This window comes from Streptomyces sp. NPDC002888 (genome assembly GCF_042888465.1).
GTDB lineage: Bacteria > Actinomycetota > Actinomycetes > Streptomycetales > Streptomycetaceae > Streptomyces.
On sequence record NZ_JBIAPU010000034.1, the window covers coordinates 57,672 to 114,604 of the forward strand.

A 56,933-nucleotide genomic window follows, 5' to 3' on the forward strand; every position below is an offset into this window, starting at 1 on the left:
AGAAGCGGTACGGGCTGGCCGCACTGCGGGAGTCGCTGGGGTGACGTCCGCAGTGGACGCCGTGCAGTCCGTAGAGCTGGTCGAGCACGCGCCGGCGAGCCGTCTCGCCCTGCCGGATGCCGTCGGCCGTGCTCTCGCCGCTTCCGACGTCGTGGACGCGACCCCCGACCCGCACAGGCCCGGGCACTGGTTGCTGAGGGCCGGCAGCAAGGTCGGGGCCGTGGCTGTCACTGCACCGGGCGGCGGTGAACCGGTCACCGTACGCGTCACACCCAAGGTGCCCATCGTCCGTCTCTTCTTCCTGCTCGGCTACAGCCTTGATCCGAGAAGGAGTTGGCGAGACGGCGAGGTCGAGGTCGCCGAGCACCGCGATCTGCTGCCCGCGCTCGCCCACGCCGTGGAGCGGCAGGTGGACCGGGCGCTGCGGCAGGGCCTGTTGCAGGGCTATCGGGCGACTGAGGAATCCGCGCTCGTCGTCCGCGGCCGGATCAGGGAGGCCGAACAGATACGGCGGCGCTTCGGGGCGATGCTGCCGATCGAAGTGGCGTACGACGAGTTCACCACCGACATCGCGGAGAACCGCATCCTCCGTGCGGCCGTCGAACGTCTCCTACGCCTGCCCGGCATACCGCGCGACGTACGCCGCAGGCTGCTGCACCAGCGCGCCCGCCTGACCGACGTCACGGCGATCGTGCACGGACAGCCGATCCCCGACTGGCGTCCCACCCGCCTCAACTCCCGCTACCACCATGCCCTGCGTCTCTCGCGCGTCGTCCTGGACGGTGCCTCCGCCGAGCACGGCCCCGGCGATCTGCGCATCGACGGCTTCCTCTTCGACATGAACAAGCTCTTCGAGGACTTCGTGACGACCGCCCTACGGGAGACCTTCCAGGGCCGGGGCCGGGGTTCGGGCGGCCACACCGCCCGTCTCCAGGACTCTCACCACCTCGACGAGGCAGCCGCGATCCGCATGAAGCCGGACTTCGTCCTGTACGGGCCGGACGGCGCCCCGTGCGCGGTGGTGGACGCCAAGTACAAGGCCGAGCGACCGAGCGGTTATCCCGACGCCGACCTGTACCAGATGCTGGCGTACTGCACGGCCCTCGACCTGCGCGAAGGGCATCTTGTGTACGCGAAGGGCAATGCTCCGCACGCCGCCCACCGGGTACGCCACGCGGGCGTCGTCATCCATCAGCACGCCCTCGACCTGGACCAGGAACCCCCCGGACTGCTCACGGACATCGAGGAGGTGGCCCAGCAACTGGCGAACACACCGTGCGTATGATCGACTGCGGAGTGTCCGTCCAGGGTGGGGAGTTCACCTCGTGCCGCAGCTCGCGTTCGCCAACAGCTTCTGGGAGAGCTACGACGTCCTGGAGAAGCCCGTCAAGGCAGGCGTACGCAAGGCGATGCAGAAGTTCCAGCTGCTCTCCGTGCCGGAACTGCACGCGGACAAAGGGCTCCACCTCGAGTCCGTGCAGAACGCGCAGGACGCACGCATGCGGACCATCCGCATCAACGACTTCTGGCGCGGTGTCGTCCTCGCCCCGGATGACGGCAGTGATGTTTTCCTGCTCGTCAACGTCGTACGGCACGACGACGCGTACACCTGGGCCGCCAAGCGGCTGTACACGACGAACTCCGCGACGCGCGCGCTCGAAGTCCGCAACGTGGTCGCCATCGAGCAGCTGACCCCGGCCCTGGAAAAGGCGGCTGCCGCCGCCGACTCCCTGCTCTTCGCGAAGTACTCGGACACCGTGCTGCGCGAACTGGGCATCGACGACCAGGTGTTGCGTGCGGCGCGGACCATCATCGACAAGGCTCAGCTCAAGGCGTTCGAGACACTGTTGCCGGAGGACCAGTGCGAGGTGCTCCAGTACCTCGCCGAGGAGTTCAGCCCCGACGAGGTATATCGGGACGTGGTCGCCGTCCGCCGTCCGGTCGGCGCGGGCCCCGACCCCGACGAGAGCCTCGCCGTCGCCATCGCCAACACCACGAACCGCATTACTCTGGTCACCGGCCCCGAAGAGCTCGCGGACATCCTGGAGAAGCCGTTCACGGCCTGGCGGGTGTTCCTGCACCCTTCACAGCGCCGCGTCGCCTACCGGGTGTCGTACGGCGGCCCGGTCCAGATCACCGGCGGTCCCGGCACGGGCAAGACGGTCGCGGCCCTGCACCGCGTCAAGCATCTCCTCACGCGCTCGCCCGACACCCGCGTCCTGCTGACCACGTACACGAACGCCCTGGCCGCCTCACTGCGCGAGAACTTGTCCCTGCTCCTGGATGGTGACGAGGCGCTGCTCGGCCGCGTCGATGTGACCACGGTCAACGCCTACGCGCACGGCGTCGTGACCCGCCTCGACGGCAAGGCCCCCTCCCCCATGAACGATCGGGAGGAACGGCAGCTGTGGCAGCGTGTCGTCAAGCAACTGGGGTTGCCGTGGACCGAACAGTTCCTGGCTCAGGAGTACCGACACGTCGTACTCGCCCAGGACCTGCGCACACCTGACGCCTACCGCAGTGCCCTACGGCGCGGGCGCGGCAGTGCGCTGCCATCGACGCGACGCGACCAACTGTGGTCGGCCGTCGAGCTGTTCGAGTCGATGCTGCGTACGCAGAAGCTCACTACGCATCTGAAGGTGTGTGCGCGTGCGGCCGACCTCCTGACCGGATCGGCGGCCACGCACGACCACGTCGTGGTCGACGAGGCGCAGGATCTGCACCCCGCGCAGTGGCGTGTCCTGCGCGGCGCGGTGGCACGCGGCAGCGACGACCTGTTCATCACAGGTGACCCGCACCAGCGCATCTACGACTCGAAGGTGTCGCTCGGCTCCTTGGGCATCTCGGTGGCCGGCCGCACCCACCGTCTGCGCATCAACTACCGCTCCACGGAGGAGATCCTCGGCTGGTCGACCGGCATCCTCAGCCCGGTGTCGGTCGACGACCTGGGCGGCGAGGGCAGCGACAGCCTGGCCGGTTACCGCTCCCTGCTGCACGGCCGGAGGCCCCACGTAGACGGGTACGGCTCCGAGCAGGCGGAGGTCGCGGCGCTCGTCGAGCGCGTCGAAGGCTGGATCGACCAAGGCATCCGGCCGTCGGAGATCGGGGTGTGCGCCCGATTCAACGTGCTGCTCGACAAGGCTTACGACAAGCTGACCGCGGCCAAGATCCCGGTGGTCCGTGTCAGGGACAACCCGGGGCCCGGCGCGGAAGGGGTGCGGCTTGCCACCATGCATGCCATGAAGGGGCTGGAGTTCCGCTGCGTCACCGTCCTGGGAGTGACGGCAAGCGCGGTGCCGTTCGCCCGCGAGGTGACACCGGCCTCGGTGGACGCGCTGCAGCGCGACTCGGATCTGCTGCGGGAGCGGTGCCTGCTCTTCGTGGCGTGCACGCGTGCGCGGGAGGCGTTGGCGGTTACGTGGAGCGGGTCGGCCAGTTCGTTCGTGCCGTAACCGAATCGGCGTACAGGGCAAGCAGGGTGACGCTCTCCGTCAGCTGTCCGGGGCGAGCGCGCCGTTGCCGAGCCCGTCCCTTGCCAGGGTCGCCGCGTCCTGACTCAGCTCCACCACTCTCCGCGCTCGCTCCTCGAACTCCTGAAGCGCGCGGAAGGCTGCCCCGTACCGCTGTTGCTCGGTGATGTCCATCTGCGGGATGCGGGCGCCCTTGCCGTCGAGGCGGAAGGTGCCGCTGGTGCTCGTGGAGCGGCGGGTGTTGGCAGCGCTGCGCAGGAAGCCCTGAAGGTAGTCGGTGTCGAGCTGGTCGCTGATCGAGACCGGTTCCGGATCGCCGTACTCGACGAGCCCTGCGCGCGCAAGGTCAGCGACGCTGACGGTAGGTCCGTCCAGAGAGCTGGGGCCATCGCCCGCGACCAACGCCGGCAGCAACTCCGCCAACAGTCTCACCTGCTCGGTCAGCTCCCGTCGCAAGGTCTGATATTCAACCGCGTAGTTGCGATGGGAATCCTCGACATGACGGCCGGGCGTGAGGTCCACGGCATCGTCAAGCAGATCGATCAGGGGAACTTCCGCCATCTGCTCGGGGCCCGGTTCCAGTGAGCCGTCCGGATCGCCCGCCGTCAGATCGACCATGCGGACACTGGTGACGGCATCCCCGAGGGTCCGCGGGCGGCGCAGCTGCCAGAGGTGGACCGGAAGCGCATGCGAGGCCGCCGTGCCGGACGGAAGAGCGGTGACCTGGGTGAGGATGCCCCGTCGTACGAGCTCGGCGCGGATACGGCGGCCCGCCTTGCGGTAGGCGACCGAGGCGGGCAGGACCATGAGGACACGACCGCCGGGCGCGGTGTGCGCATAGGCGTGCTGCAGCCATGCGAGTTCGCCTTCGGCACGAGACGGGGTGCCGAACTCCCAGCGCGAGTCGAGCAACAGATCCTCACGCCCCCAGTCGGGTTCACCGACTGGGGGATCACAGACAACCAGGTCGGCCTTGAGGTCCGTCCACTGGTCGTCACGCAGGGAGTCCCCAGTGACGATGCCGACACCAATGCGCCCGGTGAGGTCGGCCCTCAGTTGCGCGAACACGGCCCTGTGGGCGTCGAACTCCTGCCCGCAGCGCCTGGGGCCTTGCCCGGGACCGACGGCGAGCAGGAGGGAACCGATGCCGCAGGCTGGGTCGAAGAGAGTCGCGTCAGGTGCCACCTCACCGGCGAAGTGGCATACGGCACGGACGACGCGCGGTGAGGTGGCCTGGTCCGATCCGGCCCGGCGTACGGAGTCGGTGAAGCGCTCCGCGAGGACACTCACCGCCTCTGCCGCGCCACCGCTCTCGGCCAGATCCCGCGCGAGCCGGACGACCTCCGCCGGAAGCTCCTCACGTGCCTCTCCCTCGCTGAGGAGACGGGCGACATCCACGAGCCCGCCGAGCATGTCGTCGCCGTACACTCCGCGCAGCGCCTGCCACAGCTGCACCTCCACGGAGACTTCCTGCCCCTTGCGCTGCCTGTCCAGCCAGGCCTGCACCTCAGCCAGGTCGAACAGCGGACTGTTGACACCCCCGCCGGTCGGCTTGGGGAAGTCGTCGTAACGTCGTCGCCAGTTCGAGACGGCGGCGCGGGTGACGCCCGCCAGCCTGGCGATCTCGGAGCCGGTGACCAGCGGGTTGACCTCTGGGGCGGGAGTGTCCGTCATACGGGCAACCGTACACAGGGCCCATCCCGCTATCAATGCATGAATTCGTTGACGACGTTAACAATAGATGCGGATGGCAACCTCGTGTACCGAATGTTAGGGCTATTTCCTAAGGCGCCTGCGGCGCCCCTGCTCGCTGGCCGGTGTTCTCCAGGAGGACACCGGCCAGTGCGTCGCGTGCCCACGCTTCTGCGACCAATGCGGCCATCCCGTCCGCTCGGCTGACAACCGGCTGCTGTGCACCGGGACTGCCGCCGCAGGGGCGAGCGGTTCGCGACCCAACAGTTCGGCCCGCGCTGCGGGAAGCCGGGTCATCTACGGGAGGACACCGGCTGGTGCGGGTCGTGCTCGCGCCCGGGTCCGCCCAAGCAGCCACCGCGGATGCCGCGAGCGCGGCCAACCGCGGCGACATGCCGGACTGTATTCGCGGACGATGAGGACCCGTACAGGTCGGCGATGCGGCGCATGGCGAGTCCGGGCAGGTAGGCGACCTTGCAGCCGGCGTCCCGGGCGACGGTCAGCGGGAGGGCGCCGATGGAGGCGGGCTGATCCACGATCACCAGGACGGTGCCGAACTTCGCGGCCAGCTTGTCGAAGACGGCCCGCAGTTTCGGCTCGCTGTTGGGCAGCTGCTTGTCGAGGACCTTTTCCCCGGCCGGGGTGAGTCCGTGGCCGTGGTGAGCGGATTTGCCGACGTTCAGGCCGAGGAACACGCCCACGTCTTCGGTGTCGAACATCGCGCCCTTCCAGGGGGGGGTGAACGTGCCGGCCTTGGCTGTGGTGTCGTACGCGCGCATCCACGTTATGCAGACCTGCCGCCCGCGAGCTGTCCGGCATTGCGCCGGACCGGGTGGTGGCCGGACCTCTTATCAGCGTCTCCGACGGCACCTCCCGGGCCCGGTGACACCACCCCCCAGGTCATGCCTTCGACAGGGGGAACAGTCATGCCGGGCCCGGAGGCCAGCGGCCCTCTTGCAGGACCGCGAAGAACATAACGGGGGTCTGGCGAAACGCTGAGGCTCGATAGAGCGCATCAGCGGGGATCCTTCGTTCCGACCACGCCCATCGCGCCCTCGTAGCCTCAGCACGGGTCATGGCGCATGGCGTGGGCGATAAGTTCGGCGACGAGTACGGCCGTGGCCGCCGGGCCGCGCAAACGCTGTCGGCCACATGGGGCGACCCGATCACTGACCGTCGGCACGGTCAGTCCGCGGTGAGCTTCTCGAACGGAGCGATCAGCGTCTGCCGCCCGGCATCACGGACTCGGCGGCCGGCCCGCGCTCGACCGGCACCGGCCGGCCGAGTACCTCGTCGACGAGGTGCGGCCCGAGGCCCGTACGCGAGGTTGCCCGCCGTGCCTGCGCCGGGGGACACGGGGTCGGCGGCAGCGGCTTGAGAGCCGCTTGGTCGCGGCCGGCCCGCTCCCGGATGACCTCCCGGTGCGTCTTGTGGATCTGGGCCCGCCGCTGAGGCACTCAGGCGGTCAAGGCGACGTCCGTCCCCTGGGACAGATCTCCCCGACGCGGCTGCGATGCGGGCCGCCAGGACCTTCGTCGAACCCGCATCCGGTCCGGGCGCCTGAGCGGTCCTGCCGTGGAACAGTGGAAGACAGGAGACACGGGCCGTGTGACGCCCGCGGAGGTGCAGGCAGGGCGAAGGAGGACGCGATGAGTCATCCTGTGCTGGCCGGTGTCGACGGGTCGGTACGCAGTTCGGCGGCGGCCGACTGGGCGGCGCGGGAGGCCGCGCTGCGCGACGTTCCGCTGCGTCTGTTCTGCGCCTCTCCACCGCTTCCGGGGACGACCGTGCCGGACCCGGCCCTCGACAGGCTGCATCACATGGGTTCGCGGATGCTCCAGCGAATGGTCGCCGACCTCGGCGACCGCTACCCGGATGTCGAGGTGCGGGGCGAGCTGGCCGATGTCGCCCCGGTCCCGGCTCTCCTCGCCGCGGCCCGCGGTGCCGGGCTCCTCGTCGTCGGCACACGGGGGACGGGCGGGTTCGAGGGCCTCGCGGTCGGCTCGGTGGCCCTGCGGATGGCTGCAGCAGCGCCGTGCCCTGTCGTGTTGGTCCCCCAGCGGCCAGGCACCTTCGGAGAAGGGATGTACGCGGCACGCGACGCTGCCCGGGTAGTGGTGGGGTACGACGCGCATCACCCGGTCGGTGAGGCGGCGGACTTCGCGTTCTCGGCCGCTGAGGCACGCGGAGCACTCCTGCGGGTGGTGCAGGCATGGGCGTTTCCTGCCGATGCCGTCTCCCCGCGGACGCTGGTGGTGACCGAGGAGGACCGCGCCACCTGGGAGGATCAGGAAGTCTTGCAGCTCTCCGACGCGCTGCGCGCGTGGCGGGACAAGTACCCCCGTGTGACGGTCCGCACCGATGTCCTGCTGCTCCATCCCGCGGAAGCGCTCTTGAACACGTCCCGGGGTGCCGCCCTGCTCGTCGTCGGCCGCCGCACCGATCCCCAGGCGGCCGAAGGCCGACTGGGCCCGGTCACACACGCCGTACTGCACCACGCCCGCTGCCCGGTGGCGGTCGTACCGTACGCCGCATGACGGTCGGCCCGAGGTCTGATGGCGAACGCCAGGTCCTGTGGCGGATCGGTGATCCGGTGAGGTCCAGGGCCGGTCAGCCGAAGAACACCTCGAACTCGTCGTACAGCGATGGATCGACCAGCTTGGTCTTCTCGGTGGCATCTGCGAGGGGGAGGCGGACGATCCGGGTGCCCTGCAGGGCGACCATGACGCCGAAGTCACCGTCCTTGACCGCATCGATGGCGTGCAGCCCGAAGCGTGTGGCCAGCCAACGGTCGAACGCGCTCGGGGTGCCGCCGCGCTGGATGTGACCCAGGACCGTGGTGCGGGCATCCTTGCCCGTACGCTCCGAAATCTCCTGAGCCAGCCACTCCCCGATGCCGGACAGCCGCACATGGCCGAACTCGTCCAGCCTCTGGTCCTTGAGGATCATCTGTCCCTCTTTGGGGGCTGCCCCCTCGGCGACCACGACGATCGGCGCATAGTTGATCTTGAACCGGCTCTTCACCTGCTCACAGACCTGATCGATGTCGAACGGCCGCTCCGGGATGAGGATCGCGTTGGCGCCACCCGCGATGCCGGCGTGGAGTGCGATCCACCCGGAATGCCGCCCCATCACCTCCACCACCAGGGTGCGCATGTGTGACTCGGCGGTGGTGTGGAGGCGGTCGATGGCCTCGGTGGCGATGCCGACGGCGGTGTCGAAGCCGAAGGTGTAGTCGGTGCCGGAGACGTCGTTGTCGATGGTCTTCGGTACGCCGACCAGGTGGATCCTCTGCCGGCTCAGTTCGGTGGCCACGCCGAGCGTGTCCTCGCCGCCGATCACGACGAGCGCGTCCACGTCGTGCGTGGCAAGGGTGTCCTGCACGCGTCGCAACCCGTCCTCGTGCTTGAACGGGTTGGTGCGGGAGGAGCCGAGGATGGTCCCGCCGCGGGGAAGAATCCCCCGCACGTTGGAGATGTCCAGCGGCATGACATCACCCTGGAGCAAACCGAGCCATCCGTCCCGCACTCCGACGAAGTCGAAGGAGAATTCCTGGACGCCTTTACGGACGACGCTGCGGATCACGGCGTTGAGGCCGGGACAGTCACCGCCGCCGGTCAGCACTCCGACCTTCATGAGCTTTCTCCCATCCGCTGGTCACCCCGCCTGGTCGCAGCCTTCTCGGCGATGAAAAACGCTGTGGGGGCAACACGGACCGCCTCCTTCCAGCCTCCCTCCGTTCGATCCGCAGTGGCCACTCAACGGGCGCCGCGTCCAGGCTGCTCGCACCCGTTCGCGGGCCCGGTCGACGTCCTCCAGCACGGGTAGGAGCAGGGTCAGACCGTGTAGGAGCGAGCCCCGGTCCCGGCCAGCCTGCCGCCCTCCACAATGAGGTACTCCTGACGGATGGGGCGGTGGTCGAACCAGCACTCCAGGATTTCCCGGACGCCTGCCGCGTACCTGGCCTGCGCGGAGAGCGTCGAACCTGCTACGTGCGGGGTCATGCCCTCGTGCGGCATGGTGCGCCAGGGGTGGTCCTCTTCCGGCGGCTCCGGGTACCAGACGTCACCGGCGTAGCCGGCCAGATGGCCTCGTTCCAATGCTCGTACCACGGCGTCCCGGTCGACGATCAGCGCGCGGGCTGTGTTGACGAGATACGACCCGCGCTTCATCGTCGCCAGCATCTCGTCGTCGAAGAGGTTCACCGTCTTCGCGTGAAGCGGCGCGTGGATGGAGAGCACGTCGACTGCGGCCGCCAGGGAGCGGACGTCCGCATGCCAGGTCAGCCCCAGCTCCCGCTCGAGCTCCGATGGCAGTCTGTGCGCGTCGTTGTAGTGCAGTTTCACATCGAACGGCTTCAGTCGGCGGAGCACTGCCACGCCGATCCGTCCGGCGCCGAGGACGCCGACGTCCATGCCCTCCAGGTCGTAGTTCCGCGAGACGCTGTCAGCCACGTTCCACCCTCGGCGGGCGGTGACCCACTCGTGGGCGGGCAGATAGTTGTGGAGGAGGGCGAGGATGTGCATGACCGCGTGCTCCGACACGCTGATGCTGTTGCTGTAGGTGATCTCCGCAACGGTGAGGTCGTGCTCGATGGCGCTCGGAAGGTCCACGTGGTCCGAACCGATCCCGGCTGTGATCGACAGCTTCAGGCGCGGCGCGCGCCGGATCCGGTCAGGGGTCAGATAGGCGGGCCAGAACGGTTGCGAGATCACCACTTCGGCGTCGGGGAGTTCCCGTTCCAGCACGGAATCGGGCCCCTCCTTGTCGGAGGTGACGATCAGTGTGTGGCCCCGGTCCTCCACGAACGGACGCAGACCGAGTTCGCCGGAGACGCAACCGACCAGCTCGCCCGGCCTGAAGTCGAGGCCATGGGGGGTGGGCGTCGTCTGCCCTCCGGGATAGCTGCTGATGACGGGAATCTCGTCCCGGGCATGCCTGGGCGGGTAACCGTCAACGGGATCCGGATAAAGTACCGTGAGGATCTTTGCCATGGCCGTGCCTCTCGTCGAAGGCCGGCGCGCAGGAGTAGTCAGACAACCGCGTACGCGCTCCGGCCGACCTTCCTGTCGTGCGCCGAGTGCCCGACCCGGCGCACAACAAAACGGGTATGGGGCCGACTCCCCTCCACAACGCGAAGGCTCCCGCGTGCCCCGCCGGGATTGCCCCATCCCCCAGTCGGCGGTGACTCCCGGTCGAGTGCCCAGCAGGAGCCGTACTGCCACATGCGCGACGACGTAATCGCCGACCCTGGGGCCGACCGAAGGCAGCCGCACGTTATCGCTCCGCTGCGTCGAGGACGGCCGGGGGGAAGTCCGACGGGACCATGTACGCGGGCGGCGATTCACCCAGCCTGCCCCTGAGGCTGCCGTCCCCCAGCGGGCCCCGGCCGGCGTAGAAGGCCACCAGGCGCCCGCCCTGGCCGGCTCCCTGGCCGGCCACGACCGCGGCCTCGCGGACACCGGGAAGTGCGCCTGACCGACTGCTCGCCGATCGTCGAGGTGATGAGCGATGGCGCCACGCTGACCGACGACGGGGTGGGGTCGAACGGTCGCGGGCGGTGTCCTGGAGCCGCCGCGCCTTCACCGGGCGTCGGACGGGAGCGGGGGCGGGGGCGGGGGCGGGGGATTCATGCTCCACCTGATCGCTCTGGTCAGGGCATGGCCGGTGAGCGGTATCGCGATGTCCTCCAGCACGGGGACGCGCGGAAGCCAGAGCATCCTGCGGGCCCACTCCGGGAGGGACGCCACCGCGTTGGCGGCGAGCAGCGCGTAGGCAGGGCGGGCGACAAGCGGCAGCGGTGGCTGTACCAGCAGGAAGCGCGCGGTCGCCCGGCACTCGGGGGTGGCACGGAGTTCCGGACGGTACGCGGCCAGGCGTGCTTCGAGCTCCGCCCGCGTCCGTGGTGGGTCCGGCACCCCGAGGGCCATCGCCACCTTCGCCGTGTCCGCCACGTAGGCGTCGTAGTCGGCGGGTGCGAGGGGCCGGGCCCCGTAGCGCTCGTGGGCGCGCAGGAAGCTGTCCGTCTCGGTGACGTGCACCCACTCGAGCAGGTGGGGATCGGCGGCCTGGTAGTGCTCGCCCTCCGCTGTCGCCCCCGTTACCCGCTCATGGATCGCGCGGACCCGTTCGACGGCGCTGCGGGCGTCTCCGATGGTTCCGAAGGTCGTCACGGCGAGGAACGTACTGGTGCGCTGCAACCGCCCCCAGGGGTCGCCGCGGTACCCGGAGTGAGCGGCCACGGCGGCCATGGCCAGCGGGTGCAGGGACTGCAGCAGCAGGGCGCGCAGTCCGCCGATGAACATCGAGGCGTCGCCGTGCACGACGCGGATGGGCCGTTCCGCGCCGAACCATCGCGGCCCCGGGGTGTCATGGATGCGAGCCCGGTTCGCGGGACCGTCCGGCCCTGCGACGCGGCTGAAGAGCGCCTTGCCGAGCCTGTCCCGCACACCGGAAACCGTGAGGACGTCCCTGTCCATGGTCCCATTCTGCGGCGTCGTCGTCCGCTGCGGAACAGGACGGCGGCAGCCCCTCGACCGGGCTCGTGCCACATCGCCGTTCAGCGCAGGCGGGGCACAGCCGAGGGCTGCCGACGTCCACCGGATGCCGGAGTGCCTCGTGTGGGCGGGCGGACAACGTGGCAGCGATTCTGCATGCGCATCACGGGTCACACAGGCAACTGGAAACATGGCTCCGCTGTTGTACGGCGCTCGCACGGCCTGCTGCCGGTCCTGCCGATGGACCTGGCGCCGACCATCCGGATGGTCCAGGCCCAGGACGTCGCCGAGGCGACCGCCGCCGTGCTCCACCAGCGCGCGGACGATCCGTTCGGTACGGCCACCGACACGTCCGTGACCGCGGCGGTCATCGCGGACGTGGCCGGGGGCAGGATCCGTCATAGGCCGGTCGAGGTGCGGCGATGCCCGTGACCACCCGCGCGGTCCCGGGGCGCCGGGCGACGTCGCGCCCCGGCCCGCCGTCCGTGCCCGCGCTGCTCACCGCCGCCCACGGCGGGCCGGCCCTCGCGGTCACCGCCGTGGCGGGACTGCTCGCACTCCGCGCCGGCCTGCACCCGCTCGACGCCGTCACCGTCACCGCTGCGGTGTTCACCGGCCAGCTCACGATCGGCTGGGGCAACGACCTGCTGGACCTGCGTCGCGACCGCGCCGTCGGTCGCACCGACAAACCGTTGGCCACCGGAGCCCTCCCCGTCGGCCGGGTGGTACGAGCCCTGCTCGTGGCCGCACTCGCCTGCCTCGTGCTGTCGGCGCTCGCCGGCTGGCGCAGCGCGCTGGTCAACGCCACCCTTGCCACCGGTGCGGCCCACGCGTACAACCTTGGGCTCAAAACGACCGTGTGGTCCTGGGCGCCGTACGCCTGCGCCTTCGGGACGCTGCCCTCGGTCGTCAACCTCGCCGACCCCGCCCAGGGCTGGGCGCCGCTGTGGATGACCGGTGCCGGCGCCGCGCTCGGTGTCGGGGCGCACCTGCTCGACACGCTGCCCGACCTCGCCGACGACCAACGTACCGGCGTCCGCGGCCTCCCGCACCGGATCGGCGAACGTCGCTCGCGCGTCCTTGCCGCCGTGCTGCTGCCCGCCGCGTCGCTGCTCGCCGTGCTCGGCCCCTCAGGACCGCCCCCGGCGTGGGCGTGGGCGGTCCTCGCGCTGGTGACCGTCCTCGCGCTGCTCACGCTGGCCGCCCGCGGTCGTACTCCCTTCCGGGCCGCGGTGGCCATCGCCCTGCTCGACGTCGTGCTGCTCGTGGCGGCCGGCTGATGGCGCCGCGTGACGGGTGGCCCGAGCGGGCCCGGGAGCGGTATGCCCGAGCTCCCCGCCGGACCATGTCGCCCCGGCTGCGGCACACTGTTCTCGCCGCCCGCATCGCCCGCGACACGCGGCGCCTCGGGGCCGGGCCGCGCCCCTCGGCCGCCGGCCGTCGTGTCCTCGACGGCCTCGTCGAGCTCGGCCTCGGCCGGGGCCGGCTCACCCCGACCGTCGAGCTCGGCCTCGGTCGGGCGCTCGTCGCGCTCACCCGCCTTACCAGCCGACCACAGGAGCCAGCATGACCATGCGCGTCCTCAGCGTCCGCGGCGTCCTGCCCGAGCACCGCCACCGGCAGGAGGAGATCACCGAATCATTTGCCACCAAGCTGGTCGAGGACACGGTCAACCGCAAAATCGTGGAACGGTTCCACCGCAACGTGTGCGTCGAGACCCGGCATACCGTGCTCCCACTGGAGGAGTACGCCCGGCTCGAGGACTTCGGCCAGTCGAACGACGTCTTCATCCGGGCCGGCGTCGAGCTCGGTGGTCGCGCGGTCGTCGACGCGCTCAAGGCAGTCGGCCTGACACCGGCCGATGTCGACTACATCGTGTCGTGCACGGTGACCGGCCTGGCCGTCCCCTCGATCGAGGCCCGCGTCGCAGCGGAGATCGGGCTGCGGCCCGACGTGGTGCGCCTGCCCCTCGTCGGCCTCGGCTGCGTAGCGGGCGTCGCCGGTATCGCCCGCCTGCACGACCTGCTGCGCGGCCGCCCGGACGGGGTCGCGGTGCTGATGTCGGTCGAGCTGTGCTCGCTCACGCTTCAGCGCGACGACACCTCGGCCGCCAACCTCGTGGCCAGCGGCCTGTTCGGGGACGGCGCCGCGGCGGTGGTCGCCGTCGGGCCCGAACACCCGCTCGCGCAGTCCGACGACCCGGCTCGGCCCGAGGTCCTCGCGTCGCGCAGCCGTCTCTACCCCGACTCGGAACGCATGATGGGCTGGGATGTCGGCTCCGGCGGCCTGCGGATCGTGCTCGACCCCTCGGTCCCCGACCTGGTGCGCCGTCACGTGGGCGACGACGTCCGGGGCTTCCTCGCCGACCACCGACTGACCGGCGACGACCTCGGCTGGTACGTGGCGCACCCCGGCGGCCCCAAGGTCCTCGAGGCGCTGCAGGACACTCTCGGGGTCGGGCGGGACGCCCTGGGCGTGACCTGGGACTCGTTGCGCCGGATCGGCAACCTGTCCTCCTCGTCGGTGCTGCACGTCCTGGCGGACACGCTCGCCAACCGTCCGCCCCCGCCCGGCTCCTACGGGCTCATGCTCGCCATGGGCCCGGGCTTCTGTTCCGAGTTCGTGCTTCTGCGCGCTCCGGGTGGTGCGCGGTGAGCAGCGAGGTCCTGTTCACCGTCCTGGTCCTGGCTGTCGGCCTGGAGCGGGTCGCCGAGCTGGCCGTTTCCCACCGCAACGCCGCCGTCAGCCTCGCGCGGGGCGGCAGGGAGTCCGGGCGGGGGCACTACCCGTTCATGGTGGTGCTGCACACGGGCCTGCTCTTCGGCGCGCTGGTCGAGGTGTGGATGCGCCGACCGGACGCGGTGGCGGTCCTCGCCTGGGCCATGCTCGCCCTCGTCGCGGCCTCGCAGGCGTTGCGCTGGTGGTGCATCGCCACTCTGGGACCGCAGTGGAACACCCGGGTGATCGTCGTGCCCGGCGCTGCGCGCGTGACGGACGGCCCCTACCGCTGGATCCCGCACCCCAACTACGTCGCCGTCGTCGTGGAGGGTCTCGCGCTCCCCCTGGTGCACTCGGCCTGGGTCACGGCGGTCGTCTTCACCGCGCTGAACGGGTTCCTGCTCGCCACCCGCATCCGCGCCGAGGACACCGCCCTGGCGCGACTGGCCTGAAGGAGCCGGCCATGGACCTGCTCGTCGTCGGCGGGGGACCCGCAGGCCTGTCCACGGCCCTGCACGCGGCCCGGGCGGGGCTCGACGTAGCCGTGTGGGAGCAGCGCGCCGGTACCGTCGACAAGGCGTGCGGCGAGGGACTGATGCCGGGTGCCGTCACCGCCTTGGCGGCGCTCGGCGTGCGCCCGCCGGGGCACGACCTGCGCGGCATCCGCTACGTCGCCGGGTCGCGCCGGGCCGATGCCGACTTCCGAGCGGGCCCGGGCCGCGGAGTGCGTCGCACGACGCTGCACGCGGCGCTGCGTGAGACGGTGCTGGCCGCGGGCGTACGGGTCGAACAGCGCACCGCGCGCCGTGTCGAGCAGGACGAGGGCGGGGTGTTGGTCGACGGCACGCGCGCCGGCCATCTCGTCGCGGCCGACGGCCTGCACTCGCCGATCCGCCGGGCCCTGGGGCTCGACCGGCCACGCCATACCCGCCCCCGGCACGGACTGCGGCGCCACTACGAGCTCACCCCCTGGAGCGACCACGTCGAGGTGCACTGGGCCCGACACGCGGAGGCCTACGTGACCCCGGTGGCCGACGACCTCGTGGGTGTCGCGGTACTCACCACCGCCCGCGGGTCGTTCGACGACCACCTCGCCGCCTTCCCCGAGCTGCGGGAGCGGCTCGCCGGAGCCGGGCACGCCGGACCGGTGCGCGGGGCGGGCCCGCTCCGCCAGGGCACGAGCGCACGCACCGCCGGCCGAGTGCTGCTCGTCGGCGATGCCGCCGGCTACGTCGACGCGCTGACCGGTGAGGGCATCGCGCTTGCGCTCGCGCAGGCGCCGGCGGCCGTCCGGGCCGTCAGCAGCGGTGACCTGGTGGCCTACGAGCGGGAGTGGCGGCAGCTCACCCGGCGCTACCGCTGGCTGACCCACGCCTTGGTCGGCGCGACGCGAGTGCCCCCGGCCCGCGCCGCGCTGGTGCCTCTGGCACAGCGGCTGCCCTGGCTCTTCTCCGCGACCGTCGACGCGCTGGCCCGCCCGGCCGGGCGGCACGCGCAGGCGGTCCGGCCGGGTGGGTAGCCGACGGCTGCCGGCCGGGCACGCGAGGGCTTCGCACCACCGCCGTGCGCCCATTACCGGGGCAACCGACTGCGCACACCCGCCTCGTGCCGAACTCTCACTGACGCGACGACCGCCCCACGTACGATCGTCGACAACCCTGTCAGTTGAACCGGACCGAACGGCAGCTGAGTGGTGTTCCGTCGAAGCCCTTCTGCAGGCACATACGGAGTTCGAAGCTGCTGGAGCTGGTGATGGGCAGAGTGCGGGGGGATTCGCTGCAGTTCCACTCGCCCACGGCGTCCTGACGGAAGTAGCCGCCGCCCTGGAGGTACACCCTGGCCACCACTCGGTATCCGTCCGCTCTGATGTCGCACGCCTCCAGGCTGCTGCCGAACTCCCGGCTGATCCAGACTCTGCCGTATCCCGCCTCGATGGGAGTTCCCTGCGGCGAGTAGGAGTAGACGGACGCTCTGACCGCGTCGTCGGTGGCGGAACGGGAATCCGCATACGAGACGGCGGCGGACGACAGGACCAGCACCCCCGAGAGGGCCAGCACATACGGTGATTTCATCGGGTCTTCTCCGGCCTTCCTAGGCGCGCACGGTCAGGTACGAACTGCAGGTGCTCGACAGGATGGCGCCGGTCTCCGACTCGCCTGCGCACACCTTGAACCTGATCGAGGCTCCGCTCGCCATCTCGATCTCTTCGTATGTGCAGGTGTTGTAGCCGCTCGAACCCCACAGACTCTCCCAGCGGCCCGTGTCCGAGCGGTAGTAGACCATGTCCGCGCTGTGCCCGTCCCGGCTCCAGTCGCAGACCATGAGCACCTCCGCACCCCTGACGGCGTTCGGCGTGAACTCCGCTATGCCACAGGGCCGCATGCCGCCACCCCCCGGGTATTCGACTTCCTTGTGGTACGTGTTTCCGCAGGTGACACGGTCGGCGGCGCTTGCCGGTGCGGCCGCGAAACCGATCAGAGCGGTGGCCGTCGCCATCACCATGACGGCCGTCCGGGGAACTGACGCCTTGAACATCGCATTCCTTTCGCTGGATTCAGGGCACCGTGACACAGGCCCGGCCCGGGTCGGATGTCGTCGGCGATTGGTAGTCGGCTCGCAGGCACAGCTTCGTTCCGGATCTGAAACTCCTGGCCGGCGAGAAGGTCTTGTGCTCGGTCGTGTAGGACTCGCCGACCTCACCGTCCCCGCACTTCCCCTGCCCGCTCTGCTTGAACGCGCTGCCGTCGGCGAGGGTCCCGTACAGGGTGAAGTAAATGAAGACGAAGTGGGTCTCGTGGGGCGGTGTCGGACCGCCGATCCAGCAATGGTCGCCGTCACGGCTGTACTCGAGGCTCGTGTAGGCCTTGGACACGTAGCTGCCGGACGTGCGGGCGTCCAGGCAGAGGGTTCCGCTCCAGTTCGACACGCACCGGGTCGCCGCGGACGCGGGTGTGGCCGGCAGGGTCGCGGCCAGGCAGCCGGCGAGCAGGGTGGCGGTGGAGAGGAGAACACGGGTGACGCCACGACGTGACATGAAGGAAGCCCTTCCGGGAAGTGGCCCGCGGTTCACCAACGCCACCAGTGGTAGAGCGCGTTGGTGAGCGCGCGGACGGGGGAGGCACCGGCGCCGGTCTGGACCCACGTCTTGTCGTAGTAGTTCCAGTAGCGCTGGTTGTACGAGGTGTTCGCCAGCGTCCGGTAGATCTGGTCGTGCTCGATGCCCTGACTCGCGTCGTAGCGGACGTAGTGACCGGCGCTCATGCCCAGAGCCGACTCGGTGTCCACGGTGTCGTCGTCATCGGCGCCCATCAGCGTCCAGTCCGTACCGATGGCCGACTGGGGGCTCTGATAGAGCCAGTTGAGGAGAGTCGAACCGGGCCGCATCTCCTGACACTGGATGAAGGCGCAGACGTAGCCGATGCCGGTACCCCGGTGCGGGGTGCTCAGCGTGACGACGTCCTCGATGTAGAGATACGGCGGCCAGCCGCTCTCCTTGCGAGCGACGCCGGTCAGTGCCGCGCGGGTCACCAGACCGCCCATGGAGTGGGCGACGACGTCGACGGAGAGGTTGTGCTTGGAGTAGGAGCTGTAGATGTTCCAGGCCAGCAACCGGCCCAGCTCCTTGATCGACACGTCCCGCGAGCCACCGTTGATGATGGTGGTGTTGCAGTTGGTGTTGCCGTCGTAGTAACCGACGGTGTGGTACGAGCCCGTCATGCCCCAGGCCCGCATCTGGTCACCGGCCGGCTTCCAGTAGTCGGACCAGCAGTCGTAACCTCCCCACATGCCGTACCCGGGCACGAAGTAGATGGGGCGACTGACACTGTCGTCCCGCACGGGCGCGCCCTGTGCGGGGCCGGCCAGACCCACGGCCAGTAACAGTCCCAGCGCCACGGCGAGCAGCCGCGTTCTCCAATGTCGCAACACGCAGTGACCTCCAGTCAGCAGGGAAAGCGCCCGGTCAGCTTCCTGACCTGTGTCCCGTCACGACAAGAGCAACAGGCTGTCCCGGACAGTCCGACGTTGTCCGGCCTGGTCAGGGCTTTGTCCGGCCCTCGTCTCAGAAGCTGCTGAGCTGCTTGTGCAGAGCGTCCCTGATCTTGTCCCTGATGACCTTCCGCAAGCGGGCCTCCTGCGCGATCAGCTTGTCCCTTCTGGCACGGTCCTTGGTGTACCGGGTCCAGCCCTGCCAGTGCTCCCACGGGGTGTCGCTGCGTGAGGAGTTGGCCGACCGCACCAGCGGGACGAGGTTCTCGCGGAGGTTGAGGATCTCCAGGGCTGCCTCGTCGGTGAGGAGGACGAAGTCCTCCATGAGGACGATCTCCCGGACGCACACGATGTGGTCGGCGGTGAGCGGGTCGTCGGGCGCGGGCCGGTTGCCCAGGGCGTCGACGCCGTTCGCCGCGGCCACCACCTCCTTCTGGACGGTGTCGCCGGGGGTGCGGTCGCGCAGCCACGGGTAGCGGTCGAGGGCGGCACGCTGTTCCGCTCCGCGCCAGTACAGCTGTTCCTTCTGATTCGCCGCCTGTTCCGCGCTGAGCTCCTGTCTCGCTTCGACGAGTTCCTCGCGGACGGCGGCGAGGGCGTCGAGCTCCTGGCGGGACGCGCCGCGCCGGGTGGCGTCGGCGTAGTTCTTGTTGGCCGCTCTGAGTCGCTCCTCCAGCTCCTTGGTGTCCTCGCGGATCTGCGCGCTCGTCTCCGCGAGTTCGGTCAGCCGCATCGCGATGCGGGAGCGGACGTCCAGCACGGCCTGCGGGGAGAGGCGTTTGGCGCGGCGGCGGTCCTTGGCGGCGATCAGGCCGCCCTGGCGGGAGTCCAGTTCGTCGAGCGTCCAGCGGTGTTCCTGGATCTGCAGTTCGAGGTCGGCGATGCGCCGGCGGGCCTGGCCGTTTGGTTCGTGCGCGAGCTTCGCCCTCTCCTCCGCGACGATGGCCGTCAGCTTGGCGATCTCGCCCCGGGCGTCCCAGGCCTGGGTGAAGTGCATCGGTTCGGCCTCGTCGCGCAGCATGGCCCGCGTGCGGTCGAGGATGATGCGCCAGGGGCCGCCGAGGCCCTGGTAACTCTGGATCATACGGATCGTGTCGAGGTGCTGGCGGGCGTCGTCGGCGGTGGCGTCGGGACCGGCGTGGATCTCCAGCTTGGCCGGTCTGCCGAACATGTCGAGGTCGTAGCGGACGGCGACGGTCCGGCCGCCGTTGTCCAGGACGCGTACGGCGGCGTGCAGGTCGGCGGGGAGGGCGTTGAGGAAGTCCGCACGTGCCGAACGGTGCGGGGCGGTGGCCGCCGCCGGGGCTGACTGGTCCGCCGGTTGGCCCTCGGGGTGCGCCGGTGCGGGCGCGTCCTGCTCGCCGGAGGCGTCGTCGGCCATGTCGCCCAGCTTTTCCAGGGCCTTGGCGCGCACCGCCTCGACGAGGATGTCGGCGATCTGGCGCCGGTCCTTCGCCCTGATGGCCGCGTCGAGCCGGGCCGCCATGTCGGCCTGGCCGGTGACGAACTGGATCTTCCCGATGACGCCGTCCACGTCCGCGACGAACGTCAGGCCCCCGGCCGGGGTGATCTCGCGCAGGGCAGCGATCCTGCCGATCGCTCCGGTCACCCCGCCCGCGAGTTCCAGGATGTCGGTGGCGGTCTGTCCGTCGCCCTTCAGGGTCCCGGAGAGGTAGCGGTCGTGCAGCCGTACCGCCGCGGCGGCCGAGCCGCCGAGCTGTGACGTCACGATCAACGGGCCGCCCACGTACGGGGCGCCCGCGAGGGACAGCAGGGCGCCGCTGACGAAGAGGAAGTTGGAGAACTGGGAGAGGAACTCCGCCAGTGGCGTCTCGCCGCGTGTCTCGATCACCTTGCGGCGGGCCGGGAACGCCTGTCCCGCCAGGGCGAACGGGTCGGACTCCAGCAGGAGGGCGCCGCGCGGGTACGGGACGCGGCCCAGGGCGTCCAGCGCGCTGTCGAGCGCCGCGGCGGCCGTGTCGCCGGAGCCCTCGTAGAAGCGGCGCCGGCCGCCCGGCGAGTGGTCCCAGATCCGAAGGTGCACGCCGGTGGCGGGCGCGCCGGGGACGGTGGTCGCGTAGAGGTTCAGCGCGACGGCGGCCGGTTCGTCGCTCGCGCTGACCCAGGCGGCACGCAGCGGTACGGTCTCGCCGCGGGCCAGGGTCTCGTCCATGTAGGCCAGCCGGGCGTCCGCTTCCCGCGCCTCGGTGCGCGGCAGGGGCGGCGGGGCGGCACTCGGCCGGGTGCCGATCTCCACGGACACTTTCTGGCGGTGCCGGACCGGCTCGATGCCCGGCGTCGAGACCTCGCAGACGATCTCGTACTCCCCGGGCCGGTCCCAGGTCACGTCCCAGTGGGTGTGCTCGCTCAGAAGGCCGGACGGTGCCTTCTGTTCGCGGGCGTCGATCCATTCCCACAGGCCCCAGCGCATGGCGCCGAGGGCGCGCTTCTCCGGTGTTCTCCACTCCCCCGGTGCCGCTGGGGCGAGGGCCCGGGCGGACCAGCGCACCGTCGTGCGGTCGCTGTGGAGGCTGTCGGGCCACCGGAGCCAGTAGCGGACGGCGCCGCCGGTCGTCGCGTCACCGGCCGGGTCGGCGGCGATGTACGGGCCGGTGGGCCGGGTGCCGGTGCGCGGGTCGTGGGTCAGGGCCCGCCGCCGGTCGGTGGACTCGGTCTGCTGAGCGGCCCTCAACGCCTTCAGGGTCACGGGCGGTTGGGAGGTGGACCGCAGCATGAGCCAGGCCAGGTCCTTGGCGGTGAGAACCAGCAGCGGCAGGTACACCTCCTGCCAGAACTTCTCCCCGAGGTGGAGCCGGCACACGACGACATGGGCGCCCGCGGCCTTGGTCTCCAGGTCCCAGATGTGAGGTGGGGCGTTCTCCGGCTCGGTCAGGTCGCCCTTGGGGCCGGACACGGTGGCCTCCCCGGAGCGCACGCGGTACACGGGGTCGTGGCGCAGCTCCCACTCGACCCGTACGGGATAGACGTCGGCGGGCAGCTTCAGCCCGATGCGGACCGTGCTGCCCATGGGGACCGGGCCGGAGATCTCGGCGGTGAGCCGGGCGCCGCCGGTGGCCGTCAGTTCGGCGGCCGTGCGGGCCGCGGTGGCCTCGCGCACCTGGGTCCGCAGGGGTTCGACGAGGAGTCCGGGTTCGACGCGCAGGCGCTGCCCCGGCCGGAGCGAGGTGTCGTCGGGGTGGGGCAGGAAGCCACGGAACTGGTTCCGGGCGTGTTCGTCGGTCCAGAGGTCGCGGTTGTACCAGTAGACCAGCCGTTCCCAGTCGTCCGGCCGGCCGTACAGGCGCTCGGCGGCCTGGCGGACGGACATCGTCTCCAGCAGCCACACCGCGGGCGTGGCCGCGTCGGCGGGGACGAGCGGCGTGGCGGGGTGGACGGTGAACACCGCGCGTGCCGCCTTCGGCACGGCGGACAGGAGGGCGCGGTCGACGAACCGCTTGACGCCGTGCAGGCCGCCGCCTCCCCCACTCCCGGGAGACGCCGGGGCCGGGCACAGCTCCGCGATCACTGTGGCGATCTCGCGCTCGACGCGTTCCCGGGTGCCGGCGGGGAGTTCGGGAAGGCCGGGGCCGTACCACTGGAACGTGGGTGCGGACACCGTGCCGACCGGTGCGGTGGCGGCGGCCTTGTCCAGGGCGCGGGCGAGCGCGGCGCGCAGCAGGGGCAGCGGGGTGCCGTCCGCGGCGGCGGTCGCGTCGATCCGCAGCCGGACGGGCACGGTGACCTGGGGTGTCATGGGTGGCCTTACTCCGTCCGCAGGCGGCCGGGGTCGGTCGCCTTGAGCGTGTTGCCGTACGAGTCCTGCGCGGTGTCGCCGTCGAGGAGCACCGGTCGGCCGTCGCACCGCAGGCGGGTGTTCTTCGCGTTCGCGGAGACGGTGCTGGGGGGCAGCGGGCTGCCCGTGGGGGACGGGGCGAACGCGAACCCGCAGGACGCCCCCAGCACGACCGGCCTGGTGTCGACCCGCAGCTTTCCGGCGGTCACCGTGACCGGTTGCCCGGGGGTGACCTGCCACGTTCCGGCCGGGGTCTGCGGCGCGGGAGTCGCATCGGCCGTGCGCGCCGCGCCGATGGCCGTCACGAGGCCGGCTCGGTGTGCCCCGGGCCCTCGGGCGCGGCCGGCGGCGGGTCGCTCACGATCCGGGGCTGCTCGTCGAAGTCCTGCTTGTCCACCTCGACGTCGAGGCGCTCCACGTCCGCGCGTACGGCCTTGACCTCCCAGCAGAAGGCGTGCGAGGCCCGGGAGCCGTCCAGGGTCCGCACCCGGAACCTGCCGTCCTTCACCCGGGAGGCGGCCAGGGCCGACACCGGCTCGTCGTCGTCCTCGAAGAGGGGGGTGAGCTGCACGGTCCTGTCCTCGGGGAGGGTCAGGGCCTCGAAGTAGTCGGGGAGTTCCACGGTGGCGGTGCCGTCGACGAGCCGTGCCTCGCCCCGGTAGTAGACGCCGGACTCCGGGCCCTCCACCGCGCAGTGGATGAGGTTTTGGTGCTCGGGGTCGAGCGGGTGGTCGATGAGGAACTTCTTCTCGCGGCCGTAGACGATGCCGCTGGTGCGGATGTCGCCGTTGTTGTACATCCGGATGGGGCACGCGCCGAGGTCGTCGGTGTCACCGACGTAGAGTCCGCCGTGGTAGACGCCGTCCCAGGCCGTGATCCTGTTGTCGACCGGCTCGTAGGCGCCGACGGAGAGCCCGCCCGCGGCCTTGACGCTCCGCGTGTACAGGTTGGCGTAAGGCTTGCTGTCGACCGGGTAGGAGGGCGAGGGTCCGTCGGCGCTGCGGTCGACGAGTTCGAAGCCACGCCCGGCGCGGAAGGAGAACTGGGCGTGTTGCACGCCCTGGCCCTGGAAGCCGATCGCTCCGATCACCTCGTTGCCCGCGGTGATCGAGCCGTCGAGCCGCCCCATGTGGAGCATGCCCTGGCCGATCCTGAGCCGGACCTGGCCGAACTGCCAGAAGTCGATGAGGTCGTCGGCGTCGTTGCCGGTGCCGATCGCCAGCATCGTGCTCTCCCCGCTGTACGGGAAGTACCGGATGTAGGCCTCGTCGCCTGAGCCTCCGCCGGGGTCCCGGGGGAACATGATGCCGTTGGCGGAGGAGTTGCCCGCCGACGGTGTGATGGCGCCGGTGGCCCGGACGTCCTTGGCGCTCACCTCGGCCGACGCGCGCAGGTTCTTGGCGGAGACGTCACCGGTGGCCGTGACACCGCCGGACGCCTTCAGGTTCACGCCCGTCACGTCACCGGTGGCCGTGACACCGCCGGACGCCTTCAGGTTCACGCCCGTCACGTCACCGGTGGCCGTGACGCCCCCGGACGCCTTCAGATTCACGCCCGTCACGTCACCTGTCGCGGTCACGGCGCCGGTCGCGGTCACCGGGCCGGTGCGCAGGCTCTTGCCGGAGATGTCGCCGTCGACGGTGAGGGCGCCCTTGACCGTGTACTGGCCGGGGATCACGAGTCCCGCCGTCGTCCGGGAGGCCGTGTCGACGGTTGCCTTGCCGGCCGCGCGCTTGAAGGTGCCGAGCACCACGTGGCCGGGTGCGGCGGACGCCACCAGCTCGATCCTGGGTTCCTCCGTCCACCGGGTCTCGCCGGGGAAGCCCGTCTCGTCGCTGGGGTCGGTGGCGCGTTCGTCGTAGCGGACGGCGATCAGCAGCGGGCCGTCGGCGGTCGGCGGTACGAGCTGGGCGGGGGCGGCCAGCACGATCAGCCGGCCCAGGTGGTCGACGGCGTACCCCGCGCCGACCGTGAGCGCGGTGTCGGTGGTCGTCGGGGTCAGTCCGGAGACGACGCCGGGGCTGTAGAAGAGGGCGGTGAGGAGTTCGCGGCGGGAGCGGTGGTAGCGCTGTTCGGTGTCGAAGTCGTCGGCGCGCAGGAACTGGTAGTCGAAGTACCGGGGGCGCTTCATCGGCGGTACGGGCGGCGTGGGCTGGGTCACGGCTGGTTCCCTTGGCGAGGCTTGAGGTAGGTGTCGACGCGGAGCGTGGCGCGCACGCCGACCTGGAGGCCGGCGGTGATCGGCTTGAAGAGCTGGTTCGCGAGGCGGCCGCGGCCGGGGCGGTAGTTCCGGTACAGCCGGGACTGTGCCGGGCTGAGCGGGGTCGGCTCGGGGCCCGGGCCGAGGGCGACGCGAGAGCGGCGGACGGGCAGCGTGTCGACGGCGATGCCGGCCGGGTGCGCCCGGTCGAGCAGGTTCATCAGCGCCTCGTACTGCGGGTGGTTCAGGGTGCCGTCCGGCAGGTCGACGCTGAACTCGTATGGGTCGGTGCGCTGTCGGCGGGCGTATCCGACGGCGACCGCGACGCCGATGCCACCGTCGGTGGTGGTGACCGAGGTGCTCGCGCCGGTCGTTGCCGACAGGGTGAGGGAGCCGCGCAGCGGCACGGTCTGCCAGCGGAAGCCCGCCGCCCTGCGCCGGTTGAGGTTGGTTCCGGCCTGAGGCAGGGGCACCGCGCCGAGGACCAGGGCGAGTTCGCGCGGCTTTCCGGCGGGGGCGAGCACGACCGGGAGGGCCGAGACGAGCCACTGGTCGCGCAGCAGTCCGACGAGCCCGCGCATCAGGTCGACCGCGTCGGGCTGTCCGCTGAGGAAGCGCTGTCCGAGTTGCTCGGGCACGGTGACCACCTGGTACATCTCCTGGGGGATGTGGGGCAGTTGCTCGATCGCCGGGCGCGGGTCGGACACGGTCGGCAGGCCGGCCGCGCGCAGGGCCGTGAGCGCCGGGTCGGTGGCGTCCAGGGCCTGCGCCTCGGCGCGCATCCGGGCCAGGGCGGCCGGGCGGTCGGCGAGGATGCGCAGGCCACCGCCCATGGCGGTCCAGGCGCGCAGCGCGGTGGTCAGCCCGTCGCCCAGCACGGCGTGGGTGTACTCGTCCTGCCGGGCCGCGTAGCGGGCGCGCAGGGCGGAGGGGTCGCCGTCGACGGCCATGCCGTGCAGGGGCAGGTGCGAGACGAACAGCCGGTCGTCGGCGAGCCGGTGGACGGTGGCCAGGCCGCATGGCTCCAGCAGCCAGCGGCCGTCCGGGTCGTCGGCGACGGCCCTTGGCGGGCGCAGGGCGGCGAGGAGGGCGCGGATCTCGGGGTCGGCGACCTGGCCGGGCCTGCGCGCCCGGTCGGCGAGCCGTTCGAGCTCGGTGACGGTCAGCGGGCGCAGGTCCGCGCCGACGCCGAGTTCGTACCGGCTGCCGCCCGCCGGGTCCTGCACCCGGAGCACGGTGCCCCGGTCGGTCGTGCCGAGAGCGGCGCGGCAGGCGGCGAGCCGGGCCAGCGCGGCGGCCAGGCCCCGGGCCAGCGCGGGCCGGTTCGTGGCCTGTTCGGTGAAGGTGTACCGCTCCCGCAGCGCCGCCCGCAGCGCCTCGTCCCGGGCCCTGCGCGCGGCCGGCATGGACCGTGCGGCGTGTACGGCGTCTCCGTCGGCGCCCGGCCACAACAGGTGGACGGCACGGACCTGTTCCAGCACCTCGATCCGCCCGGCGTCCCCGGCGGGGGCGAGGACGCGGAAGGCGAGGGCGAGCCCGTTGGCGCTGTCCTCGATGGCGAACAGGCCGGGCATCCGGAAGCGGGCCAGGGGGCCGTCGGTCAGCAGCCGTGTCATGCCGCCGGGTGAGGGCACGGTCCACTGGCGCAGGACGGCGAGCCGGGCCCGGTACTCCTCGTCCGGTTCCCGTCCCGGCGTCACGTCGACGACATCGCCGCGTACGGTGATCCGCTCGGCGAACCGGGGTGCGTCGACCTCGGCGCCGAGCCGGTCCAGCGCGTCACCGCGGGCGCCGTCGAGGGTGCGGGAGGCGGCGATCTGCCGGGCGACGCGGCGGGCGTCGGCCTTCGGCGCGCCGAGGACGTAGAGCAGCCGGGCGGTGGTGCCGGCCAGGCACCGGGCCCGCAGCAGGTCCGCCGCCTCGGCGGGCGACAGCGCTTCTTTGCCGGTGAGCCACTCCGCGCGCACCTCGAACGAGCCGGTCGCGCCGGGCACCGGCAGCAGGGCGTCGGCCTCCGTCCAGGGGGCGAAGACGAGCGGAGGCAGATCCGCCGAACCGGCGGTGACGGTGACCCGCAGGCCGTGCTCGGCGAGGTCGCGGCCGGGCCCGAGCAGGAGCAGCGGCGGGGCGGCGGTCGCTGGCACCTGGCCGACGAGTCGCCCGGAGGTGGTGTCGAGCGGGACCGGCTCGTCGTGGACGGCGGCGCCGAGCGGCCCGGGCAGGTGGTCCGCCATCGCGCGGTAGGAGGCGGTCATATGCGCAGTCCCCGGGTGTCCTCGACGAGTACGGCGATCTCGTTGGCCGCCAGCCGCAGGTTCGCGCCGGTCGCGGGCGCATCGGACGGGCCGGTCGCGGGCGCGTCGGCCTGCTGTCCCGAACCGGACAGGCTGGGCGGGTACTTCGACAGCCTGAGGTCCTGGACGTCCGCGATGCCGGGTTCGGCCATCATGGCGGCCAGGACGGCGGCGAGTCTGACCTCCTCGCCGAGTCCGAGCCGGTCGACGTAGGTGGCGACCCGGGCCAGCAGCCGGGTCTTGAGCTGGTCGGACGGCACGGTCGAGCCGCGCACCACCACGGTCGCCGACACGACGACACCGACCTCGACGGCGGGCCGCACCCGCGGCACCACGCCGAGGGGCCGTACGTCCTCGATGGCCCGTTCCACGGCGTCGTGGAGCCCGCCGCCACCCGGGCCGCCCCAGATGGCCGCCGGCGTGGGCGCGACCAGGACGGTCAGCCCGAACGGGCCGGTCGCGGAGGCGTCCTCCCCGAAGAGCCGGTCGATGAAGTTGCCGTCGAGGGTGCCGAAGACGGACTGGTGGATGTCGAGGCCGCCGTAGACGTCGCTGACCTGGACCTGGCGCACGCCCGGCACCATGGACGCGGCGAGCCGGATCGCCTCGGCGTTCCACAGCGAGCGCGGTGCGCGCAGCAACAGCTCGCGGTAGCGGGCGTCCGGCCACTGCCGTTCGCCGCCGGTGAGCCGTGCGGCGGAGCCGTCGATGTCGATGTCCACGCCGTCGTCGCGGTGTTGGGCGAGGAACTCGGCACGCCACGGTTCCTGCGGGTTCCACAGGGAGATCCGCTGGTCGGGTCGGGCGGGGTCGAGGTTGCCGTCCGGTCCGGGGTGGAAGGCGGCCACGGGTACGGTCGTCTGCCGCTGGTGCGCGGAGAGTTCGGCTCGCGCGTCGGTGGCCACGTCGTCGCCCCGGGGGGTCAGCAGGCGCACCCCGCGCGGCAGGACGACGGGGGCGCTCACGTCTCCCTTCAGGGTGAGCCGCACCTCGCCGCGCGCCTCCAGGTGGGGGCGCGGCAGGCCCAGTTCGGCGCCGAGGGCGCTGAGCGCCTCGCCCGTGGCGGTGGAGACGAACGTGTCGTCGTAGGCGGAGGCGAGGGCGGCCCAGGTGCGGGCGTCCTCCAGCGCGGTCACTTCGAGCAGGCGGCGGATCACCGAGCCCGAGCCCAGGTCGAGGTCGGCGCCGAACACGTCGCGGGCGAGGGCGAAGCGTTCGGTGACGAGGCGGGCGTAGGGCTTGGGCACGAACCCGGTGTCGGTGACCCCGTACGGGGCGGTCCCGTCGGGCGCGAGGTCGTCAGGCACGCTCTACTCCGGTGGTGAGGGTCGCCGGCACCGTGGTGCCGGTGTGGGTTTCGAAGGCCACGTTGACCGTGAGGGCCCGGCCGGGGCCGGTCGCGTCGTCCACGCGTACGTCGAGCACGCGCCGTATCCGCGGGTCGCGGCGCAGTACGGCGATCACGGCGACCCGGAGGCGTTCCCGGGCCAGTTCGGGGTTGGTCTCCTCGGCCAGGACCCGCAGTCCGTCGAAGCCGAAGCCCGGGTCGAGGGGGTCGGTGCCCGGCGCGGTGGTGAGGGCGAGCCGCACCGACTGGAGAACGGAGTCCGCGCCGGTCAGGGCGACCAGGTCGCCGTCGCGCAGGACCAGGTCGGAGGCGAGGGGGTCGTCCGCGGTGGGGGCGACGGCGAGCGTCCAGTCGGCCGTCATCCCGTCACGTCCATGTGGCCCTCGACGGCGACCTTGACGTTCTTCGCCTTCATCTCGATGTTCTCCTGTGCCTCGAATCGCAGCTTCTTGCCGGTGAGGGTGATCGTGCCGTCGGCGGTGATCACCAGGGACGCCTCGCCGTCGGCGTGCTCGATGGTGACGGCGTGTTCGCTGTCCCCTCGGCCGGGGCGGGTCCCGGCCGGGCCGAGGGCCTTCCGGCCGACGCGGACGGTGAGTTCGCCGACCTCGATGACCCGGTTGCCGTCGGCGTCGGTGAGGTCGTTGCTGGCCCGGTCGCCGGGGTCGGCGCCCAGCCGGTCGTCGGCGACACCGGCCCGCTGTCCGGCCGGCACCCCGGCGGGCAGGTGCAGCCACCAGTCCCCGGCCTCGGCGGCCGGCCCTTCGTCCGCCCGCCACACCGAGCCGACGTCGACCGCGTCGTCGGCCCGGCCCTGCCGGGGGACGAGCAGGACCCGCGTGCCGGGGTAGCGGGGCAGCACGAGGCCGTAGGCGCCCCAGGCGAACGGGGTGGTGTGGCCGACCTCGGCGAGCCGGTCGGGTGCGTCCCGTTGCACGTCCAGTCGGCGGTACTGCATGGGGGCGCCGTCGCCGGGTGCGAGGCCGCGCCACACGGTCGCGGCGTGGCCGTCGGCCGCGCGTACCTCGCCGACCTCGGCCGTGGTGGTGCGGGCGGCCGCGGCGCGCCCGAGTCCGGCGATCGCGCGGGCGACCGCGGTGGCGGGGTCGGCGGCCGGTTCGGAGTGCGCCGAGACGGGGTCGAGTCCCACCGGGTGCGGGTCCCAGACGTCGTCGGCGCCGAGTGCGCCCACGCCCGCGGCCACGGTGGTGAACCCGTGCTCCGGGTCGAGGGTGTGCTGGACCGACGTCACGTACAGGGTGAGCGGGGCGGCCCGTCGGTCCGCCGACGCGATGCGGACCAGCTCTCCGGGCCGCAGCCGGGGATCGCCGGGCAGTCCGAAGCGCACCGCGCGCCGGGAGGCGCGGACCCGGCCCAGTTCCTCCGTCCACTGCGGCTCCACGTCGTACGTGGCGACCAGTACGGCGGGCCGGGCGCCGACGTGCAGCACGCCGTCGCGGAACAGGGCGAGGCCGCGTCCGCCGCGCCCGTCGGCCTCGGCGAGCCGCCGCTCGATCGTGGCCAGGTGCTCCAGGTAGGTGGCGCCGGTGCCCAGCGGTCCCAGGCGGACGGAGGAGCCGTGCGCCTGGACGGACACGGCCGTGCGCCGGCCGATCTCGGCGGCCACCGAACGGTGGTCTCCGGCCGGCACGGAATCAGGGCAGGGAACGGACAGGCGGTGGTACGCCTCGTCGATGCCGTCCAGCGTCAACTCCGGTCCGTACGGCCCCTGGTGACGCGTCATCCGCTCGACGACGACGGCGGCCACCCGCGCCGCCGGGTCGAAGGCGACGGCCGACGTGGAGCCGTACAGGTACAGCTCGGCGACGAGCGGTCCCTGGCCGGTCAACCGGTCCGTCACCGCCGCGGCGAGGCCGCGCACGGTGAGCCGCAGGGTGGCGGCGGCGAGCCCGGACGGCAGCACGACGTCGGCTCGCAGGCCGACCTGACCCCGCGTCACGGCGCTGGTCAGCTCGAACGGCTCGGCGGCTCCGGTGATCCGCAGACCCCAGCCGGTCATGGCGTGCCTCCCACGTCCCACCAGGCGAGCTCGATCCGGGAGCCGTACGCGCCGGGGCCGCGTACCGAGCCGGCGCGCAGTTCCCAGTCCACGACGGCGACCGCCGTGGCGAGCCGGCGCGGCCCCTGCAGCGGCACGAGCCGCCGCGCCCCGACCGTCAGCGGCAGCGCTCCGGCGTAGTCGCCGCCGGTGCGCAGGACGAGCCGGAACGGGTGGCCGCCGTTCGCGGGGCTGGAGACCACGGCCGTCGGGTCGGCGCGGTGCCAGACGTCCGCGCGGCCGATCGCGGCGATGACGAACACCCCGAGGTCGGCGTTGAGTTGCACGTACTCCGGCAGGCCGCGGTCGAGCGCCCGCGTGACGCGGGTGGCGGTGTCCGGAAGCGGGGCGGGCTCCTCGGGGGTGAGCACCCGCAGGATCGGAAAGGTCGGACTCACCGGTGTCCCTCCCAGTCGGCGAGGGCGGACAGGCCCGCGACCGCCACGTCCGTGGCGAGGTCGGGGCCGCGCCACTCGGGCGCGTGCGCGAGGGTCACCGACGCCTCGACGACGTCGCGCCGCATCGCCTGTTCGGCGAGGGACAGCGACACGATCCTCAAGTCCGTGTGGATCGCCGACCCGGCCAGCAGGGTGACCGGGCGGATCTCGGAGCCACCGTTCGCGGCGAGCGCGTCGGCACCGGCGTCGCCCGACGGCCGGAAGACTCCCGTGCCGTGGCTGTGCTCGGCGAGGGTCTCCAGGGCCGCCCTCCAGACGAAGCGTTCGGGACCCACCAGCAACCCGCTGATCATGATGGTGTCCTCCACGGTGGACACGGTTCCGGGGGCACGCTCGTACCGGCGGCTCAGGTTCAGGCCCGACACCGCCCACAGCGGGACGGTGACCAGCCCGTCGGAGAGCACGAGCGACGGCGTCCCGTACCGCTGGAAACTGGACGCGGTCACGGCTCAGTCCCCCCGCGGTGCGGGGTCGAGGGCCTCGATCCGCAGGGCGAGCCGTTCCAGGACGAGGTCGGCGATGGCCTGTTCGTCGATCCGGGGGGCGGAGCTCACCTCGATCTCCACCGGGAAGTGATACTGCGCGGGCTCACCCATGGGCGCTCCATGCGGTTGGTGGCCGGCGGCGGGCGGCGCCGCCGGTCGGGGACGGTTCGGGCGGATCAGGGCGGGGAGACGTCCGGGCGGATCAGGGCAGCGACACGGCCGGGCCGGACTTGCCCTCGACCTTGGCGGCCAGGGAGAACCCGGAGAAGGTGACGGTGGGCGCGCCGGAGACAGCCGCGGACTGGGCCGAGCTGGTGATCACGCAGTCGGTCATCACCACGGTCTTGAAGGACCAGTCGGTGCCGGACTGTTCCTGCAGGACGATGTCGAACCGGCCGCCGCGCAGTGCTATCGCGGTGAGTTCGGCGGTCGCGTGTCCGATGGCCTTCACGGTCATCGTGAAGTTGATCTGCTGCGGCTGGTAGACGACGCCGATGTGGGTCGCGCCCAGGGAGTGCAGCGGTTCGGCGTTGAGGTTGAACGTGGTCGAGATCGAGTCGACGGGGGCGATCTCGGCGGTCTTGCCGGTGTCGTCGAGGTAGGCGACAGCCAGGCGGGTGTTCCAGTCGGCCATGGTGGCGGGCTCCCAGGGGCTCCTAGTAGGTGACGGCGAGCTTGACGTGCAGGCGGTGCACGGCCGGTCCGTAGGTGATGGAGGTGTGGATGTCGACGGCCCGCTGCCCCCGGGCCGTCCTGACGAGGTCGCGGTCCGGCTCGGTCCAGGCCGACTCGGGCCGTCCCAGGACGTCGAGGACGGGGATGCCGACGGAGAAGCCCGCGATGACCGTGTCCCGCAGCAGGCCGCCGAGGATGCTCTCGGTGCGCTGCTTGAGCAGGGTGAGACCGGTGCGGGTGATGCGGGCGTCGCCGATGCTGCCGATGAGGCCGGCCCGGAGCAGGAACTCCACGTGGTCGACGACCCGGCGCACGTCGATGTAGCCGTAGGCGGGGTCGGTGGAGAACGTCTGGCCGTCGGCGAGGTGGAGTCCCTCGCCGGGGATCAGGGCGGGGTCGATGACCGGGTTGATCCCGGCGTTGGACAGCTCGGCGATCTCCGACGGGCCGTACTGCTTCTCCTTGGGGATCCGCACCCCCTTGACCTGCTTGAGCAGCAGCGAGACGTGCGGCGGGTGGGCCGCGATCACCGCCGCGGTCGCCGCGGCGACGTCGCCGTCCGCGCCGCGCGCCGCGACCAGGACCATGCGGCCCGCGTCGCTCTTGAGCTTCACCAGGGCGGGGGTGACGACCTTGGAGACGTAGTCGGCGGACTTCTCGACCTTCGGGTCGATCATGGCGACGCCGATCCGCCGCAGCCCCTTCAGGGACATCTCCTCCACGTGTGCCCGCAGGGCGTTCAGCCCGGTGAGCGGGTTCTCGGCGCCGATGTCGGTCACTCCGGCGAGGCACACCACCGACACGTCGTCCACCGCTTCGAGGGCGGCCAGCGCGGCGGCGTACTCGGTGCCCTTGGCGCGCACGCCGTAGATCTTCTGCGGCATCAGGTCCTGCCCGAGGGCCAGCAGCAGGGCCTTGTGGAGGGCGTTGTCCGCGCCGAAGAGGGTGCGCACCTCGTCCGGAGTGGTGACGACGTGCGGCACGTTGACCGCGGCGGTGCCGCCGGCCGCGTCGGCGGGGGTGGTGCCGACGAGCGCGACGACGCCGCTGGACGGCTGCACGCGCGGCGTCAGTCCGGACTTGTCGATCTCGATGTCGATGAACGGGTACGCGGTGGGCATGGTTGTCCTCTCTGGCCCCAGGGCGGCGGCGAGTTCCGGCCGCCGGGAGTCGGTCAGTTCTCGGGTACGACGACCAGGCCGATCCCCTGCTCGGCGAGGATCCGTCCGGTGGCGACGGCACGTGCCTCCCTGAGCCCGGCGGGGTCCTGACCGGGCGCCGCACCGGGCCAGTCCGCGTCGTCGAACACCCGCGGCGGCACCAGCCAAGCCACGAGGGCCTGCCGGCGGGCCGGAACGGGCAGGTCGCCCGAGGGCATGGCGGTGAGCCGGCCCAGCGCGGCGGCGAGGCCCTGACTCTCGGCGAGCAGATCGGCCGGCCGTGCGGTCTCCCGCACGAGCAGCCCGACGACGACCGGCAGGGCGAGCGGGCGCGCCGGGCCGCCGGAGCGGGCCGCGTACCGGACCGTCAGCTCGCTCCGGCCGGGCGGCTGGGCGGGATCGACGTCGACCGCGGAGACGGCGTCGGTGCCCGCCCCGGTCCGCACCGTCACCGTTCCCCGCCACAGCGCGTCTGCGGTCAGCTCCGCGAGGCCGGTCACGGTGAACCTGGCTTCCCGGCGCTCCGCGCCGCCCGCCCCGGACCAGCTCCCCTCCACCACGAGGGGACGTTCGAGGCGCGCGCCGAGCCGCAGCTCGGCGAAGTCGGCCCCGTACGGCCCGGTGATCCCGGCCGTCATGTCGTAGCCGGCCGTGACCAGGTTCTCCAGGGAGCGTTGGCCGAAGAGACCCGAGCGCTGTGCCGGATCGGCAAGCCGGAGAAGTGTCCGGTCCCGGAAGTCCATCTGTGCCTCTCGGTCGTCGTCGGTGACGTCCTGAGAGTGCGGGGCATGCCGTGCACTTGGCTTGCAGCTGCCGTGCAGTCCACGTGCAGGGTGTCGGGTGTGCTCGTTACGGCAACCGGTGCGGCCGGAAGACGACGTCACCGTCATCACGACCGTCGGCCGACGGATCGAGGCACCCGCAGCCGAGCCTCCTGCTGCCGTACGGCTTCAGGGCGAGGTCCGGGGACGGCCTTCCCCATGGTTCGCCGAACCGCTCCCGGAGACGTTCGCGGTTCTCCGGGCCGCGGCCGGTATCACGAACGGGGTTTGACGGGCCGTCGGCCCCGATGCGCGGCAGTCCCTTCGGTGGTACGCCGGCCGGCTTCCGGCGTGCCGTCGCCGGGAGGGGCTGGTGCGGCCGCGGGGCGCCTTCGGACACGCGGACGGCGTCCACGACGTGGACGACGGCGCTCGTGACGGTGCCACCGGCGGCTGTCGCGGTGGGCGCGTGCCGTCGGTCCCGCGTCGGCCCTCGCCGGTCGGCCGAAGTCACGGCGTCCTCGAAGCCCGGTATCCGCTCCCGTCGGAGGATGGCCTGCTGCAGGGCGCCGAGTTCCGCACCGGGCTCGATCCCCAGCTCGTCCACGAACCGCTGCCGGATGTCCCCGTAGAGCGCGAGGGCGTCGGCCGGCCGCCCGCTGTGGTACATGGCCCTCATCAGCCGGGCCACCGGGCCCTCCCGCAGCGGGTGTGCGGCGGAGACCTCCCGCAGGCGGGCGATGGCCTGATCCGGCCGGCCCAGGGCGATCTCGGAGTCGGCCATGAGCTCCACGGCTGATATGCGGAGGTCCTCCATCCTGGCCGTCTCCGCGCGGAAGCCCACGGCGCCGTTCAGGTCACCGAGCATCGGTCCGCGCCAGAGGTCGAGCGCGGCCGAGAACAGAGCGTGCGAGGTCGACGCGTCCCCGGCGGCCAACTCCGCTCGCCCCGCGGTCAGGAGCCGTTCGAATCGCGCGCTGTCGACCTGCTCGTCAGGGACGTCCAGCAGGTATCCGCCCGACTCGCCGCGGATGACGGGCGCGTCCGCCCGCCCCTCGACCGGCGAGGAGAACAGGGCGCGCAGCCTCGACACGTAACTCTGCAGGGTGTTGACGGCACTGGCCGGTTCGCGCCCTTCCCACACCCTGTCCACCAACGACGAGGTCGGCACCATGCGCCCCCGGCACAGGAGCAGGGCCGCCAGCACGGCCCGTTGCCTGGCTCCCCCCACCGGTACCGGCCGCCCCGCGAAACGCACTTCCAGGGGCCCCAGGACCCTCAGTTCCCATCTTCCACCGCCCACTTGTCGGTCTACCCCCCTCCGGCACGCTCGCGCGCGCACCGCTTTCGCCACTGCCCCGGACACCCCGAGTCCGGGCTTTGACATGCCGACCGGTCGGTTCGGCGACGTTCCAGGAGTCCGCGGGCACTGCCCCGGACTGCCCCCCTTGGCCGTTCCTGACGGTTCAACGATCGACAAGTTACCCGCTTCACTGCATTTCCGCTGCCCTTCGACCGCATTTCCGGAATTCCTTTCGCACGCCGTTGACCTGCAAGGAAAGCCTCCACGGAAGCCACCTGGGCTTATTGGCGCGTTACCGACGGTACGGATTCCCGCCCACCGACAACCGGAATCGCGCCGCGCCTTCCGCACGCTTCCATTCGAAATCTTCGATTCCGCAATCCGCATACGACAACTGCTGCCGCACGGGCGGTGCTTGCGTTCCGTCGCGGTACGACAAGACGCACACCCAACCGCTCTTCCTCGCCGTCAGACTCCGTTGCCCGTGACGGCGACCCCACACGCGTCGATCTCGTGCCGCCACGCCGGTGAGGTGAACGCCTGCGGGTAGAGCCGGGCGCAGGTGGCGAGGTGGTCGTGGAAGGCCGTACGCAGGCGGGTGGCGTAGTGGGTGAGCAGGGGGCGCTGCGGTGCGCCCCCGGCCGCGGCGTGCAGGGTGTCCGCCGCGAGGAAGGCGGTACGCAGGGCCTGAGCCGTGCCGGTGCCGCTGAGCGGGTCGTAGCGGATCGCGCCCGCACCGACCAGGAGCCGGCCGGGCACCGCCGGGGAGCTGTGCAGACGGGGGGCGGCGGGGAGGGCGACCGCCGTCCGGGGCGCGTGCTCCAGTACGGGCGCCAGGGCCGACTGCGTCAGTAGCCTCGCCAGCAGTTCCGCCGGGCGGGCGACGGGGCCGGGGACCATCGCCTGGAGCAGCGCGCGCCCGCCGCCGAGTGGGGTGAGGTGCAGCCAGGCGAGGTCCGTGCAGACGAGGCGTGCGGTCCTCTCGTCCTGGCCTGCCGCCAACGGTGCTTCGCCGGCCAGGAGATGGCGCCGCCCGGCCGTACGGTGACCGGACGACCACCCGACGGCGGTGACCGTCCAGCGCCGTACGGCGGGCGCCTCACCGAAGGCCGGCTCGGCGGCCATCGCCTCGGCCCCGGTCACGTCGCCGAGCGCGTCAGGGTAACGAGCGGCGAGGCGATCGAGCAGACGTTGCGCCAAGCGCCCGCCGTCCACCACCACAGCCGGCTGCGGCAGTCGGCGCAACGCCCCGGTGCCTTCGGGTCCCCAGCACACCTCGCGGTACGTCAGCCGGTGGCAGTCGGCCAGGGGCTCACGGCCCCAGAGGGAGCGCAGCAGCTCCAGGGTGGGGGCGTTGAGCAGCAGCGGCCGGGGAGCGGCTTCCGGGGCGCGGAGCCGGACTCGCGCCCGATGCCCGCGGGCCAACAGCAGCCGGGCGCAGGCCAGTTCGGCCAGGCCCGTGCCGGTGATCTCGATTGTCGCCGCCCCGGTCATCGCAGGCTGAACGAGGCCACCAGGGCGCGGGCGCCCGTCTCCTGGCGGTCCATCAGGTCCTGGAGGTCCTGGAGGCTGCCGTCCGCGAGGGAACGGATGTTCCGCAGCACCTCGTTGACCGCTCGCGCGGCCGCCCGGGAGGCGTGACCGTCCGCCGTCGCCGCTGAGAACTCCGGTGCGGGCGGGCCGAACCGGGGTGCCACTCCCCGTGCGGCGAGCCGGTGGTTGACCTCGTGCAGGTTCTGCATGGCACGCACCGCCTGTGCGCGGAGCCGGCCTCCCGCGCTGTCCCCGGCCTCCAGGGTGACCCGCAAGGCGCCCAGCACCATCGCGTAGTCGAGGTCCGCGAGTTCCAGGAGCCGTACGTCCAACTCGTCGTCCGGGGGCGACAGTTCGCGCAGGTAGGTGTCCGGTGCCAGGCCGGACAGATGGCGTTGGACGTTGGTGAAGCGGTGGAAGTGGTCGTCGCCCTCGTCGATGATGAGCTTGATGAGGTGGGCCAGACGGTCGGCCTGGGGGAAGGCGTCCGGGTTGTGCAGGATGGTGTGGTGCAGCCGCACGTACATGCCGTCGATGCCGTCGGGGTCGAACTGGGCGCTCGGCTTCTCCACGGCGATGAACCACTCCAGTTGCTCCGGCGTGAGCCGCTCCAGCCGGAAGCGCCGGCCGGTCGGGCGCTGGATGACGAAGTCGTCGGCCGGGCGGTCGAGTTGGAGGGGGCGGCCCAGGGTGCCGAGGATCTCGTTGACCCAGCGCAGGTGGCGCATCTCGTCCTCGGCGATCGAGAAGATCTCCTGCGCCGCCGCGTGGACGCGCCGGACCGGGACGTCCTCGGGGGTGTCCGCGGGCAAGGTCATCGGGGCGGCGAGCGAGTAGTGGGCGTAGAGGTATTCGAGGCAGAGCGCGTGCTCGACGGTGGCGAGGCGGGTGAGCTCCTCCACGACCTTGTCCGGGTGCATCAGCGGGAGGCCGAGCGGGGCGGGCACGCCGAGGGCGTCGTCCTCGCGGCCGTTGAGGACCACCGGCAGGACGTTCCAGTTCATGATCAGCTCGGGGTGGTCGAGTTCCAGGCGGCTGCGGCCCCGGATCGTGGGCAGGTCCGGTGCGGGCGGCACGGTGGTGCGGTCGCGGCGCTGGAAGTTGAGGTTGCGGTACTCGCCGCCGGAAGTGGCGGAGATGTCGGGCTTGGAAGCGGCCCAGTAGTAGCAGCCGCACTCGCGGAAGTCGTACTGCCAGGGCGCGCACAGACTCCGGGTGAGGTCGCCGGGCTGGTACACGTCGGGGTCGATGACGCCCTCCGGGTCCAGATAGCGGGCCCGGTCCGCGGTCAGGACCGCCACCTCCAGGACGCCGTTGTCGTCCCGCTGGACCTCGCTGCGGTTCTGGACCCGCCAGCTGTTCAGGCCGCCGGGCACCCAGAACGCGCCGGGCGAGTCCTGGCCGGGGGCCCGGCCGACGACGACGGAGATCCTGCCCGGCAGCAGGTCGTGCACCCGGCGCCACATCTCCAGGCCGCTCAGGTCGACCGCGTGGAAGACCGGAGCCTCGTCCTCGCCCTGGTCCACGGTGGTCCGCCCGCACACGGCCCACAGATACAGCCGCCGCTCCTCCTCCCCCGCCGTCTGCACCAGGTCGTCCTCGGTGATGCCCTCGGCGGCGGCGACGCCGCCCGTCACCGCGATCAGGCGGGAGCCGGTGTCGTGGTGGAAGTCGAAGGTGAGGCCGGGGAAGAACGCCTTGTCGAGGTTGCGCTGGTCGAACTCCAGCCCGGGGAAGCAGTTGTCGACACCGCTCTCCGGGCGGGAGCCCGAGGGGTTGCCGCGCACCCGGTGGGCGGCGCGGGCGGTGAGGTTGCGGGGGAAGACCTTCCCCTCGGGCGGGGTGAGGCCGGCGTCCCCGGAGGTCGGCTGGTTCATCTGTCGGCTCCTTGAGGTCAGCGGGCGAGGCCGGCCGGGTCACTGGGCAGGTCGGATGCGGTGGGGAGGGTGAAGAACTCCGGTGTGGACTGCGCGAGTTCGACGTAGGCGCGCAGGCAGAAGTCGAGCCAGCCGCGGATGTAGTCGCAGCCGGGGCGGCCGCGTCGGCTCACCTCGTGGTAGCAGCCGCCGCCGCACAGGTAGCGGGCCCAGCAGGACCGGCACGGCTCGGCGCGGTCCACGTGCCGGGCGGCCAGGTGCCGTTCCCGGGCGGCGCGGTCGGGTCCGGCGGTCAGTGAGCCCATGGCGAAGTCGGGATCGTCGACGAGGCGGTGGCAGGCGTACAGGCCGCCCTCGGCGGAGGCGCTGAGATAGCCGGCGCCCGCCCCGCACGGGTAGGGCCGGTGGCCGCCCGTGTGGAGCTCGTACATCGCGGTCTGGAAGTTCCCGAACGGATACGGGCGGCCCGCCGACAGCTCGCGCAGCGCGGCCCGGCCGCACTCCACCATGCCGTCGAGGAATCCGGCGAAGGCGGCCGCGTCGATCTCGTACGCCGGATCCGGCGCGCTCACCACCGCCGCGAACCCGACCTCGTCGAAGCCCAGGCCGATCCCGTGCTCCAGGACGGCCGGCAGTCGTCCCGTGTACGGCGTCACGCTCACTCGCGCGGACAGGTGCCGGGGCCGCCCGTGCCGGTCCAGGACGGCCAGCCCGGCGCGCAGTCGGTCGTAGGCGCTGGCGCCGCCGGGTGCCCGGCGCAGCGCGTCGTGTCCGGCGCGGTCGCCGTCCAGGCTGACGGCGACGGTGAAGGGGTGGGCGGCGAAGAGCTCGGCGTCGGCGGGCCGGACGGTGGTCAGGTTGGTGGTGAGCGCGAAGCGGACGGCGTGCCCGCTGTCCTCGCCTGCCCGGACCGCGTACGCCACCACCTCGTGCACCAGGTCCCGGGCGAGCAGCGGTTCGCCGCCCATGAAGCCGACGACCACCCCGGCGCCGGGCGCGGCCTCCGCCAGCAGCCGGTCCACCGCGGCGAACGCGGTCTCGCGGGACATCGCCCGGGCGGCGCCGCCGAAGCGGCCCTCGTCGGCGTAGCAGTGGCCGCAGCTGAGGTTGCAGGCCTGCATCACGTTGAGCGACAGCGAGGAGAGCGGCGGTACGGCGGCGGGCGTGCCGTCGATGCGCGGGCCCGGCAGTCCGGTCTCGGCGCCCCACAGCGGCAGGCCTAGGCGGGCGGCGAGGGCGCTGTCCTCGGCGGGTTCGTGCGCCGTCGCCGTCCACTGCTCGAGGTGGGCGGCGAGATGCTCGGGCAGGTCGTAGATCCGGCTGCCGTCGGCGACGAACAGGTGGGCGCCGTGGGTGCTGCGGAACACCCGGGTCTCGGCGCCGAGGCCGGGCGGCCCCGACGCTTCCCCCGCGGGCTCCGGCGGGCGGCGGCCGATCTGGAGCAGCACGCTCATGTGCCCTCCTCCACCGACGCGCGCAGGGAGCGGACCCACGCCGTGAGGAGGTCGTACTGGCGGCGCGTCAGGTGCATCGGGTAGGCGTCGGAGCCGCGCACCGCGACCGGCATGCGGCGGTCGTACCACTCCTGCTCGTCCCGTGGGCCCCGGATGACCCGTTCGAGGAGGTCGGGCTGCTCCCGGAAGAGGTCCTCCAGGAACTCCAGCGCGACGAAACGGCGGTGGCGTCGGCGGCCGCGTTCGGTGAGGGCGAGGATGACACCGTCGAGGGGGGCGGGCGGGGTGAAGGTCCTGGCCCGGGCCTGGTCGGCGGGCAGGCCGAGAGCCTCGGCGGTGGAGAGGTTCTCCAGGGTGGCGCGGTCGTTCTGGGCGTCCACGTTGACCGCGTCCATGGCCTCGAGGACCCGCTCGAACAGGTCGCGCACCTCCAGCGCCGTCAGCTCGGGCTGGTCGGTGACGTACGCGCTCTCGCGGACCTCCTCCCGCTTGACGCGGTCCGCGAGACCGTCGGCCAGGGAGGTGAAGGGCCGGCGGTCGGGCGCGAAGTCGGGCGGGGTGACGACGATCCGGGCGCGGGCGGTCGGGCCGCCCGGGAGCTCGACGCCGATCAGTCCGTCGCACACGTCGTCGACGAGACCGAGGCTGACCCCGCCGTCCCGGGGCGTCGATCCGGCGAACAGGCCGGAGGGTGCGGTCCGTGCGTCGGTGGCGCCGGAGAGCGTGAACGCGCACCAGGCCGCGTCCGGTGACAGGAACAGCCGGTCCTCGGGCAGGACGTACCGCTCGGTGCGGTCGGGCAGGTTCGTGGGGCCGTAGACCGCGCCGGTGCCGGGGGTGAAGCGCAGGCGCAGCTCGGGGAAGCGGGTGTCCGGCCGGGGCAACTGGACGGAGCCGAGCGGCACATGGCGGCCCGGGGGCACGAGCGGCCGGGTCGCTCCGTCGGGCGACCGCCCCTCCAGCGGCCGCCGCCGGTGCTCGTCGCCCGGCAGCTCGACGGCGGCCTCGATCCGGTCGCCGCGGGAGCCGGTGCACTGGTGCGCCTTGAGGTTGGCAACGTGCACCGACCACCGCACGTCGGCGAGGTCGATCCCGAACGCGGTCAGCACGTCGACGGTGATCGGTTCGCCGGTGTGCCGCCGGCCGTCGGCGGAGGTCCAGGTGCCGTACAGCTCGAAGTAGGGGCAGATGGGGCGGAAGCCGTCGGCGTCCTTGAACCGGACCCGCTCCCCGGCCTCGGGCAGGCGCTCCGTCAGGGTGCCGTCCTCGTCGAGTTCGAGGGAGGGCGTCGGCTGGACGACGGTCTTGCCCGTGCCCCGGGGCGACAGGTCGCTGGGGCCGTAGTGGTAGTTGGCGCAGGGGGTGGGGGACGGGCCGAGGCGGGCGAAGGCGAGGGGTGGGTGGAGCCAGATCCGTTCGATCACCGTGAGTCTCCGTTGCTTCGAGCGATGTCACTCAAAGTAGCGAACTATCACGGTGCGTGCGCATCGGCCACGCCCACCTGTTCCCTCACCCCGCCAGGCGCACAGCCTCCTCCGGCCCTTGCTCGAACTGCGTCCGGTACAGCTGCGCATAACGCCCGTCGGCCGCCAGCAGCTCCTCGTGGGTGCCGCGTTCCACGATCCGGCCCGCCTCGACGACGAGGATGACGTCGGCGGTGCGGACCGTGGACAGGCGGTGGGCGATGACGACGGCGGTCCTGCCCTCCAGGGCCTCCGCGAGCGCCTCCTGGACGGCGGCCTCCGAGGTGTTGTCGAGGTGGGCGGTGGCCTCGTCGAGGATGACGACGCGCTGGCGGGCGAGGAGCAGGCGGGCGATGGTCATGCGCTGGCGCTCGCCGCCGGAGAGGCGGTAGCCGCGTTCGCCGACCACCGTGTCGAGGCCGTCGGGCAGGGACCGTACGAGGTCGTCGAGGCGGGCGCGGAGCAGGGCGTCCCACAGTTCGTCCTCGGTGGCGGTGGGCCTGGCCAGGAGCAGGTTGGCGCGGACGGTGTCGTGGAAGAGGTGGCCGTCCTGGGTGACCATGCCCAGGGTGGCGCGCAGGGAGGCCGCGCTCAGGTCGCGGACGTCGACGCCGCCGACGCGGACGGCGCCCTCGTCGACGTCGTAGAGGCGCGGCAGCAGCTGGGCGACGGTCGACTTGCCGGCGCCGGAGGAGCCGACGAGGGCGACGGTCTGGCCGGGTTCGGCGCGGAAGGAGACGCCGTGCAGGACCTCGGCGCCGCCCCGGGTGTCGAGGGAGGCGACCTCCTCCAGGGAGGCGAGGGAGACCTTGTCGGCGGACGGATAGCCGAAGCGGACCTCGTCGAACTCCACCGCCACCGGTCCCTCGGGCACTTCGCGCGCGTCCGGCTTCTCCTCGATGAGCGGCTTGAGGTCCAGCACCTCGAAGACCCGCTCGAAGCTGACGAGGGCGCTCATCACCTCGACGCGTGCCCCGGCGAGCGCGGTGAGCGGCGCGTAGAGGCGGGTCAGGAGCAGCGCGAGGGAGACGACGGCGCCCGGTTCCAGGCTGCCGCGCAGGGCGAAGAAACCGCCGAGGCCGTAGACGAGGGCGAGGGCGAGCGCCGAGACGAGGGTCAGGGAGGTGATGAAGACGGACTGGGAGGTCGCGGTGCGGACGCCGATGTCCCGGACGCGGCCGGCGCGGGCGGTGAACTCGGCCGACTCCTCCTCCGGGCGTCCGAACAGCTTGACCAGGGTGGCGCCGGGTGCGGAGAAGCGCTCGGTCATACGGGTGCCCATCGCCGCGTTGAGGGCGGCCGCCTCGCGCTGCATACGGGCCATGCGGCTGCCCATCCGCCGGGCCGGCACCACGAACACGGGCAGCAGCGCCAGCGCGAGCAGGGTGATCTGCCAGGACAGGGTGAGCATGACGACGAGCGTGAGGAGCAGGGTGACGAGGTTGCTGACCACTCCGGACAGGGTGTTGCTGAAGGCCCGTTGAGCGCCGATGACGTCGTTGTTGAGACGACTGACCAGCGCTCCCGTACGAGTGCGTGTGAAGAACGCGACCGGCATGCGCTGCACATGATCGAACACAGCCGTCCGCAGATCGAGGATGAGCCCCTCGCCGAGCGTCGCCGACAACCGTCGGGCCAGGACGCCGATCGCGGCCTCCGCGACCGCGATGAGCGCGATGAGCAGGGCCAGTCGTACGACGGTGCCCTCGTCGCCGTTCGACACGATCGCGTCGACCACGCGCCCGGCCAGGACCGGGGTGGCGACGGCCAGCAGCGCGGTCACCACCCCGAGCACGACGAAGAGCGCGATCCGGCGGCGGTGCGGGCGGGCGAACGCGCCGATGCGGCGCAGGGTCGTGACGTTGAAGGGGCGGCGTTCCCGCTCGGCGTTCATGACGCTGTGCAGCTGCGTCCAGGCGGTGGTCTCGATGCTCATGCAGCAGAACTTAGAACCTCAAGCATCATTGAGGTCAATGCCCGCCGGCCGTCCCCCCTCGCGAAGGACCCGATGACCGCACGTAAGCAGCCGTCCCCGCTCCCGCAACCCGTCGTTGGCATGGTGCCGAAAACCTGTCCCGATGTGACAGCGGTACCTCTCCCCGAACGGCGGCGCGTCCCCGTCCGCCAGATCCTGTGCCTGCTCCCGCTCCTTCTGGTCACCGCGGTCGCGGTCCAGCACCGGTCGGTGCTCGCCGAGGGCTTCGGCCATCTGCGGACCGCCGAGTGGCCGTGGCTGCTGACCGCGGGCTGCGCGACCTGTCTGACCTGGGTCGCCGCGTCCTTCACCCGCCAGGGCGCGGTCATGGAGCGGCTGCCGAGACGCCGGCTGCTCGCCACGCAGTTCGCGGCGGGCGCGGCCAACCATCTGCTGCCCACCGGCCTGGGCGCGAGCGCGGTCAACCTGCGGTTCATGACGGTGTGCGGAGTGCCGCTGGCGCGCTCCTCGGCCGCGCTCGCCCTGTACCTGCTCGCGGAGAGCATCGGCCGGGTGGGTCTGCTGGCCGTGCTGCTCATCGCCTTCCCCGACGCGCTGCGGCTCGGCACGCTCCTCCCCGAGGGGGCCCTCGGTCCCCTGCTGCTGGCCCTCGCCGTCATCGCGGTCGTGGCGGTGACAGTCCTCACACTCGTACGGCGACTGCGCACGGCGCTCTGTTCCTTCCTGCGCACCGCGCTCGGCGAGGCCCGCTCGGTCCACGCACGCCCCTCGCGGGCGCTCGCCCTGTGGGGCGGCTCCCTCGCCTTCCCCGCCCTCCAGGCCACCGGCCTCGCCGCGGTCGGCCAGGCCCTGGGCCTGCCGGTGCCGCCCGCGCACATGGCGGTCGCGTACCTGGCGGCGACGGTCGCGGTCGCCCTCGTACCCACCCCCGGCGGCATCGGCTCGGTCGAGGCCGCACTGATCGTGGCCCTGGTCGCGGCGGGCGGCCCGGCCGCCGTGGCCACGGCGGTGGTGCTGGCGTACCGGATCATCACGGTGTGGGTGCCGTTGGTGCCGGGGGCGTTGACGTTGGGGGCGTTGGTGCGGTGGAAGGTGATCTGACGTGAGCCCCTTTCCGGCCGGGACCGTGACGCCCGGGGAGGTGGCGGGGCGGACCGCTTCGGTACGAACTCACGTGCTGGATACGGCAGGATGAACGGTCGCGTCGGTCTGTGGGCCGGGGCGACCGCACTTCCCAGAATCGAGCAGGTGACTACGTGACGAGACTTCACATCCGGCCGTCGGCGGATCCGTTGGCCGCGGATCGTCTTCCCGGAGGTGACCGGTGACGCGTGCGCTGACCCTGGACGACCTGGTCCTCGCCGGAATCGCGCTGGTCACGGGCCTGCTGAGCGCATTCCTGCTGCGGACCCTGCTGCGCTGGCTGGGCAAGAAGGCCGACAGCACCCGTTGGAGCGGTGACGACGTCATCGTGGACGCCCTGCGGACGGTCGTGCCGTGGGGCGCCGTCGTCAGCGGGGCCGCGGCCGCGGGCGGGGTGCTGCCGCTGACGCGGACCGTTCAGCACAACGTCAACCAGGTGCTGACGGTGCTGTTCATCTTCGTGGTGACCGGGTCGGCGGCCCGGGTGATCGCCGGGCTGGTGCGGACGGTGACCCAGTCCCGCTCCGGTGTCGCGGGGTCGGCCACGATCTTCGTGAACATCACCCGGGTGCTGGTCCTGGCGATCGGCTTCCTGGTGGTGCTGCAGACGCTGGGCATCTCCATAGCGCCCATGCTCACCGCCCTCGGTGTCGGCGGTCTGGCGGTCGCCCTGGCCCTCCAGGACACCCTCGCCAACCTCTTCGCGGGCATCCACATCCTCGCCTCCAAGACCGTCCAGCCCGGCGACTACATCCGCCTCAGCAGCGGCGAGGAGGGCTACGTCGAGGACATCAACTGGCGTCAGACGACGGTCCGCGCGCTCTCCAACAACCTGGTCGTCATCCCCAACGGGGAGCTCGCGAAGACGAACATGACCAACTTCATGCGTCCCGAGCAGCAGCTGACCATCCTGGTGCAGGTGGGCGTCGCCTACGACAGCGACCTCGACCACGTCGAGCGGGTGACCATCGAGGTCGTCGCCGAGGTGATGACCGAGATCACCGGCGCCGTCCCCGACCACGAGCCGCTGGTCCGCTTCCACACCTTCGGTGACTCCCGGATCGGATTCACGGTGATCCTGGGCGTCGGCGAGTTCAGCGACCAGTTCCGGATCAAGCACGAGTTCATCAAGCGACTGCACCGGCGCTACCGCGAGGAGGGCATCCGGATCCCGGCGCCCGCGCGGACGGTGGCGTTGCAGCAGGGCGCGGTGGTGATCCCGCAGCAGCGCACCGCCGAGGAGGCGGAGGGCATGCCCCCGGTGCCCACCGCGCACTCCGCCCGCCTCGACTGAGACCACCTCAGGCCAGCCCGCGCCTCACAGCGTGGCCGAGTTGTCGTGGTAGTGCCCGTCCGTCCGGCTGTGCGGCCTGGCGAGCGACGAGGTCACCGGAGTGACCGTCCAGTCCGGGTGACCGGGCATCCGCGGCGTCGTCGTGCCGAACAGCCACTCCCGCAGGAACCCGGACACGTCCTGGCCGGAGACCGCCGACGCGACCGCGATGTAGTCCTCGGTCGACGCCGACGCGTCGCGGTACCGGGCGAGGAAGGCGCGCTCCACGGCGTGGAAGGCGTCCTCGCCGATCAGCTGCCGCAGCGCGTACAGGACGAGGACGCCGCCGAGGTAGCGCTGGCTGTCGAAGAGGTTGACGGCGTTCGGTGCGGCGACCGGGCCGGAGAGCTGCCGCCACTGGTCGCCGCGCGCGTAGGTGTCCTTCATACGGGCCTCCATCGTGGTGAGGCCCAGCGAGTCGGTCCAGCCGCGCTCGTAGCGGTACAGCAGCCCGTAGAAGTCGGCGTGGCCCTCGTTGAGCCAGAGGTCGGCCCAGGTGGCGGGGCTGACGCTGTTGCCGAAGTAGGAGTGGACCAGCTCGTGCACCATGTGCGAGCCGATCTTCTTCTCCTCCTGGAGCAGGTAGTTCGGCTTGTAGAGGGTGAGCGTCTGGGTCTCCAGACCCGTGAAGTCGAAGGCCTTCGGGTCGTCGGAGTTGCAGGGCAGCAGTCCGTACGTCTCGAAGGGGTAGGCGCCCAGGCGCTGCTCGATCCACTCGATCAGTCCCGGCGTGAGCGCCAGCGCGGGCTCCAGGGCCTCGGCCCGCGCGGTCGGGACGACGTCCCGCAGCGGCAGCCCGTGTGGCCCCTGCCGGGGCTTGACGACGTAGTCGCCGACGGTGATCTGCACCAGCTCGGTGGCGATCGGCGCGCGGGAGCGGTACGTGTACGCGGTCCGGTCGCCGTCGAGGTGCTCGGTGCACACGAGCTGCCCGCTCGCCACGCCGCTCAGCCCGCTGGGGACAGTCACGCGGAAAGTGAAGTCGGCCTTGTCCGAAGGGTGGTCGTTGCACGGGAAGACGGTGTGCGCCGAGTTCGGCTGGGGGCACACCGCGAACCCGTCCGGCGTGGGGACCCAGGCGGTGTGCGGGAGGGCTCGGCGGGGGTCGGCGGTGTACTCGACGCGGACGGTGGTGCGGGCCTGCTTCGGCAGGGGCTCGGCGGGGGTGATCCGCAGCTTCTCCTCGGCCTGCTCGAAGGTGGCGGCCCGGCCGCCGACGCGGACGGTCCGTATGTCCAGGCCCAGGGCGTCGAGGGAGAGGCTGCTGAGGCACTCGGTCGTGCGGAGGGTCAGGGTCGCCGAGGCGTCGACCAGCGTGGTCGTGGCGTCGTAGGCGAGGTCGAGGTGGTACGCGCAGACGCGGTAGCCGTCGTTGCCCAGACTCGGGAAGACGGGGTCGGCGAGGGTCTCGGGGCCCGGGGTGCCGCTCTTCTTCGAAGGCGCCGCGTGGGCCGAGGGGGCCGCGGTCAGGGCCGCCGCGGTGCCGATCAGGACGGCCGCCGGGGCCGTCACTCTGGTGCGATATCTCATGGTCCGCTTTCGCTCGGGCGGCCGAGTGGTCGGGCCGGCCGCCGGGATCATTGGGCGATCACTCCCGCTGACCGCACGAACGGGCAGTCCGGTTGCCTGGAAGCGGCAGTTCGGCGAACGTCCTGCACATGTGTGCGGTCCCCTGTCGAGTCCGGGTCGAGCACGAGATATCTTGATGTCGAGCAATGTTGCAGACGTGGAGCGGAGCACCCGGTGACTGACTCGACCATCATCTATACGCACACTGACGAGGCCCCGGCCCTGGCGACGTACTCTTTCCTGCCGGTGGTCCAGACCTACGCCTCGCAGGCGGGTGTCACTGTGGATACCCGTGACATCTCCCTGGCCGGGCGCATCATCGCGGTCTTCCCGGAGTACCTGACCGAGGACCAGCGCATCCCGGACGCCCTGTCCGAGCTGGGCGAGCTGGCCAAGACGCCCGAGGCCAACATCATCAAGCTGCCGAACATCTCGGCGTCGATCCCGCAGCTCAAGGCCGCGGTCGCCGAGCTGCAGGCGCAGGGCTACGCGCTGCCGAACTACCCGGACGACCCCAAGACGGACGAGGAGCGGGAGATCCAGGCCCGCTTCGACAAGGTCAAGGGTTCCGCCGTGAACCCGGTCCTGCGTGAGGGCAACTCCGACCGCCGCGCCCCCGCGTCGGTCAAGAACTACGCCCACACCCACCCGCACCGCATGGGCGCCTGGACCTCCGAGTCCAAGACCAACGTGGCGACCATGGGTGAGAACGACTTCCGCTCCACCGAGAAGTCCGTCGTGATCTCCGAGGCCGGTTCGCTGCGGATCGAGCTGGTCGGCGACGACGGCTCCACGAAGGTCCTGCGCGAGTCGGTACCGGTCCTCGAGGGCGAGGTCGTCGACGCCTCCGTGATGCGCGTGGCCGCGCTGCGCGAGTTCCTGACCGCGCAGGTCGCCGAGGCCAAGGCCGCGGGCGTGCTGTTCTCCGTGCACCTGAAGGCCACGATGATGAAGGTCTCCGACCCGATCATCTTCGGTCACGTGGTGCGCGCCTTCTTCCCGAAGACCTTCGCGAAGTACGGCGAGGCGCTCGCCAAGGCGGGCCTGACCCCGAACGACGGTCTGGGCGGCATCTACAAGGGCCTGGAGGGCCTGCCGGAGGGCGCCGAGATCAAGGCCTCCTTCGACGCCGAGCTCGCCGAGGGCCCGGAGCTCGCGATGGTCGACTCCGACAAGGGCATCACCAACCTGCACGTGCCGTCCGACGTGATCGTCGACGCCTCGATGCCGGCCATGATCCGCACCTCCGGCCACATGTGGGGCCCGGACGGCCAGGAGGCCGACACCCTCGCGGTGCTGCCGGACTCCAGCTACTCCGGCGTCTACCAGGCCGTCCTCGACGACTGCCGTGCCAACGGCGCCTACGACCCGTCGACCATGGGCTCCGTCCCGAACGTCGGCCTCATGGCGCAGAAGGCCGAGGAGTACGGCAGCCACGACAAGACGTTCGAGATCCCGACCACCGGCACGGTCCGCCTCGTCGACCAGGCCGGCAACGTGGTGATCGAGCAGACCGTCTCCGCCGGCGACATCTTCCGCGCCTGCCAGACCAAGGACGCCCCGATCAAGGACTGGGTGAAGCTGGCCGTCACCCGCGCCCGCGCCACCGGCGACCCGGCGGTGTTCTGGCTGGACGAGACCCGCGCCCACGACGCCAACCTGATCGCCAAGGTCAACGCGTACCTGCCGGAGCACGACACCGAGGGCCTCGACATCCGGGTCCTCGCCCCGGTCGAGGCGACCAAGCTGTCGGTGGAGCGCATCCGCCGCGGCGAGAACACGATCTCCGTCACCGGCAACGTCCTGCGTGACTACCTGACCGACCTCTTCCCCATCCTGGAGCTGGGCACCAGCGCCAAGATGCTGTCGGTCGTCCCGCTGATGGCGGGCGGCGGCCTGTTCGAGACGGGCGCCGGCGGCTCGGCGCCGAAGCACGTCCAGCAGCTGGTCAAGGAGAACTACCTGCGCTGGGACTCCCTGGGTGAGTTCTTCGCGCTCGTGCCCTCCCTCGAGCAGTACGCCACGGCCACGGGCAACGGCCGCGCCAAGGTCCTCGCCGACACCCTCGACCGCGCCACGGCGACCTTCCTCAACGAGGACAAGTCCCCGACCCGTCGCGTCGGCGGCATCGACAACCGCGGCAGCCACTTCTACCTGTCCCTGTACTGGGCGCAGGAGCTCGCGGCGCAGACCGACGACGCGGACCTGGCGAAGGCCTTCGCCCCGCTCGCCGAGACGCTCACCGCGAACGAGCAGAAGATCGTCGAGGAGCTGGCCGCGGTCCAGGGCAAGCCGGCCGACATCGGCGGCTACTACCAGCCCGACCCGGCCAAGGCCGCCGCGGTCATGCGCCCGTCGGCCACGTGGAACGAGGCGCTGGCGTCCCTGAGCTGACGCGCCTCGCCCGACGGCCACGTCCGACGGCCATCTCGACCCCGCCCCGACCGGTGCACGTGCCCGGTCGGGGCGGGGCTGTCTCCACCCATACCACCCGCGGAGCCGCCCCATGACCCCTGCCGTACCCTCCTTCGAGCTGCTGGCCGGTGCCGGTGACTCACCGGTGATCCTGCATGTGCCGCATTCCGCGCGGGAGATACCGGCGGCGGTGCGGGCGGGGATCGTGCTCGACGACTCGGCGCTCGGGCGGGAGCTGGATCACATCACGGACGCGCACACCGCGGAGATCGCCGCCCGGGCGGCTCAGCTGTCCGGTGTCGCGCCCTGGCGGTTCGTGAACCGGCTGTCGCGGCTGGTGGTCGATCCGGAGCGGTTCCCGGACGAGCGGGAGGAGATGCTCGCCGTGGGGATGGGCGCGGTGTACACGCGGACCACGCACCGCGAGGCGCTGCGGCCCGAGGACACCGACCCCGGGCCCTTGGTCGCACGCTACTTCCACCCGTACGCGCGGGCGATGACGGACGCGGTGGCCGACCGGCTGGCCGCGGCCGGGCGGGCCGTGATCATCGACGTGCACTCCTACCCGAGCGAGCCGCTGCCGTACGAGCTGCACGGCGCGGGACCGCGACCGCCGGTCTGCCTGGGCACCGACTCCTTCCACACCCCGCCCGAGCTGCGGGACGCGGCGATTGAAGCGTTCGCGGAGTGCGGGGAGACGGGGCTCGACAGCCCGTTCAGCGGGGCGTACGTGCCGCTGGAGTTCTACGGCAAGGATCCGAGCGTGACCGCGCTCATGGTGGAGCTCCGCCGCGACACGTACATGACCGAGCCGGGCGGCCCGGCCGGCCCCGGCCTCGACCGACTGGCCACGGCCCTCGCACACCTGGTCACCGCCGTCTCACGCTGACGGTTCGCCCCCGCGTCTGGCGTCTCCGCCGACGTACCGGTGTCTCAGGCGCGCAGCCACTCCGTGACCACCACCTCCCCGCCGGTCCGCAGCCGTAGGGCGAAGGGGCCGGTGGGTGGGGCGTCGGTGGTGAAGCGGCCCATGGGGTCGGCCGTGAGGGCGGCGCCCGCGCGGGGGCCGTCCAGGACCTCGATGCGGGCCGGCTGGGGTGGCAGCAGCTGGCCCATCAGGCCCTCGGCGGTCACCTCGACGTCGACGGTCAGCTCACCCCAGTGGAAGGTCAGCATCCGCGGCACGTCCGTCGCCCCGCGGACCGGGATGGCGTCGACCAGCGAGTCGAAGGTGAGCTCGGCGATACGGGCTTCGAGGTCGTGCAGCGCGTACGCCTCGACGGCGACCTGCCGTAACGCGGCCGGGACGGGGTCCAGGATGGCGGCGGCCTCACGGAGTTCCCCCTCCAGGCCGTCGTCGTCGAACTCCCCGTTCGTACCGCTCGTACTGTTCATGTCGTTCATGTCGTTCACGAAGCTCCCCGTGCGTCGAGTCGGGCTCGCAGGCGGCGCAGGCAGCGCTGGCGCAGCGGCCCGATGCTGCCCACGGCGATGCCCAGCGCGGCGGACACCTCCTGGTAGCTGGGCGGTGGCGAGGCCATCAGGACCCGCAACAACTGCCGGCAGCGGTCGCCGAGTTCCTCGAACTCCTGCCACAGGTGACGGATCCGCTCGGACTCGGCGGCAGCATCCTCGGAGTCGATCAGCGACTGTTCCGGCGTACGGTCCTCGCTGATCCGGTCCAGAAGCTGCGGATCGTCCGTGGGCGTCAGCCGCCTTAAGCTCTTGATCACCTTCAGGCACTCGTGCCGCGCGGTGCTCGCCAGCCACGACCCCGCCTTGTGCGGTTCGCGGATCCGCCCGAGGTTCTGGGCGAAACGGAACCACACGGTCTGGTAGACCTCGTGGCCGTCGGCGTCGGAGAGCCGGTGGGCCCGCACCACGGACCACACCAGCGGGCTCATCCCTTCCACCAGCGCTTTCCAGGCCGCCGCGTCACCGTCGACGGCCGACTGGACGAGCGCGCCGACATCTGTACGGTCCACGGCCCCACCCCTCGTGTACGACGTGTCATCGTACGCCGCGGCGGAAGCCACTCCGGCACTCATGCGGAAGGCGGGAGCGGCACGACCGGCACCGGACGCCAGGTGGGCGGACGCAGGGCCGGCACGTGCGCTCCCCGGACCTCGGCGAACTCCGTGTTCGCGGCGAGCAGTTGCTGCCGGGCCGCGCGCGGGTCGGTCTCCTTGTGGGCCGTCATGTGGGCGGCGACGAGTCCGGCGACGACGGGGGTGGCGAAGGAGGTGCCGCTCCAGTGGGCGAACCCCTCGAACATCACCTGGTCCGGCTTGCCCGTGACGGTCTCCCGCTCCTCCGTCAACACGCCGGTGTGGCGCGGCGACTGGCAGGTGCAGGCGTAGGTGAAGCCGTACCGGCAGGCGTCGTAGGTGGAGTGCTGGTAGACGTACGGCACGGGTGTGCCGAAACCGGTGAGGGAGCTGGTGAGGCGCTCGCCGGGGGCGTAGATCTTCACCCATGGGCCGTGGTTGCTGAAGCAGGCGCCGAACTCGCCGTCGCCGCGCAGCGCGCCGACCGACAGCACGGCGTTCTCGTAGCCGGGCAGGTCGGCGTAGGCGGCGGGCCAGAACGGGGTGGCGCCGGCGTTGTTGCCCGCCGCGGCGATCAACAGGGTTCCCTGATCGCGGAGTTCGCGCATGAAGGCGTCCACGCCGAGCAGTCCGTCGGTGCGGCCGTTGGCGGTGCCGGCGGAGAGGCTGATGATGTCGGGCCAGCCGTTCACGTCGACGGCCTCGAAGAGCTTCTCGCCGAACTCGGACTCCAGGATGGCGCCGGCGTCGTTGAGGGTGTTGCGGGAGGTGATGGTGGTGTTGGGGGCGACGGCTGCGACGAGTCCGGCGATGAACGTGCCGTGGCCGACGTACTGCTGGAGGATCCCGTCGTCGTCGCACTCCTTGATCTGGAGGTCGCCTTCGGTGTGGGCCAGCAGGGGGTAGGAGCGGTAGTCGTGCATGAGGCCGGTGTCGATGACGAGGACGCCGACGGCGGTGTCCGGGTCGTAGGGGGCCTCGGCGGCCGCGGGGTTCGGCGGTTCGGTGGCGGGCACGGGCTCGTCGCCCGGGCAGGCGTTGACCGCGATCGACACGACGTGGTTGCGGCTGATGAGGCGCTGCCCGGTGCGGCCCTCGGTCTCCCTGAGGGAGCGCAGGGCGTTCGCGACGGCGTGGTCGCCGCGCCGGTCGCCCTGGCCGGGGTCGGCGACCTGGATGCGGGTGATGCCGGAGCGGTTGGTCTGCGGGCCCGCGCGGCGCACGTGGTCCTGGTCCAGCTCGGGGACGGCGGTGAAGTGCGCCCGTACGGTGTCCTCGACGACGCGGGCCTCCTCGCCGTCGCGGGCGAGTACGACACCCTTCTCGTAGATGAACTCCGCGGAGTCGTCCGGCCCCATCGCAAGAGGGACGTCCGGCATCGAGCGCTGGACCTGGTCGAACTGCTCGTGGAATCGCTGTGGTGCCATGGCGTGTCCTCCCGATGAGGCGGTGGTTCGTCAATCAGAGTCGCTGACCCGTCACTTGATACAGGTGATGCGCGGGCCGTCTGGGGCTGGCGCGCGTTCGGGTCGGGCGGCAAAACCGGGGCGCGGCCTGTGGGGAGCGTGTCCGGAGCACTACCATCCGTGGAGTGACAGCGGGAAACGACTCGGTTCTCGAACTGCTGCCGATGGTGTTCGCCGCCCCCAACGATGCGTTGGCCGGGGCGGAGCAAGTGCTTGACACCGATCCGTCGCCGTTGCACGCCTCCGTCGCCCACCAGGTGATCGGCATCTGGCAGCGGGACTGGGGCGACATGCGCCTCGCCCTGGACCATCTGCGGCGCGCCCGGGACCTCGCGGCGCGCGCGGACTCGGCCGAGCGGGAGGCGGACGTCCTGGGCACCCTCGGTGTGGCGCTGGTCCACGCGGGCCGCACCCGGCAGGGACTCGACGCGTTCGAGCGGGGTGTCGAGCGCGGGTCGGGCCACACCCGCGCGCGCGTGCTGTACCGCAGGGCCTATGTCTGGTGGGTGCTCGGCCATCACCGGGAGGCGCTGGAGGACGTACGGCGGGCGATTCCCGTACTGCGGCAGGCGGACGACGTCATCTGGACGGCGCGGGCACTGACCCTGCGCGCGACCGTGCACCTGGCGCTCGGCGCGGTGGACCGGGCGGACGCCGACTTCACGGCGGCCGAGGCACTGTGGGACACCACGGGCCAGGAGCACGACAAGGCCGACGCGGTGGAGAGCCGGGGGCTCGCCGCGTTCCGGTCGGGAGACATCCCGGCGGCGCTGCGGCTGCTGGACGAGGCCGAGGAGCGGTACGCCAAGCTCGGCACGCCGACGTTCATGCTGCAGATCCGGCGCTGCGAGGTGTTGATGGCCGCGGGTCTCGCGCCGGAGGCGCTGGCCGAAGCGGACGCGGCGATAGCGGTGCTCGACGGGATCGGCGGGCAGTCCACTCGGAAGGCGGAGTTGCTGCTGGCGGCCGCGCGGGCCGCCCGGCGGGCGGGTGATCCGCACACGGCGATCGCGCGAGCCCATCTGGCGGTGCGGCTGTTCGCGGGGCAGCGGCGCACCTGGTGGGAGACGCACGCGCGGCTGGTGCTGATCGAGGCGCGGGTCGCCGCCGGGCGCAGCTCGGGGCGGCTGGTCGCCGACACGGCGGCGGTGGCGGAGCGGCTCGCCTCCTTCGGGGCACCGGTGGCGCCGGAGGCTTCGCTGCTCGCCGGGCGGATCGCGCTCGACCTGGGCTGGACGACGGACGCGGAGCGGCATCTGGCCGTCGCCGCCCGCAGCAGACACAGCGGGCCGCCGCTGGCGCGGATGACAGGCTGGGCGGCGCAGGCGCTGCGGGCGCAGGCGGCCGGGTCCAGCCGGGGCGTGCTGGAGGCGTGCCGACGGGGCCTGGACGTGCTCGACGACCACCGGATGACGCTCGGCGCCTCGGAGCTCAGGGCCCGGGCCACGGAGCAGGGGGCGGAGCTGGCGGCGCTGGCGCAGCGGGCGTCTCTCGCCGGGGGCGGGCCGCGGCGGCTGCTGGTGTGGAGCGAGCGCTGGCGGGCCACGGTGCTGGCCGCGCCGCCCACGCGGCCGCCGGCCGACCCCTCGCTGCTGAGGGGGCTGACCGCGCTCCGGGAGATCGCGTCCCGCGCGGAGGCCGCCCGGATGGAGGGCCGGCCGGTACCGGCGCTGGAGCGGGAACAGCGGCGTCTGGAGCGGGAGGTGCGGTCGCGGACCCTGCACATGCGTGGTGACGCACCCGGCGACGGCTGCCGGTTCGACGCCGGGCGGCTGTTGGAGCGGCTGGGCGACGGGCGGCTGGTCGAGCTGGCCGTGCTCGACGGTCGGGTCCAGGTGCTGCTGTGCGGGCAGGGGCGGGTACGGCGGTTCGAGGCCGGACTGCTCGCGGAGGCGGAGGCCGAGGCCGAGCATGTGCAGGCCGGGCTGCGCCGCCTCGCGCATCCCGGGGCGGAGGGGCGGCTGCCGCTCGTGGAGGCGGCGGGGCGGCGTCTGGAGGAGTTGCTGCTCGGTCCGGCCGCCGCGCATCTGGGCAGCGGGCCGGTCGTGGTCGTACCGCCGGGGCGGCTGCACCGGGTGCCGTGGGCGCTGCTGCCGTCGCTGCGGGAACGGGTGCTCAGTGTGTCGCCGTCGGCGGGGAGTTGGCTGCGGGCGCGGGAGACGGAGCCGCCGCCGGGTGGCCGGCACGTGCTGGTGCGGGGTCCTGGCCTGGCCACGGGGGGCGCGGAGGTGCCGGAACTGGCGGGCCGCTACGGCACTCCGACGGTCCTGGAGTACGACGACGCACGCGTGCCCCGCGTCCTGGACGAGCTCGACGGGGCCGCGCTGGCCCACATCGCCGCGCACGGCACCTTCCGGGCGGACAGCCCCCTCTTCTCGTCCCTCCGGATGGCCGACGGCCCCCTGATCGTCCACGACTTCGAGCGCCTCGCCCGCAGCCCGTACCGGATCATCCTCTCCTGCTGCGACACCGCCCGCTTCGCCTCGGTGGGCGCCGACGAACTCCTCGGCCTGGTCACCGCGCTGCTCCCGCTGGGCACGGCGGGCGTGGTCGCCAGCACCGCCCCCGTCAACGACGCCGCCGTCGTCCCCCTGATGCTCGCCCTCCACAAGGGCCTCACCACCGGCCAGTCCCTCGCCGAGGCCCTCCGCGACGCCCGCACCACCCTCCCCGAGGACGCGGTCCACCAGGCGACGGGGTGGGCGTTCACGGCGTTCGGGGCGGCGTGAGTCGCCGGGCCGCCGTGGGTCTCAGGCCGACTGCGCGTCCGGCTGTTCCAGCAGCCACGGCAGAGCTCCGCGGTCGCTCCCGCCGAGGCGGGTGTAGGCGCTGTAGAGGTGGTTGCCGACGGTGCGGACGGAGAGGGTGAGGCGTTCGGCGATCTGGCGGTTGGTCAGGCCCGCGGCGGCGAGGGTGACGATCTGTCGTTGGCGGGCGGTGAGTTCGCCGAGGACCAGGCCGGCCAGGGCCGGGGTGCGGGCACCCTGGCAACGGCGGGCGAGGGCGACGGCTCGGGTGCGGGAGGTGCGGGCGGCGGCGGGGTCGCGGTGCGCTCGTACAGCCTGCGCGTGCGCCTCCGCCGCGAAGAGCAGGAAGCCGCGTTCCTCCAGGGCTTCGGCGACGCGGTCCAGGGCGGGGCCGTCCGCGCGGGCGAGCGCCTCGGCGTGCCGAGCGAAGACGCTGCCGGCGGGGAGCCGGTCGAGAGCCCGCTCGGGGGCACCTAGGCGTACGGCGTCGTAGGCGTCGGCGGGGGCTTCGGCTTCGGCGGGGGCTTCAGCTTCAGCTTCTGCTTCGGCGGGGGCTTCAGTTTCGGCTTCTGCTTCGGCTTCGGCTTCGGCGGGGGCTTCAGCTTCTGCTTCAGCTTCGGCTTCGGCGGGGGCTTCAGCTTCTGCTTCGGCCTCGGCGATTCGCTCCGACGTGACCGCGCCGGCCCTCACCGCCTTGCCCTCACCGACGCCGGCCAACTCTCCCACGCCGGCACTCTCCGACCCACCCCCGCCGATCCTCGCCAGTGCCCCCTCGTTGTCGCCCCGTGCGGCTGCCAGCCACACTGCCGCCGGACCTTCCGGGCCTTGCGGGGCTCCGTGCACCGCGGTCGTCTCGCCCGACTGGGCGGTGGCCAGGGTCAGTTCCGTGCGGCACGAGTCGTCGTCCGGCGCCTGGCGTGCCCACGCCGCCGCCTCGCGCAGCTCGCCCCGCAGCCGGGCGAACCGGGCACGTACGGCCGCGTAACCGCGGGGCACGGGCGCGCCCTCCGCCACGAGCCACTCCCCCACGGGGGTCGGGAGCCTACGTA

At 72.2% G+C, this 56,933-nt stretch carries 48 protein-coding genes and 1 pseudogene (2 of these 49 cut by a window edge); 15 read left to right on the forward strand and 34 right to left on the reverse strand.

The annotated features are described in order from the left end of the window. The 3 genes in view from ACFYWX_RS39550 to ACFYWX_RS39560 are tightly spaced (at most 40 nt apart) and all read left to right on the forward strand, a layout consistent with a single transcriptional unit that may run on beyond the window. A protein-coding gene (locus ACFYWX_RS39550) for a DUF4357 domain-containing protein (protein ID WP_389429989.1) crosses the window boundary here: on the forward strand, positions 1-44 show its end. 1,774 nt of this gene lie to the left of the window's left edge; only the last 44 of its 1,818 coding nucleotides appear in the window; the start codon falls outside the window, past its left edge; its stop codon occupies positions 42-44. Continuing rightward, positions 41-1,285 carry an McrC family protein gene (locus ACFYWX_RS39555; RefSeq protein ID WP_389429897.1) on the forward strand — a complete coding sequence of 415 codons (1,245 nt, stop codon included), beginning with the start codon at positions 41-43 and terminating at the stop codon, positions 1,283-1,285. Before ACFYWX_RS39550 ends, ACFYWX_RS39555 begins: the two co-directional genes overlap by 4 nt. 40 nt (positions 1,286-1,325) lie before the next feature. Next, positions 1,326-3,452: a UvrD-helicase domain-containing protein gene (locus tag ACFYWX_RS39560; protein ID WP_389429898.1), complete on the forward strand. Its 2,127-nt coding sequence runs from the start codon at positions 1,326-1,328 to the stop codon at positions 3,450-3,452. A 39-nt stretch (positions 3,453-3,491) separates the two neighbouring features. On the opposite strand, the gene ACFYWX_RS39565 is transcribed toward ACFYWX_RS39560, so the two are convergent. From ACFYWX_RS39565 to ACFYWX_RS39575, 3 genes and pseudogenes are all read right to left on the reverse strand, one after another. Continuing rightward, positions 3,492-5,144, reverse strand: a complete 1,653-nt coding sequence (locus ACFYWX_RS39565; RefSeq protein WP_389429899.1) for an N-6 DNA methylase — start codon at positions 5,142-5,144, stop codon at positions 3,492-3,494. 443 nt (positions 5,145-5,587) lie between these two features. After that, positions 5,588-5,881, reverse strand: a pseudogene (locus ACFYWX_RS39570) (transposase); the annotation flags it as partial. Positions 5,882-6,379: 498 nt separating this feature from the next. After that, positions 6,380-6,619 (reverse strand): hypothetical protein, encoded by a 240-nt coding sequence (locus ACFYWX_RS39575; protein ID WP_389429900.1) that lies wholly within the window; start codon positions 6,617-6,619, stop codon positions 6,380-6,382. A 192-nt stretch (positions 6,620-6,811) separates the two neighbouring features. On the opposite strand from ACFYWX_RS39575, the gene ACFYWX_RS39580 reads away from it, so the two are divergent. Then, positions 6,812-7,699, forward strand: a complete 888-nt coding sequence (locus ACFYWX_RS39580; protein WP_389429901.1) for a universal stress protein — start codon at positions 6,812-6,814, stop codon at positions 7,697-7,699. 73 nt (positions 7,700-7,772) lie between these two features. Here ACFYWX_RS39580 and ACFYWX_RS39585 read toward each other — a convergent pair whose 3' ends face one another. The 3 genes from ACFYWX_RS39585 to ACFYWX_RS39595 all read right to left on the reverse strand — a co-directional run bounded on the left by ACFYWX_RS39585 (position 7,773) and on the right by ACFYWX_RS39595 (position 11,641). Next, positions 7,773-8,798 carry a 6-phosphofructokinase gene (locus tag ACFYWX_RS39585; protein ID WP_389429903.1) on the reverse strand — a complete coding sequence of 342 codons (1,026 nt, stop codon included), beginning with the start codon at positions 8,796-8,798 and terminating at the stop codon, positions 7,773-7,775. 200 nt (positions 8,799-8,998) lie between these two features. Further along, positions 8,999-10,156: an NAD-dependent formate dehydrogenase gene (locus ACFYWX_RS39590; RefSeq protein ID WP_389429904.1), complete on the reverse strand. Its 1,158-nt coding sequence runs from the start codon at positions 10,154-10,156 to the stop codon at positions 8,999-9,001. 588 nt (positions 10,157-10,744) lie between these two features. Continuing rightward, on the reverse strand, positions 10,745-11,641 hold the full coding sequence (locus ACFYWX_RS39595) for an oxygenase MpaB family protein (RefSeq protein WP_389429906.1): 897 nt from the start codon (positions 11,639-11,641) through the stop codon (positions 10,745-10,747). 174 nt (positions 11,642-11,815) lie between these two features. On the opposite strand from ACFYWX_RS39595, the gene ACFYWX_RS39600 reads away from it, so the two are divergent. From ACFYWX_RS39600 to ACFYWX_RS39625, 6 genes are read left to right on the forward strand one after another with little or no spacing between them, the layout of a single operon-like run. Next, the gene (locus ACFYWX_RS39600; RefSeq protein ID WP_389429907.1) at positions 11,816-12,091 is read left to right on the forward strand and encodes a hypothetical protein; all 276 of its coding nucleotides are present in this window, start codon (positions 11,816-11,818) and stop codon (positions 12,089-12,091) included. Continuing rightward, positions 12,082-12,939 (forward strand): UbiA family prenyltransferase, encoded by an 858-nt coding sequence (locus ACFYWX_RS39605; protein ID WP_389429908.1) that lies wholly within the window; start codon positions 12,082-12,084, stop codon positions 12,937-12,939. Before ACFYWX_RS39600 ends, ACFYWX_RS39605 begins: the two co-directional genes overlap by 10 nt. After that, entirely contained in the window at positions 12,939-13,229 is a 291-nt protein-coding gene (locus ACFYWX_RS39610; protein WP_389429909.1) for a hypothetical protein, read from the forward strand. Before ACFYWX_RS39605 ends, ACFYWX_RS39610 begins: the two co-directional genes overlap by 1 nt. After that, entirely contained in the window at positions 13,226-14,314 is a 1,089-nt protein-coding gene (locus ACFYWX_RS39615) for a type III polyketide synthase (RefSeq protein WP_389429910.1), read from the forward strand. The genes ACFYWX_RS39610 and ACFYWX_RS39615 overlap by 4 nt, the downstream gene beginning before the upstream one ends. After that, positions 14,311-14,829 carry an isoprenylcysteine carboxyl methyltransferase family protein gene (locus ACFYWX_RS39620; protein WP_389429912.1) on the forward strand — a complete coding sequence of 173 codons (519 nt, stop codon included), beginning with the start codon at positions 14,311-14,313 and terminating at the stop codon, positions 14,827-14,829. Before ACFYWX_RS39615 ends, ACFYWX_RS39620 begins: the two co-directional genes overlap by 4 nt. Before the next feature lie 11 nt (positions 14,830-14,840). Next, the gene (locus ACFYWX_RS39625; protein ID WP_389429913.1) at positions 14,841-15,896 is read left to right on the forward strand and encodes an NAD(P)/FAD-dependent oxidoreductase; all 1,056 of its coding nucleotides are present in this window, start codon (positions 14,841-14,843) and stop codon (positions 15,894-15,896) included. Positions 15,897-16,038: 142 nt separating this feature from the next. On the opposite strand, the gene ACFYWX_RS39630 is transcribed toward ACFYWX_RS39625, so the two are convergent. The 23 genes from ACFYWX_RS39630 to ACFYWX_RS39740 form a co-directional block, all read right to left on the reverse strand. Beyond that, complete coding sequence (locus ACFYWX_RS39630) at positions 16,039-16,449, reverse strand: hypothetical protein (protein WP_389429914.1); 411 nt, start codon at positions 16,447-16,449, stop codon at positions 16,039-16,041. 19 nt (positions 16,450-16,468) lie between these two features. Next, entirely contained in the window at positions 16,469-16,912 is a 444-nt protein-coding gene (locus ACFYWX_RS39635; protein ID WP_389429915.1) for a hypothetical protein, read from the reverse strand. A gap of 19 nt (positions 16,913-16,931) precedes the next feature. Further along, positions 16,932-17,411 (reverse strand): hypothetical protein, encoded by a 480-nt coding sequence (locus ACFYWX_RS39640; protein WP_389429917.1) that lies wholly within the window; start codon positions 17,409-17,411, stop codon positions 16,932-16,934. A 32-nt stretch (positions 17,412-17,443) separates the two neighbouring features. Further along, the gene (locus tag ACFYWX_RS39645) at positions 17,444-18,301 is read right to left on the reverse strand and encodes an esterase/lipase family protein (protein WP_389429919.1); all 858 of its coding nucleotides are present in this window, start codon (positions 18,299-18,301) and stop codon (positions 17,444-17,446) included. A 136-nt stretch (positions 18,302-18,437) separates the two neighbouring features. Further along, positions 18,438-22,118, reverse strand: coding sequence for a hypothetical protein (locus ACFYWX_RS39650; protein WP_389429921.1), 3,681 nt, complete (start codon positions 22,116-22,118; stop codon positions 18,438-18,440). 8 nt (positions 22,119-22,126) lie between these two features. Continuing rightward, positions 22,127-22,462, reverse strand: coding sequence for a hypothetical protein (locus ACFYWX_RS39655; RefSeq protein ID WP_389429922.1), 336 nt, complete (start codon positions 22,460-22,462; stop codon positions 22,127-22,129). Continuing rightward, positions 22,459-24,318, reverse strand: coding sequence for a hypothetical protein (locus ACFYWX_RS39660; protein ID WP_389429923.1), 1,860 nt, complete (start codon positions 24,316-24,318; stop codon positions 22,459-22,461). Before ACFYWX_RS39660 ends, ACFYWX_RS39655 begins: the two co-directional genes overlap by 4 nt. Beyond that, a complete protein-coding gene (locus tag ACFYWX_RS39665) occupies positions 24,315-26,612 on the reverse strand; it encodes a hypothetical protein (RefSeq protein ID WP_389429924.1) in 2,298 nt (765 codons plus the stop codon). The genes ACFYWX_RS39660 and ACFYWX_RS39665 overlap by 4 nt, the downstream gene beginning before the upstream one ends. After that, the gene (locus ACFYWX_RS39670; RefSeq protein WP_389429925.1) at positions 26,609-27,958 is read right to left on the reverse strand and encodes a baseplate J/gp47 family protein; all 1,350 of its coding nucleotides are present in this window, start codon (positions 27,956-27,958) and stop codon (positions 26,609-26,611) included. The genes ACFYWX_RS39665 and ACFYWX_RS39670 overlap by 4 nt, the downstream gene beginning before the upstream one ends. Continuing rightward, positions 27,951-28,361: a GPW/gp25 family protein gene (locus tag ACFYWX_RS39675; RefSeq protein ID WP_389429926.1), complete on the reverse strand. Its 411-nt coding sequence runs from the start codon at positions 28,359-28,361 to the stop codon at positions 27,951-27,953. Before ACFYWX_RS39675 ends, ACFYWX_RS39670 begins: the two co-directional genes overlap by 8 nt. Then, a complete protein-coding gene (locus tag ACFYWX_RS39680; protein WP_389429927.1) occupies positions 28,358-30,019 on the reverse strand; it encodes a hypothetical protein in 1,662 nt (553 codons plus the stop codon). Before ACFYWX_RS39680 ends, ACFYWX_RS39675 begins: the two co-directional genes overlap by 4 nt. Beyond that, positions 30,016-30,456, reverse strand: a complete 441-nt coding sequence (locus tag ACFYWX_RS39685) for a hypothetical protein (RefSeq protein ID WP_389429928.1) — start codon at positions 30,454-30,456, stop codon at positions 30,016-30,018. Before ACFYWX_RS39685 ends, ACFYWX_RS39680 begins: the two co-directional genes overlap by 4 nt. Next, positions 30,453-30,962: a hypothetical protein gene (locus tag ACFYWX_RS39690; protein ID WP_389429929.1), complete on the reverse strand. Its 510-nt coding sequence runs from the start codon at positions 30,960-30,962 to the stop codon at positions 30,453-30,455. Before ACFYWX_RS39690 ends, ACFYWX_RS39685 begins: the two co-directional genes overlap by 4 nt. 3 nt (positions 30,963-30,965) lie before the next feature. After that, a complete protein-coding gene (locus ACFYWX_RS39695) occupies positions 30,966-31,112 on the reverse strand; it encodes a hypothetical protein (RefSeq protein WP_389429931.1) in 147 nt (48 codons plus the stop codon). A 91-nt stretch (positions 31,113-31,203) separates the two neighbouring features. Then, complete coding sequence (locus ACFYWX_RS39700) at positions 31,204-31,635, reverse strand: hypothetical protein (protein WP_389429933.1); 432 nt, start codon at positions 31,633-31,635, stop codon at positions 31,204-31,206. 22 nt (positions 31,636-31,657) lie between these two features. Beyond that, on the reverse strand, positions 31,658-32,797 hold the full coding sequence (locus tag ACFYWX_RS39705) for a hypothetical protein (RefSeq protein ID WP_389429935.1): 1,140 nt from the start codon (positions 32,795-32,797) through the stop codon (positions 31,658-31,660). A 53-nt stretch (positions 32,798-32,850) separates the two neighbouring features. Continuing rightward, entirely contained in the window at positions 32,851-33,579 is a 729-nt protein-coding gene (locus ACFYWX_RS39710; RefSeq protein WP_389429936.1) for a hypothetical protein, read from the reverse strand. 106 nt (positions 33,580-33,685) lie between these two features. Beyond that, positions 33,686-35,287: a BTAD domain-containing putative transcriptional regulator gene (locus ACFYWX_RS39715; protein ID WP_389429937.1), complete on the reverse strand. Its 1,602-nt coding sequence runs from the start codon at positions 35,285-35,287 to the stop codon at positions 33,686-33,688. An 81-nt stretch (positions 35,288-35,368) separates the two neighbouring features. Further along, positions 35,369-36,394, reverse strand: coding sequence for an NAD(P)/FAD-dependent oxidoreductase (locus ACFYWX_RS39720; protein WP_389429939.1), 1,026 nt, complete (start codon positions 36,392-36,394; stop codon positions 35,369-35,371). Further along, positions 36,391-38,310, reverse strand: coding sequence for a ferritin-like domain-containing protein (locus tag ACFYWX_RS39725; protein ID WP_389429941.1), 1,920 nt, complete (start codon positions 38,308-38,310; stop codon positions 36,391-36,393). The genes ACFYWX_RS39720 and ACFYWX_RS39725 overlap by 4 nt, the downstream gene beginning before the upstream one ends. Positions 38,311-38,327: 17 nt before the next feature. Continuing rightward, positions 38,328-39,764, reverse strand: a complete 1,437-nt coding sequence (locus ACFYWX_RS39730) for a radical SAM protein (protein ID WP_389429943.1) — start codon at positions 39,762-39,764, stop codon at positions 38,328-38,330. Next, positions 39,761-41,188 (reverse strand): hypothetical protein, encoded by a 1,428-nt coding sequence (locus ACFYWX_RS39735; protein ID WP_389429944.1) that lies wholly within the window; start codon positions 41,186-41,188, stop codon positions 39,761-39,763. The genes ACFYWX_RS39730 and ACFYWX_RS39735 overlap by 4 nt, the downstream gene beginning before the upstream one ends. An 85-nt stretch (positions 41,189-41,273) precedes the next feature. Further along, positions 41,274-43,163 carry an ABC transporter ATP-binding protein gene (locus ACFYWX_RS39740; RefSeq protein WP_389429946.1) on the reverse strand — a complete coding sequence of 630 codons (1,890 nt, stop codon included), beginning with the start codon at positions 43,161-43,163 and terminating at the stop codon, positions 41,274-41,276. 120 nt (positions 43,164-43,283) lie between these two features. Here ACFYWX_RS39740 and ACFYWX_RS39745 point away from each other — a divergent pair, with 120 nt between their 5' ends. Then, positions 43,284-44,264 (forward strand): YbhN family protein, encoded by a 981-nt coding sequence (locus ACFYWX_RS39745; RefSeq protein WP_389429991.1) that lies wholly within the window; start codon positions 43,284-43,286, stop codon positions 44,262-44,264. A gap of 223 nt (positions 44,265-44,487) precedes the next feature. After that, positions 44,488-45,600 carry a mechanosensitive ion channel family protein gene (locus ACFYWX_RS39750; protein WP_389429948.1) on the forward strand — a complete coding sequence of 371 codons (1,113 nt, stop codon included), beginning with the start codon at positions 44,488-44,490 and terminating at the stop codon, positions 45,598-45,600. Positions 45,601-45,624: 24 nt separating this feature from the next. Here ACFYWX_RS39750 and ACFYWX_RS39755 read toward each other — a convergent pair whose 3' ends face one another. After that, the gene (locus tag ACFYWX_RS39755; RefSeq protein WP_389429949.1) at positions 45,625-47,169 is read right to left on the reverse strand and encodes a M1 family metallopeptidase; all 1,545 of its coding nucleotides are present in this window, start codon (positions 47,167-47,169) and stop codon (positions 45,625-45,627) included. A 213-nt stretch (positions 47,170-47,382) separates the two neighbouring features. Here ACFYWX_RS39755 and ACFYWX_RS39760 point away from each other — a divergent pair, with 213 nt between their 5' ends. After that, a complete protein-coding gene (locus tag ACFYWX_RS39760; RefSeq protein WP_389429951.1) occupies positions 47,383-49,602 on the forward strand; it encodes an NADP-dependent isocitrate dehydrogenase in 2,220 nt (739 codons plus the stop codon). A gap of 112 nt (positions 49,603-49,714) precedes the next feature. Continuing rightward, the gene (locus ACFYWX_RS39765) at positions 49,715-50,512 is read left to right on the forward strand and encodes an N-formylglutamate amidohydrolase (RefSeq protein WP_389429952.1); all 798 of its coding nucleotides are present in this window, start codon (positions 49,715-49,717) and stop codon (positions 50,510-50,512) included. A 44-nt stretch (positions 50,513-50,556) separates the two neighbouring features. Here ACFYWX_RS39765 and ACFYWX_RS39770 read toward each other — a convergent pair whose 3' ends face one another. The 3 genes from ACFYWX_RS39770 to ACFYWX_RS39780 are packed head-to-tail and all read right to left on the reverse strand — an operon-like array spanning position 50,557 to position 53,098. Beyond that, the gene (locus ACFYWX_RS39770; RefSeq protein ID WP_389429954.1) at positions 50,557-51,027 is read right to left on the reverse strand and encodes a hypothetical protein; all 471 of its coding nucleotides are present in this window, start codon (positions 51,025-51,027) and stop codon (positions 50,557-50,559) included. Between the two features lie 5 nt (positions 51,028-51,032). Beyond that, the gene (locus ACFYWX_RS39775) at positions 51,033-51,608 is read right to left on the reverse strand and encodes an RNA polymerase sigma factor (RefSeq protein ID WP_389429956.1); all 576 of its coding nucleotides are present in this window, start codon (positions 51,606-51,608) and stop codon (positions 51,033-51,035) included. 59 nt (positions 51,609-51,667) lie between these two features. Next, on the reverse strand, positions 51,668-53,098 hold the full coding sequence (locus tag ACFYWX_RS39780) for a S8/S53 family peptidase (RefSeq protein WP_389429958.1): 1,431 nt from the start codon (positions 53,096-53,098) through the stop codon (positions 51,668-51,670). A gap of 203 nt (positions 53,099-53,301) precedes the next feature. On the opposite strand from ACFYWX_RS39780, the gene ACFYWX_RS39785 reads away from it, so the two are divergent. Beyond that, a complete protein-coding gene (locus ACFYWX_RS39785) occupies positions 53,302-55,866 on the forward strand; it encodes a CHAT domain-containing protein (protein WP_389429992.1) in 2,565 nt (854 codons plus the stop codon). A 21-nt stretch (positions 55,867-55,887) separates the two neighbouring features. On the opposite strand, the gene ACFYWX_RS39790 is transcribed toward ACFYWX_RS39785, so the two are convergent. Further along, on the reverse strand, positions 55,888-56,933 hold the 3' portion of the coding sequence (locus ACFYWX_RS39790) for a LuxR C-terminal-related transcriptional regulator (protein WP_389429960.1). It continues 1,024 nt past the right edge of the window; the window shows 1,046 of its 2,070 coding nt (coding positions 1,025-2,070); its start codon lies off the right edge, out of view — the gene reads right to left on this strand; it ends in the stop codon at positions 55,888-55,890.

Coding starts and splice junctions, on each gene's coding strand:
- ACFYWX_RS39770 (WP_389429954.1), bottom strand. CDS start 51,027: ATGAACGACATGAACAGTACGAGCGGTACGAACGGGGAGTTCGACGAC.
- ACFYWX_RS39755 (WP_389429949.1), bottom strand. CDS start 47,169: ATGAGATATCGCACCAGAGTGACGGCCCCGGCGGCCGTCCTGATCGGC.
- ACFYWX_RS39585 (WP_389429903.1), bottom strand. CDS start 8,798: ATGAAGGTCGGAGTGCTGACCGGCGGCGGTGACTGTCCCGGCCTCAAC.
- ACFYWX_RS39705 (WP_389429935.1), bottom strand. CDS start 32,797: ATGCCCACCGCGTACCCGTTCATCGACATCGAGATCGACAAGTCCGGA.
- ACFYWX_RS39700 (WP_389429933.1), bottom strand. CDS start 31,635: ATGGCCGACTGGAACACCCGCCTGGCTGTCGCCTACCTCGACGACACC.
- ACFYWX_RS39765 (WP_389429952.1), top strand. CDS start 49,715: ATGACCCCTGCCGTACCCTCCTTCGAGCTGCTGGCCGGTGCCGGTGAC.
- ACFYWX_RS39785 (WP_389429992.1), top strand. CDS start 53,302: ATGGTGTTCGCCGCCCCCAACGATGCGTTGGCCGGGGCGGAGCAAGTG.
- ACFYWX_RS39640 (WP_389429917.1), bottom strand. CDS start 17,411: ATGTCACGTCGTGGCGTCACCCGTGTTCTCCTCTCCACCGCCACCCTG.
- ACFYWX_RS39695 (WP_389429931.1), bottom strand. CDS start 31,112: ATGGGTGAGCCCGCGCAGTATCACTTCCCGGTGGAGATCGAGGTGAGC.
- ACFYWX_RS39715 (WP_389429937.1), bottom strand. CDS start 35,287: ATGCGGATTGCGGAATCGAAGATTTCGAATGGAAGCGTGCGGAAGGCG.
- ACFYWX_RS39675 (WP_389429926.1), bottom strand. CDS start 28,361: ATGACGGCCGACTGGACGCTCGCCGTCGCCCCCACCGCGGACGACCCC.
- ACFYWX_RS39630 (WP_389429914.1), bottom strand. CDS start 16,449: ATGAAATCACCGTATGTGCTGGCCCTCTCGGGGGTGCTGGTCCTGTCG.
- ACFYWX_RS39710 (WP_389429936.1), bottom strand. CDS start 33,579: ATGGACTTCCGGGACCGGACACTTCTCCGGCTTGCCGATCCGGCACAG.
- ACFYWX_RS39565 (WP_389429899.1), bottom strand. CDS start 5,144: ATGACGGACACTCCCGCCCCAGAGGTCAACCCGCTGGTCACCGGCTCC.
- ACFYWX_RS39615 (WP_389429910.1), top strand. CDS start 13,226: ATGACCATGCGCGTCCTCAGCGTCCGCGGCGTCCTGCCCGAGCACCGC.
- ACFYWX_RS39605 (WP_389429908.1), top strand. CDS start 12,082: ATGCCCGTGACCACCCGCGCGGTCCCGGGGCGCCGGGCGACGTCGCGC.
- ACFYWX_RS39665 (WP_389429924.1), bottom strand. CDS start 26,612: ATGACCGCCTCCTACCGCGCGATGGCGGACCACCTGCCCGGGCCGCTC.
- ACFYWX_RS39745 (WP_389429991.1), top strand. CDS start 43,284: ATGGTGCCGAAAACCTGTCCCGATGTGACAGCGGTACCTCTCCCCGAA.
- ACFYWX_RS39725 (WP_389429941.1), bottom strand. CDS start 38,310: ATGAACCAGCCGACCTCCGGGGACGCCGGCCTCACCCCGCCCGAGGGG.
- ACFYWX_RS39600 (WP_389429907.1), top strand. CDS start 11,816: ATGCGCATCACGGGTCACACAGGCAACTGGAAACATGGCTCCGCTGTT.
- ACFYWX_RS39650 (WP_389429921.1), bottom strand. CDS start 22,118: ATGACACCCCAGGTCACCGTGCCCGTCCGGCTGCGGATCGACGCGACC.
- ACFYWX_RS39625 (WP_389429913.1), top strand. CDS start 14,841: ATGGACCTGCTCGTCGTCGGCGGGGGACCCGCAGGCCTGTCCACGGCC.
- ACFYWX_RS39580 (WP_389429901.1), top strand. CDS start 6,812: ATGAGTCATCCTGTGCTGGCCGGTGTCGACGGGTCGGTACGCAGTTCG.
- ACFYWX_RS39590 (WP_389429904.1), bottom strand. CDS start 10,156: ATGGCAAAGATCCTCACGGTACTTTATCCGGATCCCGTTGACGGTTAC.
- ACFYWX_RS39680 (WP_389429927.1), bottom strand. CDS start 30,019: ATGACCGGCTGGGGTCTGCGGATCACCGGAGCCGCCGAGCCGTTCGAG.
- ACFYWX_RS39610 (WP_389429909.1), top strand. CDS start 12,939: ATGGCGCCGCGTGACGGGTGGCCCGAGCGGGCCCGGGAGCGGTATGCC.
- ACFYWX_RS39740 (WP_389429946.1), bottom strand. CDS start 43,163: ATGAGCATCGAGACCACCGCCTGGACGCAGCTGCACAGCGTCATGAAC.
- ACFYWX_RS39780 (WP_389429958.1), bottom strand. CDS start 53,098: ATGGCACCACAGCGATTCCACGAGCAGTTCGACCAGGTCCAGCGCTCG.
- ACFYWX_RS39730 (WP_389429943.1), bottom strand. CDS start 39,764: ATGAGCGTGCTGCTCCAGATCGGCCGCCGCCCGCCGGAGCCCGCGGGG.
- ACFYWX_RS39635 (WP_389429915.1), bottom strand. CDS start 16,912: ATGTTCAAGGCGTCAGTTCCCCGGACGGCCGTCATGGTGATGGCGACG.
- ACFYWX_RS39595 (WP_389429906.1), bottom strand. CDS start 11,641: ATGGACAGGGACGTCCTCACGGTTTCCGGTGTGCGGGACAGGCTCGGC.
- ACFYWX_RS39720 (WP_389429939.1), bottom strand. CDS start 36,394: ATGACCGGGGCGGCGACAATCGAGATCACCGGCACGGGCCTGGCCGAA.